The sequence below is a fragment of the Shewanella sp. ECSMB14102 genome (genome assembly GCF_000813075.1).
Classification (GTDB): domain Bacteria; phylum Pseudomonadota; class Gammaproteobacteria; order Enterobacterales; family Shewanellaceae; genus Shewanella; species Shewanella indica.
This window is the reverse complement of sequence record NZ_JWGX01000040.1, coordinates 1-57,671: the sequence shown is the minus strand read 5'-3', so window position 1 is coordinate 57,671 and position 57,671 is coordinate 1. Positions and strand designations below refer to the sequence as shown.

General features: G+C 53.1%; 50 protein-coding genes (1 of these 50 running past the window's edge). 16 read left to right on the top strand and 34 right to left on the bottom strand.

Annotated elements, in window-relative coordinates:
- Nucleotides 1–600, bottom strand: the 5' portion of a protein-coding gene (gspC, locus tag RC73_RS13660) for a type II secretion system protein GspC (RefSeq protein WP_039035165.1). Its footprint begins 312 nt before the window's first position; 600 of the gene's 912 nt are visible here — the first part of the coding sequence; the start codon lies at nt 598–600; its stop codon lies off the left edge, out of view.
- 258 nt (nt 601–858) lie between these two features.
- On the opposite strand from gspC, the gene hslR reads away from it, so the two are divergent.
- From hslR to RC73_RS13640, 4 genes are all read left to right on the top strand, one after another.
- Nucleotides 859–1,257 carry a ribosome-associated heat shock protein Hsp15 gene (gene hslR / locus RC73_RS13655; protein WP_039035164.1) on the top strand — a complete coding sequence of 133 codons (399 nt, stop codon included), beginning with the start codon at nt 859–861 and terminating at the stop codon, nt 1,255–1,257.
- Nucleotides 1,258–1,276: 19 nt separating this feature from the next.
- A complete protein-coding gene (gene hslO / locus RC73_RS13650) occupies nt 1,277–2,140 on the top strand; it encodes an Hsp33 family molecular chaperone HslO (RefSeq protein ID WP_039035163.1) in 864 nt (287 codons plus the stop codon).
- A gap of 165 nt (nt 2,141–2,305) precedes the next feature.
- Nucleotides 2,306–3,847, top strand: coding sequence for a phosphoenolpyruvate carboxykinase (locus tag RC73_RS13645; RefSeq protein ID WP_039035162.1), 1,542 nt, complete (start codon nt 2,306–2,308; stop codon nt 3,845–3,847).
- Nucleotides 3,848–4,035: 188 nt separating this feature from the next.
- The gene (locus RC73_RS13640) at nt 4,036–5,775 is read left to right on the top strand and encodes a hypothetical protein (RefSeq protein WP_039035161.1); all 1,740 of its coding nucleotides are present in this window, start codon (nt 4,036–4,038) and stop codon (nt 5,773–5,775) included.
- A 119-nt stretch (nt 5,776–5,894) separates the two neighbouring features.
- On the opposite strand, the gene urdA is transcribed toward RC73_RS13640, so the two are convergent.
- From urdA to RC73_RS13605, 6 genes are all read right to left on the bottom strand, one after another.
- Nucleotides 5,895–7,649 carry a urocanate reductase gene (urdA, locus tag RC73_RS13635; protein ID WP_039035160.1) on the bottom strand — a complete coding sequence of 585 codons (1,755 nt, stop codon included), beginning with the start codon at nt 7,647–7,649 and terminating at the stop codon, nt 5,895–5,897.
- Nucleotides 7,650–7,691: 42 nt separating this feature from the next.
- On the bottom strand, nt 7,692–8,456 hold the full coding sequence (locus RC73_RS13630; protein WP_039035159.1) for an outer membrane protein OmpK: 765 nt from the start codon (nt 8,454–8,456) through the stop codon (nt 7,692–7,694).
- Nucleotides 8,457–8,723: 267 nt separating this feature from the next.
- Nucleotides 8,724–9,935 (bottom strand): sensor histidine kinase, encoded by a 1,212-nt coding sequence (locus RC73_RS13625; protein ID WP_039035158.1) that lies wholly within the window; start codon nt 9,933–9,935, stop codon nt 8,724–8,726.
- Nucleotides 9,936–9,937: 2 nt separating this feature from the next.
- Nucleotides 9,938–10,600, bottom strand: a complete 663-nt coding sequence (locus RC73_RS13620) for a response regulator transcription factor (RefSeq protein ID WP_039035157.1) — start codon at nt 10,598–10,600, stop codon at nt 9,938–9,940.
- A 1-nt stretch (nt 10,601) separates the two neighbouring features.
- Nucleotides 10,602–11,342, bottom strand: coding sequence for a helix-turn-helix transcriptional regulator (locus tag RC73_RS13615; protein ID WP_039035156.1), 741 nt, complete (start codon nt 11,340–11,342; stop codon nt 10,602–10,604).
- Nucleotides 11,343–11,715: 373 nt separating this feature from the next.
- Complete coding sequence (locus tag RC73_RS13605; RefSeq protein ID WP_039035154.1) at nt 11,716–12,060, bottom strand: hypothetical protein; 345 nt, start codon at nt 12,058–12,060, stop codon at nt 11,716–11,718.
- 363 nt (nt 12,061–12,423) lie between these two features.
- Here RC73_RS13605 and RC73_RS13600 point away from each other — a divergent pair, with 363 nt between their 5' ends.
- Together RC73_RS13600 and RC73_RS13595 are read left to right on the top strand one after the other, a co-directional pair.
- Nucleotides 12,424–14,238 carry a M14 family metallopeptidase gene (locus RC73_RS13600; RefSeq protein WP_412514622.1) on the top strand — a complete coding sequence of 605 codons (1,815 nt, stop codon included), beginning with the start codon at nt 12,424–12,426 and terminating at the stop codon, nt 14,236–14,238.
- Between the two features lie 32 nt (nt 14,239–14,270).
- Entirely contained in the window at nt 14,271–14,687 is a 417-nt protein-coding gene (locus tag RC73_RS13595; RefSeq protein WP_039035152.1) for a GFA family protein, read from the top strand.
- A gap of 75 nt (nt 14,688–14,762) precedes the next feature.
- Here RC73_RS13595 and RC73_RS13590 read toward each other — a convergent pair whose 3' ends face one another.
- The 14 genes from RC73_RS13590 to RC73_RS13525 form a co-directional block, all read right to left on the bottom strand.
- Entirely contained in the window at nt 14,763–16,100 is a 1,338-nt protein-coding gene (locus RC73_RS13590; protein WP_039035151.1) for a coproporphyrinogen III oxidase family protein, read from the bottom strand.
- 257 nt (nt 16,101–16,357) lie between these two features.
- Nucleotides 16,358–17,944 carry a methyl-accepting chemotaxis protein gene (locus tag RC73_RS13585; protein WP_039035192.1) on the bottom strand — a complete coding sequence of 529 codons (1,587 nt, stop codon included), beginning with the start codon at nt 17,942–17,944 and terminating at the stop codon, nt 16,358–16,360.
- Nucleotides 17,945–18,374: 430 nt separating this feature from the next.
- The gene (locus RC73_RS13580; RefSeq protein WP_039035150.1) at nt 18,375–19,355 is read right to left on the bottom strand and encodes a formate dehydrogenase subunit gamma; all 981 of its coding nucleotides are present in this window, start codon (nt 19,353–19,355) and stop codon (nt 18,375–18,377) included.
- A 53-nt stretch (nt 19,356–19,408) separates the two neighbouring features.
- Nucleotides 19,409–19,978, bottom strand: coding sequence for a formate dehydrogenase FDH3 subunit beta (fdh3B, locus tag RC73_RS13575; RefSeq protein ID WP_025010615.1), 570 nt, complete (start codon nt 19,976–19,978; stop codon nt 19,409–19,411).
- Between the two features lie 29 nt (nt 19,979–20,007).
- Nucleotides 20,008–22,860, bottom strand: a complete 2,853-nt coding sequence (locus RC73_RS13570; protein ID WP_039035149.1) for a molybdopterin-dependent oxidoreductase — start codon at nt 22,858–22,860, stop codon at nt 20,008–20,010.
- An 18-nt stretch (nt 22,861–22,878) separates the two neighbouring features.
- Nucleotides 22,879–23,076 (bottom strand): twin-arginine translocation signal domain-containing protein, encoded by a 198-nt coding sequence (locus RC73_RS13565; protein WP_039035148.1) that lies wholly within the window; start codon nt 23,074–23,076, stop codon nt 22,879–22,881.
- A gap of 373 nt (nt 23,077–23,449) precedes the next feature.
- Nucleotides 23,450–24,448 carry a formate dehydrogenase subunit gamma gene (locus RC73_RS13560; protein WP_039035147.1) on the bottom strand — a complete coding sequence of 333 codons (999 nt, stop codon included), beginning with the start codon at nt 24,446–24,448 and terminating at the stop codon, nt 23,450–23,452.
- Nucleotides 24,449–24,493: 45 nt separating this feature from the next.
- Nucleotides 24,494–25,090, bottom strand: coding sequence for a formate dehydrogenase FDH3 subunit beta (gene fdh3B, locus RC73_RS13555; RefSeq protein ID WP_039035146.1), 597 nt, complete (start codon nt 25,088–25,090; stop codon nt 24,494–24,496).
- Between the two features lie 27 nt (nt 25,091–25,117).
- Nucleotides 25,118–27,967, bottom strand: a complete 2,850-nt coding sequence (locus tag RC73_RS13550; protein ID WP_039035145.1) for a molybdopterin-dependent oxidoreductase — start codon at nt 27,965–27,967, stop codon at nt 25,118–25,120.
- A gap of 18 nt (nt 27,968–27,985) precedes the next feature.
- Nucleotides 27,986–28,183, bottom strand: a complete 198-nt coding sequence (locus RC73_RS13545) for a twin-arginine translocation signal domain-containing protein (protein WP_025010612.1) — start codon at nt 28,181–28,183, stop codon at nt 27,986–27,988.
- A 75-nt stretch (nt 28,184–28,258) separates the two neighbouring features.
- A complete protein-coding gene (locus RC73_RS13540; RefSeq protein ID WP_039035144.1) occupies nt 28,259–28,915 on the bottom strand; it encodes a TorD/DmsD family molecular chaperone in 657 nt (218 codons plus the stop codon).
- A gap of 10 nt (nt 28,916–28,925) precedes the next feature.
- Entirely contained in the window at nt 28,926–30,590 is a 1,665-nt protein-coding gene (locus RC73_RS13535) for a 4Fe-4S binding protein (protein WP_039035191.1), read from the bottom strand.
- A gap of 150 nt (nt 30,591–30,740) precedes the next feature.
- Nucleotides 30,741–31,367: a DUF3306 domain-containing protein gene (locus RC73_RS13530; RefSeq protein ID WP_039035143.1), complete on the bottom strand. Its 627-nt coding sequence runs from the start codon at nt 31,365–31,367 to the stop codon at nt 30,741–30,743.
- Nucleotides 31,367–31,825: a DUF3305 domain-containing protein gene (locus RC73_RS13525; protein WP_025010609.1), complete on the bottom strand. Its 459-nt coding sequence runs from the start codon at nt 31,823–31,825 to the stop codon at nt 31,367–31,369. Before RC73_RS13525 ends, RC73_RS13530 begins: the two co-directional genes overlap by 1 nt.
- A 278-nt stretch (nt 31,826–32,103) precedes the next feature.
- Between RC73_RS13525 and RC73_RS13520 the strand changes: the two genes are divergently transcribed.
- The gene (locus RC73_RS13520; RefSeq protein WP_039035142.1) at nt 32,104–32,934 is read left to right on the top strand and encodes a formate dehydrogenase accessory sulfurtransferase FdhD; all 831 of its coding nucleotides are present in this window, start codon (nt 32,104–32,106) and stop codon (nt 32,932–32,934) included.
- A gap of 24 nt (nt 32,935–32,958) precedes the next feature.
- Nucleotides 32,959–33,864, top strand: a complete 906-nt coding sequence (locus RC73_RS13515) for a helix-turn-helix transcriptional regulator (RefSeq protein ID WP_039035141.1) — start codon at nt 32,959–32,961, stop codon at nt 33,862–33,864.
- 42 nt (nt 33,865–33,906) lie between these two features.
- Here the strand turns inward: RC73_RS13515 and rlmF are convergent, their stop codons facing one another.
- The gene (gene rlmF / locus RC73_RS13510; protein WP_039035140.1) at nt 33,907–34,980 is read right to left on the bottom strand and encodes a 23S rRNA (adenine(1618)-N(6))-methyltransferase RlmF; all 1,074 of its coding nucleotides are present in this window, start codon (nt 34,978–34,980) and stop codon (nt 33,907–33,909) included.
- Nucleotides 34,973–35,380 carry a flagellar basal body-associated protein FliL gene (locus RC73_RS13505; protein WP_025010605.1) on the bottom strand — a complete coding sequence of 136 codons (408 nt, stop codon included), beginning with the start codon at nt 35,378–35,380 and terminating at the stop codon, nt 34,973–34,975. The genes rlmF and RC73_RS13505 overlap by 8 nt, the downstream gene beginning before the upstream one ends.
- Before the next feature lie 105 nt (nt 35,381–35,485).
- Here RC73_RS13505 and RC73_RS13500 point away from each other — a divergent pair, with 105 nt between their 5' ends.
- The gene (locus RC73_RS13500; RefSeq protein WP_039035139.1) at nt 35,486–36,064 is read left to right on the top strand and encodes a chorismate--pyruvate lyase family protein; all 579 of its coding nucleotides are present in this window, start codon (nt 35,486–35,488) and stop codon (nt 36,062–36,064) included.
- 69 nt (nt 36,065–36,133) lie between these two features.
- Here RC73_RS13500 and RC73_RS13495 read toward each other — a convergent pair whose 3' ends face one another.
- The 4 genes from RC73_RS13495 to RC73_RS13480 form a co-directional block, all read right to left on the bottom strand.
- Nucleotides 36,134–38,947, bottom strand: a complete 2,814-nt coding sequence (locus RC73_RS13495; protein WP_039035138.1) for an immune inhibitor A domain-containing protein — start codon at nt 38,945–38,947, stop codon at nt 36,134–36,136.
- Entirely contained in the window at nt 38,944–39,231 is a 288-nt protein-coding gene (locus tag RC73_RS13490) for a hypothetical protein (protein ID WP_039035137.1), read from the bottom strand. Before RC73_RS13490 ends, RC73_RS13495 begins: the two co-directional genes overlap by 4 nt.
- A 99-nt stretch (nt 39,232–39,330) precedes the next feature.
- Entirely contained in the window at nt 39,331–41,460 is a 2,130-nt protein-coding gene (locus RC73_RS13485; RefSeq protein ID WP_039035136.1) for an MGH1-like glycoside hydrolase domain-containing protein, read from the bottom strand.
- Nucleotides 41,461–41,492: 32 nt separating this feature from the next.
- The gene (locus tag RC73_RS13480) at nt 41,493–42,080 is read right to left on the bottom strand and encodes a YhgN family NAAT transporter (protein WP_039035135.1); all 588 of its coding nucleotides are present in this window, start codon (nt 42,078–42,080) and stop codon (nt 41,493–41,495) included.
- Nucleotides 42,081–42,266: 186 nt separating this feature from the next.
- On the opposite strand from RC73_RS13480, the gene RC73_RS13475 reads away from it, so the two are divergent.
- Together RC73_RS13475 and RC73_RS13470 are read left to right on the top strand one after the other, a co-directional pair.
- Complete coding sequence (locus RC73_RS13475; RefSeq protein ID WP_039035134.1) at nt 42,267–43,946, top strand: hypothetical protein; 1,680 nt, start codon at nt 42,267–42,269, stop codon at nt 43,944–43,946.
- A 78-nt stretch (nt 43,947–44,024) separates the two neighbouring features.
- A complete protein-coding gene (locus RC73_RS13470; protein ID WP_039035133.1) occupies nt 44,025–44,804 on the top strand; it encodes an NRDE family protein in 780 nt (259 codons plus the stop codon).
- Here RC73_RS13470 and RC73_RS13465 read toward each other — a convergent pair.
- Complete coding sequence (locus RC73_RS13465; protein ID WP_039035132.1) at nt 44,767–45,336, bottom strand: Tll0287-like domain-containing protein; 570 nt, start codon at nt 45,334–45,336, stop codon at nt 44,767–44,769. The two genes, RC73_RS13470 and RC73_RS13465, sit on opposite strands and share 38 nt — an antisense overlap.
- 62 nt (nt 45,337–45,398) lie before the next feature.
- Nucleotides 45,399–45,824 carry a YybH family protein gene (locus RC73_RS13460; protein WP_039035131.1) on the bottom strand — a complete coding sequence of 142 codons (426 nt, stop codon included), beginning with the start codon at nt 45,822–45,824 and terminating at the stop codon, nt 45,399–45,401.
- Between the two features lie 384 nt (nt 45,825–46,208).
- Between RC73_RS13460 and RC73_RS13455 the strand changes: the two genes are divergently transcribed.
- Nucleotides 46,209–46,766: a lysophospholipid acyltransferase family protein gene (locus RC73_RS13455; RefSeq protein WP_039035190.1), complete on the top strand. Its 558-nt coding sequence runs from the start codon at nt 46,209–46,211 to the stop codon at nt 46,764–46,766.
- A gap of 64 nt (nt 46,767–46,830) precedes the next feature.
- Nucleotides 46,831–47,451 carry a LysE family translocator gene (locus RC73_RS13450; RefSeq protein ID WP_039035130.1) on the top strand — a complete coding sequence of 207 codons (621 nt, stop codon included), beginning with the start codon at nt 46,831–46,833 and terminating at the stop codon, nt 47,449–47,451.
- Between the two features lie 30 nt (nt 47,452–47,481).
- Here the strand turns inward: RC73_RS13450 and RC73_RS13445 are convergent, their stop codons facing one another.
- Together RC73_RS13445 and RC73_RS13440 are read right to left on the bottom strand one after the other, a co-directional pair.
- Nucleotides 47,482–48,762 (bottom strand): mechanosensitive ion channel family protein, encoded by a 1,281-nt coding sequence (locus RC73_RS13445; RefSeq protein ID WP_039035189.1) that lies wholly within the window; start codon nt 48,760–48,762, stop codon nt 47,482–47,484.
- A 130-nt stretch (nt 48,763–48,892) separates the two neighbouring features.
- Nucleotides 48,893–49,327: a hypothetical protein gene (locus RC73_RS13440; protein ID WP_039035129.1), complete on the bottom strand. Its 435-nt coding sequence runs from the start codon at nt 49,325–49,327 to the stop codon at nt 48,893–48,895.
- 519 nt (nt 49,328–49,846) lie between these two features.
- On the opposite strand from RC73_RS13440, the gene RC73_RS13435 reads away from it, so the two are divergent.
- Nucleotides 49,847–50,521 (top strand): DUF3157 family protein, encoded by a 675-nt coding sequence (locus RC73_RS13435; protein WP_052248196.1) that lies wholly within the window; start codon nt 49,847–49,849, stop codon nt 50,519–50,521.
- Nucleotides 50,522–50,649: 128 nt separating this feature from the next.
- Here the strand turns inward: RC73_RS13435 and hutH are convergent, their stop codons facing one another.
- From hutH to hutC, 3 genes are read right to left on the bottom strand one after another with little or no spacing between them, the layout of a single operon-like run.
- The gene (gene hutH, locus RC73_RS13430) at nt 50,650–52,191 is read right to left on the bottom strand and encodes a histidine ammonia-lyase (RefSeq protein WP_039035128.1); all 1,542 of its coding nucleotides are present in this window, start codon (nt 52,189–52,191) and stop codon (nt 50,650–50,652) included.
- Nucleotides 52,191–53,861 (bottom strand): urocanate hydratase, encoded by a 1,671-nt coding sequence (gene hutU / locus RC73_RS13425; RefSeq protein ID WP_039035127.1) that lies wholly within the window; start codon nt 53,859–53,861, stop codon nt 52,191–52,193. The genes hutH and hutU overlap by 1 nt, the downstream gene beginning before the upstream one ends.
- Before the next feature lie 47 nt (nt 53,862–53,908).
- Nucleotides 53,909–54,631: a histidine utilization repressor gene (hutC, locus tag RC73_RS13420; protein WP_039035126.1), complete on the bottom strand. Its 723-nt coding sequence runs from the start codon at nt 54,629–54,631 to the stop codon at nt 53,909–53,911.
- Nucleotides 54,632–54,776: 145 nt separating this feature from the next.
- On the opposite strand from hutC, the gene hutI reads away from it, so the two are divergent.
- Both hutI and RC73_RS13410 read left to right on the top strand, forming a co-directional pair.
- Nucleotides 54,777–56,003 carry an imidazolonepropionase gene (gene hutI, locus RC73_RS13415; RefSeq protein WP_039035125.1) on the top strand — a complete coding sequence of 409 codons (1,227 nt, stop codon included), beginning with the start codon at nt 54,777–54,779 and terminating at the stop codon, nt 56,001–56,003.
- Nucleotides 56,004–56,400: 397 nt separating this feature from the next.
- Nucleotides 56,401–57,525 (top strand): hypothetical protein, encoded by a 1,125-nt coding sequence (locus tag RC73_RS13410; RefSeq protein WP_039035124.1) that lies wholly within the window; start codon nt 56,401–56,403, stop codon nt 57,523–57,525.
- Nucleotides 57,526–57,671: the final 146 nt, after the last annotated feature.

The following is a 57,671-nucleotide window of genomic DNA, read 5'->3' as shown; positions in this document are numbered from 1 at the left end:
GCCAATGTCGGCATCACGGCGGTCAACCTTGGTCACGTCACCACCGCTGCGGGCCTGTTGCAGCTGAGCATTGGCTTGTGACTGAGTAGTATATTGCAGGCCGTCGAGCATCAGGGTTTCGTAACGACCGGCATTGGTAATAATGATACGGTCGGCATACACCTCTTTCAGCGATGCTGAGGTGCCCTTGATCTTATCGCCCAGACTATAGGTTTCCTGGCTGCCTTGAGACTCGATAATCGCCAGGCCTTTCTGCTCGGCGCTGGACGCCACCACCCCGGTCAACAGAATCGACAGTGACGTTTTGGGCGCATCTGTGATCATTTCAGTTGAGACTTCTTTAGGCTTGGTGCTGCTGGCGTCTTTTTTGCCGAACAGCGCCAAACCATTGATACCGCTGATATCGACATTCTGTGATTGGGGACCAGACACCGGGGTTGGTGTCCAGTTGGCAGTCGGTTTTCCTGTTGGGATCAGTTTCCAACTAATCTGTGCCGTCAAATACAGAACCAATAGCAACAATAGCCAAAACACGGCGGTGCTGGCGGGTTTTTGCGGTATGCTGCCCGTCTTGGCGATAATCTTATCCAATAAATCCATATTTTCCGGACCCTCTAATCAGGTCTCTGTTCTGATTATAATAGTGAATGAAACCTTCGCCATGCTAACTCACACTCTTGTTTGCAACAAGACCATAACAGGGGGTTGGTTGGCGAAAATTGTACGATTATGCTACCTTTGCGCGCCTGGAAAGGGTGTGAAGCGCTCCACTGTTTAACCCCGTATTGGCGGCTTGGACAAGGGGTTTATCCCCGAGTTGTGAGCTCATCCCCTTTTTCAATTATGACAGGAGTATCCATGGCCAATAGCAATGACAACGCCGAGGCGGTCCGGCTCGATAAATGGCTCTGGGCGGCGCGCTTTTACAAGACCCGCGCCCTGGCCAAAGAGATGATCAACGGCGGTAAAGTACATTACAACGGTCAAAGAGCCAAATCCAGCAAGCTGGCAGAAGTCGGTGCGCGCATTAGGTTACGCCAGGGATATGACGAAAAAGAGATCGTCATAAAAAAAGTTTCCGGTGTCCGTCAGGGAGCGGCTATCGCCCAGAGCCTGTACGAAGAAACGCCGCAGAGCATACAAAAACGGGAAAGTAATGCTGAAGCCAGAAGGCTCAACATATTGCATAATCCGGCGCCCGATACCAAGCCGGATAAGAAACAGCGGCGGCAAATCATTCGCTTCCGCGAGACCTGAATTAACTGTGAGAAACCCAATGAACCAAGATACTCTCCATCGCTATCTGTTTGATAACGCTGATGTAAGGGGTGAACTGGCCCAACTTGGTGACAGCTATCGCCAGATAATTAGCACCCATGATTACCCGGAGCGCCTTAAGGTCCTGCTGGGTGAATTGCTGGCGGCGACTTCGCTGCTGACGGCAACACTGAAATTTGAAGGTGATATCAGTGTACAGCTGCAGGGGCAGGGTGGTCCGGTGTCACTGGCGGTGATCAACGGCAATAACCGTCAGGAATTAAGGGGCGTTGCCCGCTGGCAAGGCGAGATTGCCACAGATGCAACACTGGATCAGCTCTTTGGCCAAGGTTATATGGTCATCACCCTGACTCCGACCGAAGGTGAGCGTTATCAAGGGGTAGTGGCCCTGGATAAGCCCAGCATCGCAGAATGTCTTGAGAGCTACTTTGCCCAGTCGGAGCAATTGCCTACAGGTATTTGGTTATTTGCCAATGGTGAACATGCCGCCGGTATGCTGTTGCAGGTATTGCCGAGTGAGCAGAGTGAAAATACCGAGTTTGAACACCTGACTCAGCTGACCGCTACTATTAAAGCTGAAGAATTGTTCAGCCTGCCGGCTACTGAAGTCCTGCACCGTCTTTACCATCAGGAGCAGGTACGGTTGTTCGACCCAGTAAGCGTCAGCTTCAAGTGTACCTGTTCCCGTGAGCGCAGCGCTGCAGCGATCCGCACCCTGGCGAAGGAAGAGATAGACGCTATCATTCAGGAGAAGGGGCTGGTGGAGATGGGCTGTGAATATTGCAACAGTCACTACCGCTTCGATGCCATCGATATCGAAGCCATCTTTGCCAACAGTCAGACACCTAATACTCCCCAATAACGGGGGCAATATTCAGTTGTTTTTAAGAGAGCGAGTGATCGCTCTCTTTTTTTTGTCATTTTTCAGAACGTGCTCACACTTTAGCCGCGGCTTAAGTTACAATCGCGCCAACCCGACAGCAGACCGGGACCATATCAGACCTCATAATAGATGGAGACCTTACTTATGGCGGCAGAAGCAAACCGCATTCAACTCAACCTCAACAGTGCCCAACTGGTCGAGCAGGCGATTCTGCGCGGTGAAGGCAGATTAACAGCCAACGGTGCTCTGGTGGCTCAGACCGGCGAGCGCACCGGCCGTTCCCCCGCCGACCGTTTTATCGTCAAGGAGCCGGGTACCGAGGCTGATATCGAGTGGGGCGTGGTCAACCAGGCGTTTGAACCTCAGAAGTTTGCCGCCCTGTGGGAGCAAGTCGAAGCCTATCTGGCCGACAAACAAGTATTTGTCTCTGAGCTGGAAGTCGGCGCCGATGCCGAACACTACCTGCCTATCAGAGTCACGACCGAATACGCCTGGCACCAATTGTTTGCCCGTAATCTGTTTATCGTACCTGAGCACTATAACCAGAGCCACAAACCCGAGTGGCAGATCATCAACGCCCCAGGCTTTGTCTGCTCACCCGAGCGCGATGGCACTAACTCGGACGGTGCAGTGATCATCAACTTCGCCGAGCGTAAGGTACTGCTGGCCGGTATGCGCTATGCCGGTGAAATGAAAAAATCCATGTTCTCGGTACAAAACTTCCTGCTGCCGGCCAAAGATGTACTGCCTATGCATTGCTCGGCCAACGTCGGCAAAGATGGCGACACAACTCTCTTCTTTGGTCTTTCAGGTACAGGCAAGACTACATTGTCTGCCGATCCCAAGCGTTTTCTGATCGGTGATGATGAACACGGCTGGGCTGAAGGCGGCGTCTTCAATATTGAAGGCGGCTGCTATGCCAAGTGTATCGATCTCAGTCAGAAGAATGAGCCGGTGATCTGGGATGCGATTCGCTTCGGTACTGTGCTGGAAAACGTGGTGCTGGATGCTCAGCGAGTGCCTGACTACAAGGATGCCAGCCTGACCGAGAACACTCGCGCCGCTTACCCACTGGAGCATATTGCCCAGCGTAAGGAAGATAATCGTGGTAACGAGCCTCACGCCGTGGTGTTCCTCACCTGTGATGTTTCCGGCGTCTTGCCTCCGGTAGCCAAACTTAGCAAGGAGCAGGCAGCTTATCACTTCCTCTCGGGGTATACCGCCAAGGTAGGTTCCACCGAAGTGGGCTCAACCGCCGCGATTCAGTCGACTTTCTCCACCTGTTTCGGTGCTCCCTTCTTCCCTCGTCCTGCCGGGGTTTATGCCGAGCTGTTGATGAAGCGTATCCAAGCCTTCGGCAGCCAAGTTTACCTGGTGAACACAGGTTGGACCGGCGGCCCTTATGGCGTCGGCAAACGTTTCGACATTCCTGTCACCCGCGCCATAGTGGATGCCATCGTCAGCGGTGAACTCAAAGAAGTGCCGACCGAACATATCGAGCAGTTGAATCTGGATGTCCCGGTTGCCATTCCCGGCGTCGACAGCGCGCTGCTCAATCCGGTCAACACTTGGGCTGACAAGGAAGAATACGCCAAGTATGCCAAACAGTTGGCTGAATCTTTCCAGAGCAACTTCGCTAAGTATCAGGTCTCCGATGCCATTAAGGCTGCCGGTCCTAAAGCTTGATGACAGCAGTAAATGATAAAAACGGCTCCTGAATGGAGCCGTTTTTATTGGCCAATTCCTGCTCTTGTCATAAAAGGGATTTAGTCTATTCAATGGACTCGCAAAGACTTAGTGCTTTCGGGGGGTTGTGATCACCCCAAAGGCTAAGGAAAATGCACCTTCAAATTTAATTAATCACGGACGATCAAATGGTTAAACCAAAGTATCTCGCAGTACTTCTTAGCGCCACGCTGCTTTCCGCCTGCGGTAATTCCGACTCAGATGACAACCAACCACCTGTGACCAAGGATATCAGTGTTCTGGGACAGGTCAGTTATTTGGGGGCTGTAGCTGGTGCTGATGTTTGCGCCGATCTCAATCGTAACTTGTCTTGTGATGCCGATGAGCCCACAACAACAACCGACAGCGACGGCAAGTATCAGCTCGATTGGCGCAGCGATGAGCCTACTCCCGATTATTATCTGCTGGCCAGCTGGATAGCGCAGACCAGCGACAACCCCCCGGTCAAACAGCAGCACAATAAGCAGAGTGTCACTGCCCGAACCGCTGATGACGGCAGCCTGATGCTCTTTGCCCTGAACCAGCATACGGGCGCCATCAACCTGGTAACCCATTTGGAATTCAGTCGTTTCCAGCAGATGTTGCAGGCGGGCATTAGTGATGCCAAGCGCGATTCCCTGCTTAAGGAACTCAGGCAGTTATATTCTCTGCTGTTCGCCACTGAAGGCAAGACCCCCTACCAGATCCCAGCCGAGGTCACAGCAGCGCCGACCTTTGCCGAGGCCTTCTGGCTACTGCAACATATTCACGCTTTGACAGCAGCTCAGATAGAAAAGCTTCTCGGGGAAGGTAATCATGAGGCAATTCTGGCGGCCGAACAGACCCTGGCTATGACTCTGAATGAGCTGCGACACTTGATTGCTGCCAGTGGTCAGACAGCGGCGACATTCCTGGCAACAGATCCCCAAGAGGTGCGGAGCAAGGTAAACAACGCCATGGTGGTCCTGGGTTATCTGGAGCCTCAGGATGATAAAACCATGAACGACAATGACTGGGTGATAGTGCTCAATGGTTTGATGGAGGATGATGAGCAAGCTCATCTGCTGGATTTGGGGCTGAGTGGCGCACAGGAGTTTTTCTCCCTGCAATATGGTGACCCCTCAAAATTTTTGATCGGTAGTGTCAACCAAGGCAAGGTTTTGGCCCAGGATATTCCTCTGGGAGATGAAGTCGCTTCCGAGTGCTGGAATACCCAAATGGAGCGCTGGATAAATGCCGAACGCAAGGATCAAGGCTATCGCCCAAGCGCGCCGGTTATCGAAGGCAATCAACTGCACACCTTCTATGATGGTACTCAGGTGCCAATCACTATGCAGGTGGACAAGTACCAGACCGGCGATGAAGACTGGCAAAGCTTGTTGGCAGGCACCCCGGCTGTCCTGCAGTTAGCCAAGCTCGAATGGCCTGGGCAGGTTTACCGCATCTGGACAGCGCAGCAAGCCGATGTGATGTGTCGCAATGAAGAGTTTGTTTCCTGGGAGATGCCGGTTGCCAACGCCGAAGCTCTCGACTCCAGGGCCTTGATTACCCTCTTTTGGCCTATAGCAACAGAGGATGAAATTACCCTGGATGGCGAACAGCGTTTTACGCTTAACTTTGGCGATGCCCCTGAAAGCTACGAGTGGCAGCTAATCCAGAGCCCGAGTGGTGCGCCTTTGTTGCAGATCACTGAGCTGCTGGACAATCCTGAGTTGGCCGACAAGGTTTTACCCAGTGAATATTTGATCCAAGGTGGCCAACTCATTGAAGTGGATATCTACCGTGCCTTTGATTTCGATGCCGGCAGGCAGCAGTTACGACTCACCTACGAGCAAAGCTTCAGCGAGCCCTTGTATCAACATCTGAAGCAATTGGCACAGGCTAATTGAATACGGTGTGATGGAAGTGAATGTTTGTTGCTATCGCCTTCAATGAAGGAATCGCGATAAAAAAACGGCCCTTACGGGCCGTTTTGAGTTCTGGGGAGATAGATGAGTTGTTTGGCGGCTTAGTTGGCGGCAGCCTGCTGACCGGCGATACGGCCAAAGACAATGATGTCAGTATAGGCGTTGCCACCCAGGCGGTTGGTACCGTGAGTCAAACCTGTCACTTCACCGGCGGCAAACAGACCTGGGATTACCTTACCTTGTTCATTCAGCACGTGGGTCTTGGTATCTGTTACCAGACCACCCATGGTGTGGTGTACTGATGGCGTGGCTTTCAGGATCCAATATGGGCCCTTGCTCAAGTCCACCAGCCCGGCTCTGTGGTTGAAGGCTTCATCCTTACCGGTTTTCGCATAGTGGTTCACATCCTTGATGGTCTTCTTGAGGTTTTCCAGCGGAATGTTGAATACCTTGGCGGCTTCTTCAATGCTGTCTACTTCATACATCAGACCACGGCTGGTGAAGTCTTTGTATTCACCCTGGTGCATACCAATGGTACCGGCTACATCATCAATGTCCTTGTTCCACAGAACATAGGTGTAACGACCGGGTTGTTCCAGAATCGCATGGGAGATCACGTCGCGACGTTCCAGCTCTTCCACAAAGCGCTCACCGTTTTGGTTGACCAGAATCGCGCCAAAGAAACGGGAGTCGGCGATCAGGGCAATGGCTCCTGTCTCTGGGTTACAGATAGGGTAGGTTTGGATATAGCCCAGGTTACGGGTGTCGGCATGGATCTTCTCACCCATGACAATACCGTCACCTGTACCACCTGAAATACCTGTTGTACCGTAACGCTCATCCAGCTCTGGGTTGTATTGCTTGCGCATAGCCACGTTGGCAGAGAAACCACCGGTAGCGACAACAACACCGCGCTTGGCATGATAAGTGATCTTCTTGCCGTTCTTGGTCGCCTCAACACCGACCACACGGCCATTGTTGTCCATCAGCAGGCGGTCGGCGGTAGTGTTGGTGTGAATAGGCAGACCGACTTCTTCGGCTTTCTTGGCAAACTTGCCGATCACTTCGGCGCCCGTGTGGCCTTTGGGGATCAGGGCGCGCTTGACGCTGTGACCACCAAACTGGAACAACTGGTTGGGATAGAACTCAACCTTAACATAGTCACGCAGCCATTCGGCGGCATTGACGGCATTGTCCACCATCACCTTGACCATCTCAGGGTCACCCTTGAAGTCGCCCCCTTTGAGTGTGTCTTGGATAAACAGCTCTTTGGAGTCGGTAATCTCCATGTTTTTCTGTACCCAGCTACCGGCTACGTTCATTTCGGCGCCGGAGATCAGTGAGTTACCACCTATGATGGGCATTTTTTCAATGATAACGGCAGAAGCACCGGCTTCCATGGCCTCCAGACCGGCACTGAAACCGGCGCCGCCTGAACCTATCACGACTACGTCATAGGTGTATTCGGCTGGTGTCAAAGCTTCATTATGCTTGGCCGTGGCACTTGCGGCTACCAGGGTCACCCCGGCAGCTTCAATACTGGCGGCTACGGCTTTCTTGAGAGCATCTGAGGTCACGGTTGCACCGGAAACCCCGTCAACTTCTACAGAGTTGTTATCTATAATGGCTTGCTTTACATCTTTGAATGCGGCGGCGGCCAACACAGGGTTTTCTTTCTGCTTCAGCACGTCGATAGCCACAATACGGCCATCCTGAATGCTGGTTTCAACCTGGATCTCACCATGCTTGCCCTGGGCAGTCCCCTGACTCTTGATGATCTCATGGGTCACCTGACAGCCGGTAATCACCACGGCAGTGGATACGGCCACGCCCAAAACGGATTTGTTCAACTGCATATTCAGTTCCTGTCGATTAAAAAAGGGAGCTTGGCTCCATTGTTAAAACTGGTATCCGAAAGCCAACCCATACTCGATACCGTCGTTGTACTGTGCGCCCCAGCTATCGTACTGAGTCAGGTGCAACTTGCCGTAGAAGGCATCGGTAAAGTGGGTCTGCCACCCTAGAATGATCTGGTGCCCATAGCTGTCGTAACTAAACAGCTTTTGGTGCTCTTCGTCCCTGTCTATCTGCGCTTCGTAGTTGACGGATAAGTTGTGCTTCAATCCGGCAAAACTCAGCGGGTATTTGGCGTTGAGCACCAGGGCGTAACCTGAAATGTCATTGAAGTTCTCATCTGTTGGTGAGAAATGACCAAAGGTATAGTTGAAGCCAACCCCATAGTTCAGTGCCAAATTGCCAAACTTACTGTTGTGCGTAACCCCCAGATAAAGGTTGTCTTCGACCAGAGTCTCACTGGCAGAGATAAAGTTCTGGGCCCAAAAGTTAAAGCCGCTTTCACCCAGTTTGTGCTCTATGATTGCCAATGCCTTTAGAGTGGTTTTACCATCTTCATTCTTCTGGTTTTCTGCGACTTCCCCCGGATTCTCCAGCTTGATATTGGCGAAATAACTGCCCCAATCGGCCAAACCCAAATGATTTAACTTGAGAAAGGGTTGGTTAAAGACGCCAGGGTTATCATCTTCGGTATCACTGGTATAAAATTTATAACCAAGATCCAGGCTGGTTTTGGTCACATCGGCCTGCACATTGGCAGAAAATGCCATAGCCAGTGCCACCCCACTCAACAACCATTTTGAGTTCATAATATTTCCTCAGACAAATAAAATGCCAAGTAATTGAAAACTTTAAACACATGAATTAGACGAGGAAATAATAATTAATTGTTGCCAATAACTGCTGTGATCTTGGTCGATTACAATCCTTAAAAAAATAAACTCTGTGGTTTAAGGAAGTAGGTGATAAGAGAACATAAATTAAGTGAAAATTCCGTCAAATAAATAAAAAAGAGACAGCGAAAGCCATCTCTTTTTAAAATGGTAATAAAATATAAGCCTAACTCACATTTTCCTTTAATCTGTAATTTCTATCTCGGCAATAAACATTTGTGGAGTTCTATATTCCTTGAACTGCCAGCCCAGTTGTTTCGCCAGCCGTTTGACCAACATTAGTCCCAGACCAAAGCCTCCCAGACTATCCTGTAAGGTCGAGTTACTGACCCTGATATGTTTACCTCTCTGCTCCACTTTGACCTCACCTGTGCCATGTTCGAGTGCGTTGCGTAGCAGATTATTGAGCATGATGGACAGAGGCTCTTTCAGCACCTGAAGTTGGGTATCGTCACAGTCCAACTGAATCATGCCCTGCTTGCCCTGAGCATGTTCCTGCTCGGCGGCCAACTGTTGCAGCAATTCAGCCGGCATCAAAGGTTGTTTCTCCAGCTGAGTGCTGCTCTTGTTGGTGAGCCAAAGCAGAGTTTCTATGATGGATTTCATCTGCGCTGTCGCTTGGCTGGCGGCCAGTACTGGCCCGGTCAACTTGCCCTTTTGCAAGGTGAGCAGCTCAAAGGATGACTGGCAGATAGCCACAGGCGTGCGCAGTTCGTGGCTGGCAAAGCGCAGGAAGTTGAGCTCCCTCTGCTGCGCTTTTTGTAATTGCTGCAACGAAGTATTGAGCGCATCCACTATCGATTGCAGCTCGGCATAGCCTTGTTTGGGAAAACTGAAGCCATTCATGCTTTGCCAGTCGTGTTGCTTGATCGCCTGACTGATTTTGTGCACCGGAGTGATTACCTGTTTTTGCATGTGAAACGCCAGGCTGGCCACCACCCCGAAGGTCATCACTATCAGCAATAAAATGGCGGTCATGTTCTTGGGTGCAAAGACAAGATCATGGGTGGCATCATAATGTAGCCATAGATACAGCGGCTGGCCTGAAGCCGTGTAGTGGACACTTAAGGCATCGATATAGGGGCCATCGAGATGCTGGTAGCGGATGCCGGTTTCTGCAGTGGGAGGCTGAAAGTCATTGATGGCTTTTATCTTATCCGGTACCCGCTGCCAGTCGGCAAATACACTGATGTTGTCGGTATCCAGCTCGGTACTGCCTTGGGTAAATACCGCCTCGGCTGCCTGGCCTGCGTTATGCAAGGTGATTTCATGCATGGAAAACATGCCGGTGCACATCATGCAAAGGGGGATGATGCTATTGATGGCCAGAGTGACCGCCAGAAAAATAAGCCCATAAATTTGATAGCTGCGCTTGAGACTGAACTTGGGCATCATCTTCAGTCACTCCTCAGGCAGAGTCCTACCCCGCGAATAGTGTGGATTAACTGGCTGTCGAACGGCTTATCCACTACCCGTCGCAACAGATGCAAATGGCTGCGCAAGCTGTCGCTGTCCGGGGGAAAATCGGGCCAGAGCATACGTTCTATCTCTTCCCGCTCCACGGTTTCCGGGCTGCGGCGAGCCAGCAAAGCCAGTATCTGCCAGCCGGTGCGGCTTAGAGATAACTGCTGCCCTTGGCGATAAGCCTCGTGTTTACCAAAGTCCATTTCCAACTCACCCAATTGTAGTTTTGGCGGTGCTGGACGGCGCTGAGCCACTACCTTGATGCGGGCGACCAGCTCCTCCATGGCGAAGGGCTTAATAAGATAATCGTCGGCGCCGGCATCAAAGCCGCTCAATCTGTCATCCAGACCACTGCGGGCGGTGAGCATGATCACCGGCGTGGTCATACACTGGGCCTTCCAGCCCTGGCATGCTCGCACACCGTCCCCGTCAGGCAAGTTGAGATCCAGCACCACCACATCAAAATGCTGCTGTCTCAGCAGTTCATTGGCTTGAGCCAAGGTTTCGGCATAGTCACATTCAATACCCTTTATCGCCAGGTATTGAATGATATTGTTTGCCAACAGACGATTATCTTCGACCAGCAGTATTAACATGTCAGATCAACTCAAATTGATGGGCCAGATGGATTAGATTTGCCCTGTTGCTGGCACCCAGTTTTTTACGCATTGACTCCATATGGTATTCAACCCCACGGACACTAATGTGCAGTCGATCAGAGATCTCATGATTTTGCAGTCCGGTTGCCGCCATTCGCAGCACTTTTCTGGCGTTGGCCTTGAAGATCCGGCTTTGCAGAAACGGATTGAATCTCTGCCTGTCATGTTCAAACAATAGACTCTGAGCCAAGATCAGGGTCTGTTGCAAACGCTCAGGTTGCGGATCCGGATGACCTGAACCCAACAGCATAAAACGGCCAAACCAAGTCGGGTTGGCATAGCTGGGCACGGGGAAGCTCAGAACAGTGTCATAACCATGTTTGGCGAACAGGACTTTTACCGGGTCATCCTCTTGCCAGCGGTAACACCAGGCTTTGTTTGCGCATAAAGACTCGGCGAAATTATTGTCGCTGCGGGCATAGTGTTCCAGATAGTACTGTTGCAGGGTTGCTATCCGACAGGAGGACGCCAGTGACGCGATTGGCCTTCGTAGCCACACGGGGGCGAATAGGCCTTGATTTCCCGGGTGCTCCAAATACTCCCTGGCGTTGCTTGGCAGCCCTTGAAACCAAAACCCCTGGAATCCTTGCGCGGCAATCAAAGGACCGACGGTTTGCAGCACTTGCCTTAAACTGCTCTCTGCTTCTGTGAGTGCAGTCTTGTTCAATACTGTACTCATGCGATTACTCCTCAAGAACAAGAATCAAAGCCAAAATAACCCAGGCTATGAAGTGAACAAAGATAGTTGAAACAGATATATAGGCTAGGCTACAAAAATGTAACTCTATGTAAAGTCGTCGGTTATTTTGACGTTATTTTGACATCGATTGTTCTATGATGCCAAAACAAGCAGCAAGTTGGATATAGCGTACGCTTGACTTTAAAGCGACAGCTATGGCCTCAAAAGCGTTAAACATCTTCCCGTATCGGTTAAACGGCCGAGCAGCAGTCCGCATCAGTTCTCCACCACCAAGCTGGCTCATTATGTCAGAGTCCAAGGCATCTGACTCAGTGCCCGAAAACCCATTGAGCAAAGGCTATTCCCGGTTCTCTCAACATAGAGCCCCGGAGGTCAATCCTATCGGGGTTTGGTTTTCTTGGAACTTCATCAGGAATTGCGTTGAGGCCTCGACTCCGGGGTAAACAACCTGTTTGCGCAGCGCCTTTAATAGTTGCTCATTCTGGGGTGACAACTGCCTGTGGTTCACTTTCTTCTGCAGATCCAGCGCCTGGGCCACCTGCATCAGCTCAAAGCCATAGATACGTGCCACGCCATCCATTACCTTGCTGAGATTCTTACCGGCCTGGAAGCCGACGCAGAGCACACATGGGACTTGTTCGCACTTTCCCTTATTAATGTGAATGCCAAAAGCACCATTGATAATTAAAACGGCCATCACATTAAAATACTACTTTACCTATATAAGCTATTTGTCCAGCCGTTAATGATTACTGGTATAGATATAAAATTCTTTTTTAATTTTCTTAGTTAAGAAATTACAACACAGAAAATAACTTAAGAAGTGAGACTAGATATTTATTCAGACTGGACTGCAAATATGTAAATTACTGCCCTTGAATGCCATTTTTTGACATTACTTTGACGAAACAAAATTTAGGGAGGGGCAGTTTGCTTTCATTGCTATAACCACAAAATAAAGGGAGAGTCACTCCGGGTGACTTGCAGGGCTGAGTAAATTGGTTAAAGATAGAGCGCTTCAACAATAACAATATTCTGTATCCCGGAGCCTTTCATGCGCATGCTGTCCCTGCTCTGGCTCGCTGTCGCGACGTTCCCCGGCGCCGCACTTGCCGAACCAGCCACCCAAGCCAACACCTATATCAATGATGCCATTTTGCCGCCGCTCAAATCCTGGAGTGGTGCCAGCGAGGCCTTAATGCGTGCAGCCGACGACGGCTGGGCTACGCCTTTTGAGCAATCCGGCGGTATTGAAAGCCCAAGTTATCAGCAGACCTTTGCCTGGCTGGATAGGCTGATGACCCAAAGCAATAAGCTCAACAAGGTGAGCCTGGGCAAGAGCCCCCAGGGCCGTGATATCTGGATGATAGTGGCCAGCGCCGAAGGTGCCGCCACCCCGGCACAGCTGAGACGCAACCATAAGCCCAATATTCTGGTGCAAGCCGGGATCCACTCGGGTGAAATTGACGGCAAGGATGCCGGCATGATGTTATTGCGGGATATCATAGTCGGCGACAAGGCCGAGCTGTTGGAACAGGTCAACCTGCTGTTTGTACCTATTTTCAGTGTCGATGCGCACGAGCGCTCCAGCCAAAGCAACCGGGTTAATCAACGCGGCCCACTGAGCATGGGCTGGCGAACCACCAGCCAAAACATCAACCTCAATCGTGACTACGCCAAGGCCGACAGCATAGAGATGCAACACATGCTGACCGCCATCAACGACTGGCAGCCACAGCTGTATATCGATGTGCATGTCACCGACGGTATCGATTACCAATATGATGTGACCTTTGGTTACAACCTGTCTCAGGGGCTGAGCCCCGCCGGCTACAACTGGCTGCAACAGGAGTATCGCCCGGCGATAGAACAGGCGCTGACCCAGGCAGGTCATATCCCGGGACCTCTGGTCTTCGCCTTGGACAATACTGACTTGAGCAAGGGCATGTCACTGTGGAATGCTTCGGCCCGTTATTCCAACGGCTATGGCGATGCCAGACACCTACCGACCATATTGATTGAAAACCACAGCCTCAAGCCGTTTCGGCAACGGGTGCTGGGCACTTATGTAATGCTGGAGCAAACCCTCAAGACGGTGGGGGCCAAAGCGACCAAGCTGCGTGCGGCGATAGAGAAAGACAAGTACCGCTACCCACGGCTGGTGACCCTGACCTGGAAGTCACAAAAGCAGCAGCAGGGCTGGGATTTCAAAGGCATAGACTACCAATTGGAACAGAGCCCCATTTCGGGCAAACAAGTGGTGCGTTGGACCGGCGAGTCCAAGCTGTATCCCAACCTGCCGGTAATAGGTAATACAGAGGCGGATATCCGGGTCAGCCGCCCGGCCGCTTACTATATTCCGCCCCAGTGGCAAGAGGCGATTGCCAAGCTATCGCTGCACGGCATTCGCATGGCTCGCCTGGAACAACCTCAAACACTGAAGTTGCAACAATATCGCCTCAGCGACCCCCAGTTTGCCGCCAGTGACTATGAAGGCCGCCAGAGAGTCAGTGCCAAGGCCAAACTGGAAAAGGTTGAACTCACCTTGCCTGTCGGCACGGTCAAGATAAGCACTGAGCAGCCGCTCGGCGATCTGGCGATGATACTGCTGGAGCCGCAATCGCCCGACTCACTGCTGCAGTGGGGATTATTCAACACCATATTCACCCGCACCGAGTATATTGAGGACTATGCGGTTGAACCTCTGGCACAACAGATGCTGGCCAATTCCAAAGCGCTCCAGGCCGAATTTGACCAGGCGCTCAAAGACCCGGCATTTGCCGCCGATGCCAAGGCCAGGCTGCGTTGGTTTTACGAACGCAGCCCTTACTATGATAAGGCTTACCTGGCTTATCCCGTCTATCGCGCCAGATAGGCCCTGACAATAAGCAATCCCGGAGTCGAGCGATGAAACAGCAGGATCAGTTACAGGGAGGCTGCCTGTGCGGCGCCATACGTTATCGCCTCGAGGGGGAGCCGTTCGATGCCGACCACTGTTACTGCGGTCAATGTCGCAAGAGCACAGGGGCTGTGGTAGGCAGTTGGATGGACTTCAGGCTGGAGCAACTCACTTGGCAGGGGGAAGCCGTGCGGCAATACGCCTCCTCGGCCAAGATCCGCCGCGGCTTTTGCCCAAACTGCGGCACCAGCCTGAGTTATCGCAGTCTCGATCATCCCGAGTTTATCAGCTTGAGTATTGCTTCTTTGGATGACCCAGACAGAGTGGTGCCCAGATATCATATCTACTGCGCCGACAAACCCGCCTGGTTGGAGATTAGCGACGATTGCCCCCGTTATCCCGCTAATCGCAGTCAAGGCGACTAGCCGTCGGCAGAACCTTTATTGCACAATAAAAAAATCCGCTCTGTGGCGGATTTTTGTCATTGATTGCGCCTAAGATTACATATCACAAGGCTTCAGCGGTTTACGCAGCTGCGCCCGGACATTATCCATACCGGAATAGAACTCTTTCATCATCAGCAGGCCCATCATCTTGCCGTTGTCTGTAATGATCAGCTCATCCGGATTTTTAGGATCATTCTTGATAGCGCCAATCAACTTCATCGAGCTCATCTCTTTGAACAGGGCCGTGTCCAGATTAACGCCAAAAGTATCGCGGAAATACTTGCGCGACAGACGGCCAGAGAACATCCCTAGCAGGAAACGATACTGCATCACATCTTTCTTGCTGTACTGCTTTTGCTGCTCAACACCCATCTTGCCGCTGGCGATCCGCTCCTGATACTTGCGCAGCGAGAAAGTATTCACATGCAGGGTATCGTTGAGGAAACTGAATGAACCTGAGCCCACGCCCAAGTATTCGTCGTAGTCGATCACGTACTCGTCAAAGCCTTCATCGTTGGCCTTGCCAAAGGCCCAAGCCGACAACTGGTTGTACTGGCCATTAAGGGTATTGAGGATCATTCGGTACTGGTTGGCCATATCGGCCTGAGGTGCCGCCAGCTTCCCTTTGACGCTCTTGCGGGTCTGGTGGGTGATCATCAAGGGATAAGTGGTGATCTGGCGCGGATCCAGTCTGGAAGCCATATCCAAGTCATGTTGGATCACTTCGTCTGTCTGACCGCGGAAACCGAAGATCAGATCGACGTTGATAATCGGAAACAGCTCTTTGGCGGCCATGATCTTGTCGAATGTCTGCTGGCCGGTACCGAACTTTTCCAACCTGTCTGTCATCTTGAGGATGTCATCATTGAAGCTCTGCACCCCGATGGACATGCGGTCAACCAAGCCCTTGAGCTGCTTAAAGTCTGGGCTGTCCAGGTGTTGGGGATCCGATTCACAGGAGACTTCCTTGATGGAAGGGAACAGGGTCTTGGCATACTCGATAGTACGCGCCAGCTCATCTTCAAGCACTGTTGTAGTGCCGCCACCTATGTACATGGACTCGAAGTCGTAGCCCAACTGCTTGACCATATCCATCTCTTTACGCAGCGCCACAAAATAAGCGCGGGCCTTGTCTTCCTTGAACAGGAAACGATGGAAGGTACAGTAAGAGCAAAGCGTGTGGCAGAAAGGGATATGGGCATAGAGCATGTATTTCTTGCCCTCTACCGGTGCCGGCATCACATCCGCAGAAATAGTGTCCAGCCTCAGGTTCTTATCAACATAGTACTGCATCACCCGCTCCATAGCCCCCAGCATCCAGTTGGGTACTGTGATATTGGCTTGGTATGGGGTGACCAGTTGGCGATCGAGAGTTTGGATAATTGACGACATAAGGCTTCCTGTTAGTTTTGCTAATCCTTAGATACCACAATCAGTTAGATTATTTCCAAGGTACTGCCAGCTGTTTGTAGACTACCTCCTGTGGAGTAGTTAAAACGTGAACTGGCTAGAAGATAACAATACCTATCAGTATCGGAAGTGATGTTTTGTTAAGCAGATCATGTTTTAGCATTAACGGATGAAAAATCAACCTTTCGAGGGGTGTCTTTACATCAGGCAGCAAAAAGGGGTCCTTAGACCCCTTATATTCAGTTGAGCTTAAACTGTCTGACCACGCTGGAGAGCTGATCTTTGGCTGCTGCCAGTGCCGCAGTGCTGCCGAGTGTCGCCTTGCCGCTCTGATTTAGCTCCTCAACCATTTCGCGAATGACGCTGAGGTTGCGGGTAATCTCTTCAGAAACCGAACTTTGCTCTTCGGCGGCCGTAGCTATCTGAGTGCTGAGGCCATTGATATCGAACACATGCTCGGTCAGCCCCTGCAGACTTTCGGCCACCAGTGTTGTGGTATCGGCCGTTGCCTGACAGCTTTGGCGGGTACGATTCATGGCATTGACCGCCGAATCGGCGCCTTGACGCAGCTGCTCTAACATATTGTTGATCTCTGAAGTGCTGGCCTGGGTGCGTGCTGCCAATGCCCTGACTTCATCGGCCACTACGGCAAAGCCGCGCCCTTGTTCACCGGCACGGGCCGCTTCAATGGCCGCATTCAGTGCCAACAGGTTGGTTTGCTCGGCAATCTCGCCTATTACGTCCAGTACGCCGGCAATTCTGCGGGTGCTCTCATCCATCTCGGCTATGGTCTGGGAGGCACAGTCGACTTCGCTGACCAGCGCCATCACATTGTTGGAAGCCTGTTCGACCGCCTGACGGGATTCATTTCCTTGAGCTCTGGCCTTATCGGTCAACTGCGCTGCTGAAGCAGCATCGTTGGCAACCCCTTGGGCGGTAGCACTCATCTCTTCAACTGCGGTGACGACCTGGTCGGTTTCCAAGGCGTGGGCCTGCAATGCGGCCGAGTTGGACTCAGACTGCACATTGAGCTCACCGACCTGTTGCGCCATATGTTCAGAAGCTTGGGCAATGTCGCGGATCATGACTTGTAATCTGTCGCTGAGCTGGTCCAGATCGGCTGCGAGGGTGCAGAGTTCATTCTTGCCCTGGATCCCTATCTTGTGGGTCAGATCCCCTACAGCCAGCTTGGCGACAGATTGCTGGATCCGGCTGACAATAGCCACCAGATGGCGGCTCATTAAGAGTGCCATCAGCAGGGAGGTCACTATGGCAAACAGGATAAGTCCGAGCAAAATGGCTTCGGTATTATCTACCTCGGAAACCGTCATTTCGCCTAATTCCTGGTTACGCTTGGTTATCTGCGCCACCAGTTGATTGATCTCGGCACTTACCTCAGGGCCCAGATCTCGCCTTACCGGCGTCAGGACCGGCTCTGTGCCGGTTCGCTCAGCCAATGCTAATTCATCGAAATAGAGGCGGGCGTATTTGTCGATCCCGGGTTTGAGAACGGCGATTCGCGCGCCGGCATCGCTCATAAAGGCAGTGTCGAATTGGCTCAGGCGGGCTATCAGGTTATGCACCTTATCCTGATGCATGCGTACTCCTTGAGTGTTGTGCACTAAGGAAGCCAATCGCAGTTGATAGAACTCCTCGCGGATCCCGGCGAAAGTTTCGGTCAGGCTGTTGTTGTTCACCAGACGTTCGCTGGCGTCATTGAGTTGGAAAAATGCACGATAAGCAAAGATGCCGATCACTATCAGTAGCACACTGGACAGCAAAGACGGCAGCATGGATAGCATGCTGGTTCGAGTATTATTGATCATGATGGTATCTGATTGAGTGAAGGGAAATTGTGTAAGTTTGTTACGTTTGTAGAAGTATTTTACATGCGGGTGATTAAATAAGCAATTTACCACAAACAGCCTTGCCGCCATCAAGTGGTTATCTTTAAAGTATTTTGTTCTATTTTTGGATGTATGTTTTGCGTTAAAGAGGGATGTTGGTTAATCATATTTTTGTATTGCTGTGTAATTATGTTACATTTTTCCGTGTGCCGATGGGAAAATAAGCGCTGGATTAAAATAAATTAATCTTAAAAAACAGTTGATTAAGAATTTAAGCCAACAAAGTAGCTTTATGTTTCTCTTTAGTTGGAATAAGTGCGGAATATAAAAAAATCACCTTGATATTTTTCATTATTGATAAAAAAGCCGTGTCGATTGACACGGCTTTTCAGTAGACAGAGTGCTGACCTTAGTCTCTGTATTTCAGAGTACCGTTGGCCTTGATCTCGTCATACCACAGGTTGTGGTGTTGAGTGGCCCAGTTTTCATCACAGTAACCGGAAATCATACACTCCATACCACCTTCAGACATAACAGTCGCCATGAAGATATGCACTATGGAGAAGGCACAGATGATGATGGCACTGATTGAGTGCAATACCAGAGCAATCAGGCTCAGGGTACGGCTGGGTTCAAACAGGTTGGGGAACAACAGCAGCATGCCTGAAGCAGAGATGATCAGCCCAAAGAAAGCAAAGGCCCAGAACCACATCTTCTCACCGGCATTGGCAAAGCCGGCATCAGGGTGTTTGCCCTTGAAAGGCCCGAAGTTGATGTAACCGCCCACTACCATGAACCACTTGACGTCATACATCTTGGGCAACTGGTTCTTGGCCCACAACAGCGTCATCAGTGCCCAGCCGAACATGAAGGGAATCGCCATCACGTCGTGCACTTGCTTGGCGCCATTGACCATTGATGCCCAGAAGCCTTCACCCAGATACGGCTGGAAGAAGAAACGCCCTGCCAGCAGCACCAAGCCGGTGAGGATCAGCAGTAAGCAGGGAATTGCCCCCAGCCAATGAATGCTCACATCAAACTTGGACCAGCGATGCACCATCTTGCCGGAGAAACCATGGTGCAGTTTGGAAATACCATTAACCATGATAAATAGGGCAAAGATGATGATCATACCGAACAATGCCAGCATCAACCCCGGTGCCAGCCAGTCGCTGCGAAGTTCCAGTACCCGCAGATCATAGGTGTTGATCGGCTGGTTGTGGAACTGACTGTCGGATGTTGTATAACCCGTTGCTCCATCTTTGAGCTGAGCCCAGATCTGGGCATCGCTCGCTTGTGGTTCCACAGGTGCATCGGCACCATTGGCGAAGCATACGGCGCTGAACATGAGCGCAATAGCCAAGCCTATGTGTTTGAACCATTTGTTCATATTAACCTCTCTCACCGGCCCAGCTAAGCCGGGCCGGATATTCGTGCCGTCTGTTACTTCCAGGCGCCGTTTTCGGCACCGCGATAAGCCACACGCTCACGGTAGATGCCGGAAACCACTTCCGCATCACCGGCCAGCAGGGCCTTGGTTGCACAGAGTTCGGCGCACATAGGCAACTTGCCTTCCGCAATACGGTTGGCACCGTATTTCTGACGCTCAGCGTCCGAATGGTTTTCTTCAGGACCACCGGCACAGAAGGTACACTTGTCCATCTTGCCGCGGGAGCCGAAAGCACCTGATTTCGGGAACTGAGGTGCGCCGAATGGACAGGCATAGAGACAGTAACCACAACCGATACAGGTATCTTTGTTGTGCAGCACTATGCCGTCTTCGGTGCGGTAGAAGCAGTTGGCAGGACATACGGCCATACAAGGCGCGTCGCTGCAATGCATACAAGCCACAGAGATAGAGGCCTCGCCGGGCTGACCATCCTTGATGGTCACCACGCGGCGACGTTGGATACCCCACTCGAGAGCGGAGTCGTTTTCGTTTTTACAAGCGGTGACACAGCCATTACATTCAATGCAGCGCTTGGTATCACACAGAAATTTCATTGTAGCCATAGTGGCAATTCTCCTCGCTTAAGCTGCACTTATGCTTTGACGATCTGACAAAGCGACGCCTTGGTTTCCTGCATCTGAGTCACTGGGTCATAACCATAGGTCAGCGCAGTGTTACAGGATTCGCCCAATACGTAAGGCACTGTGCCTTCCGGATAGTTGGGCTCCAGGCTCTCGCCGTGCATGATCCCGGCAAAGTGGTAAGGCATCCAGGTCACACCAGGTTTAACCCTTGGGGTCACCATGGCCTGAACCAGTATCCGGCCGCCTTCGGCGCCTTCCAGCCATACCTTCTCACCGTCACGGATACCGCGGTCGGCAGCGTCACCAGGGTTGATCTCAACGAACATCTCCTGCTGTAGCTCTGCCAGCCATGGGTTGGCACGTGATTCTTCACCACCACCCTCGTATTCCACCAGACGACCGGAAGTCAGTACCAGTGGGTACTTGCCACTGACATCTTTCTCCTGGATAGACTTGTACAGAGTCGGTAGACGATGTACTTGCATGTCGTCATAAGTTGGATACTTGGCTACCAGATCGCGACGGGCTGTGTACAGCGGCTCGCGGTGTACTGGCACCTGATCAGGGAAGGTCCACACAATACAACGGGCCTTGGCGTTACCGTATGGGATACAACCGTGCTTGATGGCAACCCGGACAATACCGCCGGAAAGGTCGGTCTTCCAGTTCTTGCCTTCGGCTTCGGCTTTCTCTTCGGCAGTCAGCTCGTCCCACCAGCCCAATTGCTTGAGCAGCTTGTCGGAGAATTCAGGATAGCCGTCCTGGATTTCAGCACCTTTGGAGAAGGAGCCTTCGGCCAGCAGGTTCTTGCCTTGATATTCCACACCGTAACGGGCACGGAAGTTACCGCCGCCGTCTTTGACGTGCTTGCTTGTGTTATAGAGGATCTGGGTACCTGGGTGCTTCATCTCAGGTGTACCCCAACATGGCCAAGGCAGACCATAAGTTTCGCCCTTGCATGGGCCACCTTCGGCTTCCAGAGTCTTGTTGGAGAAAGTGCCCCAGTTCATGGTGTGAGCCTTAATACGCTCAGGGCTCTGGCCGGACATACCGATAGTCCACATACCGCGGTTGATTTCGCGGGTGATGTCTTCGATCAGAGGCAAACCATTTTCTTTCTTGATACGCTTGGTGTACTGCTCGGCGAAGCCCAGTTTCTGTGCCAGACGATACATGATTTCAATATCTGTCTTGGACTCAAACAACGGCTCGATAACCTGTTCACGCCATTGGATAGAACGGCCTGAGTTGGAGATGGAACCACGGGTCTCAAACTGAGTCGCGGCAGGCAGCAGGTAGACGCCATCCTTACGACGGTGCATAACACCGGCCATAGTTGGGAATGGGTCAACAACAACGACTGTATCCATCTTGTCCAGTGCATCACGCACGTCGCGCTGACGGGTTTCAGTGTTGACTGACTGACCCCAGAAGAAGGCCAGGCGTACGTTGTCTTTCTGTGCCAGCTTTTGCTTGTCTTCCAGCACACCGTCGTGCCAACGGGAGCAAGGAATACCCGGAGTCGTCATAGGTTCGCGGCCCAGGTAAGTCCCCTGGTCGAAGCGGCTCTTCATCCACTCCATATCCAGATCCCATACGTGGGTCCAGTGTTGCCATGCCGCAGTGGTCAGGCCGTAGTAACCAGGCAGGTTATCGAACAGCAGACCCAGGTCGGTAGCGCCCTGTACGTTATCGTGACCACGGAAGATGTTGGTACCACCACCGGAAACACCCATGTTACCCAGAGCCAGCTGCAGGATACAGTAAGCACGGGTGTTGGCATTACCTACGTGGTGCTGGGTACCACCCATACACCAAACCACAGTGCCTGGACGGTTATCGGCCATCATCTTGGCGGCTTGGTACAGGTACTCTTCGCTACAGCCAGTGATGTTGGCCACTTCTTTAGGTGGGAACTTCTTGGCTTCTGCACGGATGGTTTCCATCTCGAACACACGTTCTTTGATGAAGGTCTTGTCTTCCCAGCCGTTTTCGAAGATATGCCACAACATACCGTAGATAAATGGAATGTCGGTACCCGGACGGATAGAGCAATGCAGGTCGGCATGAGCTGCGGTGCGGGAGAAGCGTGGATCAACCACGATCAACTTGGCATTGTTCTTCTCTTTGGCGATCAGAATGTGCTGCATGGAAACAGGGTGTGCTTCAGCAGGGTTGGCACCAATGAAGAAGATGGCGCGGGCATTCTGAATGTCGTTGAAAGAGTTGGTTTGCGCACCATAGCCCCAGGTGTTGGCCACACCGGCTACAGTGGTAGAGTGACAAATACGGGCTGAGTGGTCGACGTTGTTGGTACCCCACATGGCAGCCAGCTTACGATACATGTAGCAGCCTTCGTTGGAGAACTTGGCACTACCCATAAAGTAAACAGAATCAGGGCCTGATTCCTGGCGGATCTTCAGCATCTTGTCACCAACTTCGTTGATGGCCTGATCCCAGCTGATACGCTTCCACTTACCGCCTTCAAGCTTCATTGGGTACTTGAGACGTTTCTCACCATGACCGTGCTCGCGCAGTGCAGCACCTTTGGCACAGTGACCACCGGCGTTGAATGGGTGATCGAAGGCAGGCTCCTGACCAGTCCAAACACCGTTTTGTACTTCGGCATACAGACCGCAACCTACGGCACAGGCACTACAAATGGTGCGTTTTACTTCTATAGGCGCATCATGAGGTACATCTTTGGCTTCGGCGCGACGTATCATGCCGGTACCCAGCATAGAGGCGGCAGCGATACCACCGGCAGTAATACCGGCATTTTTCATAAACTGACGACGGCTGATCCCCAGTTTGGGTTTGTCGGCCTTAGGGGCGACATTGGATGTGCGAGTTAACTTCATCGCTTGAGATCTCCTGGATTAGCTACGCAGGCTGTTGTAATAGCTGCGGATATGCGCTGTTTCGTGATAGCCCTTTGTCGCGGACTTCGCTTCAACAGGCTCACTGGCCTGAGCGGCATTCACCCCTGTTGCAGCAATCGCGGCACCCGCGGCACTGCCTATGGTGATAGCCTTCAGCAGGGATCTGCGGTTCAGATCTGGCTTCTGGTCTTTCATTTTCGCTCCTGATAATTTTCCCCCGCGCTGCGGGTGACTCGACACTTTTTTGTGCACTCCAGCCTATTAACAACTCAAGCTGCGCTTATGTACAAAAAAGGTAAAAAATCCGTTATATATGAATGGAGTCCTTCTTTAAGCATGGGCAATATAAGGCTTTGCAAGAGTATGGGTTTTGATCTGGGACAGTTTGAATGTAAGCCCCATGGGAGCGGCTGTTTAAAGCGTTAACTGCTTCAAACTTTCAATAAAAGGAAAATAGCGAAAGTATCAGGAGAGTGTGGATTCTGAAGTAAATGATGTTAAAAAACGGATCATAAAAAAACACCCCGGCAGGCCGGGGTGTTTGCAGTCTTAAATCAGCTCAGGGGACTCAATTTTCGCGATATTTGAGCGTACCGTTGGCCTTGATTTCGTCGTACCAGACATTGTGGTGCTGCATCGCCCAGTTTTCATCACAATAACCTGACTTCATGCACTCCATACCGCCCTCAGACAGTACGGTCGCCATCCAGATATGCACTATGGTGAAGGCGATGATCAGAATTGCACTGATACCATGCACCAACAGCGCCGCCATTGAGGCTTCGCGGGGCAAATCCAGGTTAGGCAACACCATCATGATGCCGGAAATACTGATAAACAGGCCGAAAATGGCCAGGGTCCAGAACCACATCTTCTCACCGGCGTTGGCAAAACCCGAATCCGGGTGCTTACCCTTGAAGGGGCCGAAGTTGATGTAGCCTCCCACCAGCATGAACCACTTGAGGTCATAGCTCTTGAACAGCTGATCCGGCATCCATTTCACCACCAATACCGCCCAAGAGACGATAAACAGTGGCCCGACCCAATCGTGGATCGTCTTGGAGCCATAGATCAGTGCCGCCCAAATATCGCCACTGACATAGGGTTGCAGTACATGCTTGCCCAACATGATGTTGAGCCCGGTGAAGATCAGGATAAGACAACTGATCGCCACTACCCAGTGGATGATCAGGTCAGCCTTACTCCAGCGGAACACCAACTTACCGGAAAAGCCGTGATGCAGCTTAGATGGGCCATTCACCAGGTAAAAGAGCACGAACGCCCCAAACACGCCGACTACGGCTATCGCCATAACGGGTGTCAGGTACTGATTGCGCAGTTCCTTGCCCTGATTGCCGGCCACGTTGATCAGTACGCCGGTTTCAACACCTTTGGCTGTGGTATAGCCGGATTCACCGGATTTTACCGCGCGCCAAAGATCGGCCTCACTGGTTTGCGCCTGTTGCTGGCTCGACTGTTCATCGGCGGCCATGGCTGTGGAAGCAAACCCCAGCCCGGCAACCAATACCAGCAGAGCGAACAGACTGCGCAGTGATTTGATTAACATAGTCACTCCTCGTCAGGGTGGGCCTTAGCCCACCCTCGCTCTGTCTCAGTTGATCTCACCGGTCTTGGGATTGTAGCCCCAAATTACATCAGGGTTACCCCGGGCGGCCATCCGCTCACGATAGATATTGGATACCACTTCCGCGTCACCGGCCAGCAGCGCCTTGGTGGAGCAAAGCTCGGCACACATAGGCAGCTTACCTTCGGCGATACGGTTGGCACCGTACTTCTTGCGCTCGGCTTCAGAGAAGTTTTCCTCTGGGCCACCGGCACAGAATGTACATTTATCCATCTTGCCGCGACTGCCGAAGGCGGTCTTTTTCGGGAACTGAGGCGCCCCGAAAGGACAGGCATAGAAGCAGTAGCCACAACCGATACAGGTATCTTTGTTGTGCAGCACTATGCCATCGTCAGTGCGGTAGAAGCAGTCTGCAGGACAAACGGCCATACAAGGCGCGTCGGTACAATGCATACAGGCAACTGAAATGGACGCTTCACCGGGCTGACCATCATTGATGGTCACCACGCGGCGACGCTGGATACCCCACTCGAGCGCGGAGTCGTTTTCGTTTTTACAGGCTGTGACGCAACCGTTACACTCGATGCAGCGCTTGGTGTCACATAAGAATTTCATGACTGCCATAATGGCTTATCTCCTCATCAAGTACGGTTAGGCTTTGGTGATCTGACACAGGCTGGATTTGGTTTCCTGCATCTGTGTCACCACATCATAGCCGTAAGTCAGAACCGTGTTAGCCGATTCACCTTGAACGTAAGGTACTGTACCTTCCGGATAGTTCTTCACCAGGCTCTCGCCTTCGAAGATACCGGCGAAGTGGTACGGCATGAAGCATTCACCGTTGATCACCCTTGGTGTTACCATGGCCTTAACCTTGATCTTGGCGCCTTCAGGGCTGTGTACCCAAACATCGTCGCCATCGCGTAGACCGCGGTCGGCAGCATCTCCTGGGCTGATTTCGATAAACATCTCTTGCTGCAACTCGGCCAACCAAGGGTTGGAACGGGTTTCTTCACCACCGCCTTCATATTCCACCAGACGACCAGAGGTCAGTGCCAGCGGGAAGTCTTTGGAGAAGTCCTTGTCCTGAATTGACTTGTACAGGGTCGGCAGACGCGCCACCATACGGTCTTCGTAGGTGGGGTACTTGGCGACCAGGTCACGACGAGGCGTGTATAGAGGTTCACGGTGCAACGGAATGTCGTCCGGGAAGTTCCATACGATACAACGGGCCTTGGCGTTACCATAAGGGATACAGCCGTGAGCTATGGCCACACGCTGAATGCCACCGGAAATATCGGTTTTCCAGTTTTTGCCTTCGGCGTGTTTCTTCTCTTCTTCGGTCAGGTCATCCCACCAACCCAGCTGCTTGAGCATCTTGTCGGTGAACTCAGGGTAACCGTCCTGAATCTCACTGCCTTTGGAGAAGGAACCTTCGGCAAGTATGTTGTTGCCATTGTGCTCAACACCGTAACGGGCACGGAAGTTACCACCGCCGTAGCGGACTTCACGGTCAGTACGATAGAGGATTTGAGTACCTGGATGCTTCATCTCAGGTGTGCCCCAACATGGCCATGGCAGACCATAAGTTTCACCCTTGGCTGGGCCGCCGGGTGCTTCGAGGGTATCGAAGTCGAAGGTACCCCAGTTTTCCTGGTGCATCTTCAGACGCTCAGGGCTCTGACCTGTGTAACCTATGGTCCACATACCGCGGTTGAACTCGCGGGTGACATCTTCAACCAGCGGCTCTTCACCGTTGACCTTGATGTGCTTACAGAACTCTTTCTCAACGCCCCACTTCTTGGCCAGCTTGTACATGATCACATGGTCAGGCAGCGATTCGAACAGAGGGTCGATGACCTGAGAACGCCACTGCAGTGAACGGTTGGAAGCTGACACAGAACCATAGGTTTCAAACTGAGTCGCGGCAGGCAGCAGGTAAACGCCATCTTTACGCTGGTGCATAACACCGGCCATGGTTGGGAATGGGTCAACGACGACCACAGTGTCCATCTTGTTCAGTGCTTCACGCACCTCGCGGCCACGGGTTTCGGTGTTGACAGACTGACCCCAGAAGAAGGCCAGACGGATATTGTCTTTCTGGGCAATCTTGTTCTTGTCTTCCAGCACACCGTCGTGCCAGCGGGAACAAGGAATACCGGCTGAAGTCTGTGGCTTCTGGCCCAGATACTCACCTTGGTCGAAACGGCTGTTGACCCAGGCAGGATCCAGATCCCACACATTGCACCAGTGCGCCCAGGCGCCGGTAGTCAGACCATAGTAACCAGGCAGGTTATCGAACAGCAGACCAAAGTCAGTAGCACCCTGTACGTTGTCGTGACCACGGAAGATGTTGGTGCCGCCACCGGAAACACCCATGTTACCCAGGGCCAACTGCAGGATACAGTAAGCACGGGTATTGGCGTTCCCCACGTGGTGCTGAGTACCACCCATACACCAAACGATAGTGCCGGGCTTGTGTTCGGCCATCATCTTGGCGACGCGGCGCATCTGGGCTTCACCGACACCGGCAACATGCTCAACCTCGGCAGGGTTGTACTTCTTCACCTCTTCGCGGATACGTTCCATGCCGTAAACACGCTGATCGATAAAGCTCTGATCTTCCCAGCCGTTTTCGAAGATATGCCACAGCAGACCGTAGATGAAAGGAATGTCGGTACCGGGACGGATATGCACGTACTCGTCAGACTTGGCTGCAGTACGGGTGAAACGTGGATCAACCACTATGACTTTGGCACCGCGCTCTTTACCTACCAGAATGTGTTGCATCGCCACTGGGTGAGCTTCACTGGGGTTGGAGCCGATAAACAGCATGCACTTGGCATTGTGCATATCGTTGAAGGAGTTGGTTTGCGCACCATAGCCCCAGGTGTTGGCCACACCGGCTACAGTGGTAGAGTGACAAATACGCGCCGAGTGGTCGACGTTGTTGGTGCCCCACATGGCTGCGAGTTTGCGATACAGGTAAGACTGTTCGTTGGAGAACTTGGCACTACCCATGAAGTATACAGAGTCAGGGCCGGATTCTTCGCGGATCTTCAGCATCTTGTCGCCGACTTCGTTGATAGCCTGCTCCCAGCTGAGACGCTTCCACTTGCCGCCTTCAAGTTTCATTGGATACTTGAGACGTTTCTCACCATGGCCGTGCTCACGCAGTGACGCGCCCTTGGCACAGTGACCACCGCGGTTGAATGGATGGTCCACGGCAGGCTCCTGCCCGGTCCAAACACCGTTTTGAACTTCGGCGTAAATGCCGCAACCCACTGAGCAGTGAGAGCAGATAGTACGCTTCACTTCGGTAGGGGCATCATGAGGAACATCTTTGGCTTCGGCTTTACGCATCATTCCTGCGCCCAGCATAGATGCTGCGGCAATCCCACCGGTAGCCAAACCGGCAGACTTAAGGAACTGACGACGATTCAGACCCAGAGCGGGCTTTGCAGCCACCGCGGCCTGGTCTGTTTTGCGGGTTAATCGCATCACATACTCTCCTTATCGTTATTTGTTACGCAGTGAGGCGTAATAATTGCGCACATGGTCAGTCTCACGGTAGCCCTCACCCTTTGGCACTTCTGGTGCTTCAGGCTTAGCCGCCAAGGCTTGACCACTGACAGTCGCAACCGCGCCTGCCGCACTGCCGATCGCCAATGCCTTGAGCAGTTGACGACGACCCATGTCGGAAGCTTGCTTCTTCATAGTGTCTCCTCGTGTTGAAGGTAGACGGGGGAAACTCCCCCGCATGCTTTAGCCCGTGTTGCCACGGGCAAATTCTTAGGCCAGCTCACTGGCCTTGGGCTGGATCTGTACCGCCGGGGTTTCCACCACAGGCGTGCTCAGCACCAGCTGTTCAAACTCATTGATTTCGGTTTCAAAGAAGGCCCGGCCGAGTTGTGCCACCACGGCGTAAAACGCGGCGGAGGGACAACGGGACAAGGTATCGAAGAAACGTATGATCCAGCTGCCGATATGGCGGCGGTAGAAGGCCAGTTGCTGGTGGGCCGGAGCTTCCAGCAGCAGTATGCCCATTACCTCGCACAGAGCGGCGACATGATCTTCCGGTTCCTTGACATTTTCTTCGCGTTCGAAGCCCAGTTGCATCAGGTCCTGACGCAGCAGAGCCAAGGGCTTGTCCATCAGCGAACCTGTCATAAACCAGCTACCGTAGGGCAGGATTTCCCCTGAGCCTACGCCGAGGAAGATGTTGAAATACTCATCTTCCAGCTGGTTACTGTCGAATTGTACGGCCGCCAACTTGAGCGCCAACCAGGCCTTGGTCATCTCACTGTCGTCATTGGCGTCGACTTCGAGGTCGCCAAGAAAACTCAGCAATTCCGGGCTGGGGTGGCGCCTTAACAGCGCCGCCAGCAGCTGATAGATATCTGCTCTAAGCTGATCGTTTTCTGATACTTCTCTTACTGTTTCGGTCATAGCGGATCTCTTATCTCAGTTGCTTTTCCGGATCCTGGAGTATGTCTTCAAACATATCCTTCACCCGGCAATCACCACACATCTTTAAGCGCTCTATGTTGGCGCTGAAAGCGCTGTGGCTTCCGACCATATCCAGCATCCGGTGCACCATAGACTGGGTCGCGAACGGCGCTCCACAACGAATACATTCGAACGGAGCTTCTTCTTTCAGGATCCGGCGCTGCTGCCGTGCAGCCTTATCCAGATTGACCTGAGGAGTCAGGCTGATCACCTTCTCCGGGCAGGCAGCCTCACATAGGCCACACTGCACACAATCCTGCTCGACAAAATACAGTGCCGGAGTGTCGCCACCGTCGGTCAGCGCCTGGGTAGGGCAGGTCGCGACACAGGACATACACAAGGTGCACTTGTCGGCATTGATATTCACCAGGCCATAGGGGATATTGCCCATGGTCAGTTGAGTATCAACATTGGCTGCTTGCTCATTGAGATGGTCGATAGCAGCGTACAGCTGGGTGCGCTTGTTACCCTCAGAGAGCACAGCAGGTACTATCACGGGCCAGTCCAGACTTACATCCAGTATAGGCCAGAGATTGGCAAGCTCGGCTTCGTCGATAACCCGAATCCTTTGAGGCTGTCCCATCTCATCCAAAATGGCATTGGCCAATCCCAGTTCGCCCTTGAGCATCTGGGTCAGGGTAGGGGCCGTAGCGCTGGTGTTGAGGATCAACACCTGGCGCGCTCCCCAAGCCAGAGAAGCCATCCAGTGATCCATGCTGGCCACAGTGACTTCTTCCAGTGCCACAGGTAGAACCTCGCCCGGCAACTCGTCATTGATCAAGGCGCCGCCCTGTCCCATGTCGTGGAACAGCACTACAGGCGCGGTTTGTGCCTGTTCGCGGAAGCGGGAAATCAACTTATTCAGGTATGAATGCAGCGCCTGAGGGGTTGGCTGGTCGTAGGCAATGGCCCCGGTTGGACAGGCATTGGTACAGCTGCCGGCGCCGTGGCACAGATAGGGGTCTATCTCAATCTGCTTGGCCACGCTCTTGATAGCATCGGCCGGACAGAAGTTGAGGCAGCGGTTACAACCATTATTGCCGTTGCGATTGTGGGCACAGAGATCGGCGTTGACCTTGACATAGCGAGGCTTGTCAAACTGGCCGATCATCTGGGGCAATTCCTGCAAGGCTTCGGCTAATTTCTGCGGATCCTGACCCACATAGAAATAGCCGGGTGGCAGCATTTCCAACTGAATTTGCGGCTCGCGGCTCAGGTCGAGGATCAGGTCAAAATGCGGCTTGCGCAGCGCAACCACACTGAGCTCGGCGGCGCCATTGTCATGTTCGACACTCACCTGGAATTGACCGAGGAAGCCTTTGATGCCAATCAGCTTGTTGTAGTAGCTCTCGACATCTTCGGCGGCAGCCATTACGGCTTCGAGATGGGCCTCTTCTTGGCTGGTGATCGGCTCGTTGGCCAAGATCACTCTGCCGGCCATGGCAGACAGTTTATCTGCCGCCAGCCGGGCCAGATCCTCAGGGCCTATCACAAGGACATTCCCTTCTGTGGTGTAACTTACGGTCGGCGGGATCAGGTTTTGCAGAATCTGAGTCTGCTGGCTGACCTCACGACGCACCTGCCGCAGCGCTTGCTGGGCGGGGTTATTGCTCACACTATTGTTCACTTTGCGTTCCTGAACAGTTTATGGCGATGGCCGTATTCTTTATCTTGCTGCTTTTATTATTGATTTACAGCTTGCTATAGCCTGAATACAGCAATTCACATACCAAATTTATGGGCATTAAAGGCTGTTAAACTGACGTCAAACAACCGGCTTATGAGTTTCGGCTTCCGCATCTGTGGCATTTTGGGCCTCTGCAGTCACATCTCCGTCCAAATTGTCCGTTGGTGACTGTGGCGCAGATTGTTCGGCTAACTGCGGGGTTTCGGCCTCTGCCTCGGTTGCTGAAGTCTCTGCTTCGGCCAGGGCTTCTTCAGCCTCTTCCGGTTCCTCTTTTTCCAGCACGTGACGGAACACCTTCTTGGCCAATTCGGCCGAGGCTTCAGCGCTTAGCTTGGGCTGGTTGCTGTAATCGAGGGCGTACTCGAGCAAGCCGTCGATTTCGTTGAAGTGAGGTTGCTTCCACAGGGTGCGCAACGCGGCGGTCTTCACTGCCGGGTCGACATTCTTGGCCATAAAACTGGCGAAGCTGCCACCAACCTCGATACCACTGGGGTCGGGTAAGTCTTCGGCGGTCAGCAGTTTCTCTTCCTGGGTCTCGGTTTCTGGAAGGGGGTCGAGCGCGGTCTGAGTTTCCGGCTCTGCCTCTGCAACGGCTTCCGCTTGAGGAGGAATTTCTTGCAGCGGTTCATCGACAGGGGTTTCACCTTCCTGTACTTGCTGCTTGCGTAGCGCCCAGCGGCTCAGGAATCCACTCTTTTCGGCCATCAGTGCCTCCGAATGTTGTCTTCGGCCAATTCCTTGCGGCGGTTAACATGTTTGCGTCTGTGGGCGGTGATTTCCACTTCACCGTGACGGGTTATGAAGGCTTCAATCCAGCAGGCGATTGCCTCCGGCATCGGCATGTTCAGCACTGGGGTATCTCCTTCGAGACAGCCGGCTGCGACATTTTGGTCGGCGGAGATGGCGGCCGGGATCCAGTTGCCCTCTACATCTTCGTCACAGACAATGTAAAGCATGGGATTGTCCATATCCAGGTTAAGGCGGTAACTGGCACGCTCATCACGAAACAACTCCAGTAGGACCAGCTTGGCTCCGGGCGGCGCCTCATGGGTAGCGGGCACGATTTGGTCCAGCTCCCAGCTGATGGATGTCCAACGACCGACCTGTTTCTCCACTTTTTTCAGTGAAACGTACATGGGCCATACGCTTTCGGAATGTTGCATACTGACTCTCCCTCCCGATGGGATTATTTTCGGGCATAAGTAAGATCTCTAAGTCTTTGCAATTTTAGTGCCAGTTGCCATTTGAGAAATAAGTTTGAACTTGATCATCTATTTAAGGCTAAAAATAGGACATTTTGTCCAATATGCAATCTGGTTTGGGACATTCATGACCTGAGTGCCGCCGGCGCTTGCTGCGGATCACGCATTTTGCAGCCTGAATCCTGTGACGGTATAAATATTGCTATGCTGTGGCCCATGCTCTCTGTGAAGGTTCGATAATGACAAGTGCCAAACCCCAATTGATCAAGACCAATACCCAGGTACCTTTGACCATTGCCGTAACTGCGGTCGATGAGAATGGTCAGTTGCAGGAAAAGTTTGTTGCCTGTGAAAGGCCGCTGACGGTTTACCTCAACTGGCGACCAATAGTCACCCTGATGACCCTGGGCGCAAGAGCCGAGGCCCTGGCACTGGGTTACCTAAAGAATCAAGGCTTTATCAATGATGTATCGCAACTGGAATCTGTGATTGTTGACTGGGATGTGGCTTCCGCGGCCGTGATCACCCGGGAGCAGACTGAGGATCTGGATGCCAAACTGGCCGACAAGACAGTCACCACAGGCTGTGGCCAGGGCACTGTCTTCGGCGGCTTTATGGAAGGATTGGACGATATAGTCCTGCCGCAACCAAAACTGAAACAGAGCATGCTTTACTCACTGTTGAAAAACATCAGTGAATACAATCAGACATACAAGAATGCCGGTGCTGTTCACGGCTGTGGTCTGTGTGAAGCGGATAAGATAAAGTCCTTTGTCGAAGATGTCGGTCGCCATAACGCAGTCGATACTCTGGCCGGTGAGATGTGGCTGGAGCAAGACAGGGGCGACAACAAGATTTTCTACACTACGGGGCGACTTACTTCCGAAATGGTTATCAAGGTCGCCAAGATGGGGATCCCTGTGCTTTTGTCCCGCAGTGGTGTTACCCAGATGGGTCTGGAATTGGCGCAGAAGCTGGGGATCACTATGGTCGCCCGCGCTAAAGGGCGCCATTTCCTGGTGTACAATGGCGCCGATAATATTGAGTTTGATGCCAGCAATCCACGCTGATACCCAAGATACCAAGGAGAAGTGATGACGGAGCCCAGTGAACTTGTCTATATGAGCGCCAAGCAGGTGGCCGAGTATCTGGACCTCAATGAAAAAAAGGTCTATGCCATGGCTAACGAACGTATGCTGCCGGCGACCAAAATCACAGGTAAGTGGCTGTTTCCAAAGATACTAATCGACCGTTGGATCATGGATTCCTGCCACAGTGGTATGTTGACCGATCGTTTGCTGATCACCGGCAGTGATGACCCCTTGTTATCGATGCAGGTGGCCAGGCTGATGGCTCAGGTTGGCAGTCGAGAACTTATTAGCTACAGCGCTACAGGTTCCCGCCTGGGGCTGGAGCTCTTGTCCAAGGGCTACGCCGATGTCTGTACCTTGCATTGGGGCAGTTTGGAGGAGCGTAATATCCGCCATACGGCGCTGCTGAAGGGGTATCCCAACCACCAGCAATGGATCATGGTTCACGGCTATAACCGCCAGCAGGGGTTGATAGTGCGGCCGGATATGCACCACAGGTGTCAGGAAGAGAGCAAGGTGTTGCAACTCTCCTGGCGCTGGGTCACCCGCCAGGGCGGTGCCGGCAGCCAGCAACATCTGGAACATTGGCTGTTGAAACAGGGTGCCAAGCTTGAGCAGCTCAACTCAGTACTCACCGCCTTCAGTGAGCGGGAGTTAGCCGGTTATATCGCCCGGGGGGATGCCGATATAGGCTTCGGTTGTCAGGCTGTCGCCATGGAGAGTGGCCTGAGCTTTGTGCCCTTGGTGACTGAGTCTTTCGACTTTGTTATGCCGCAAGGGATCTACTTCCGCCGCCAGTTGCAGCAGCTGTTCAAGATGCTCGGCGGTAGCCACACCCGGCAGATGGCTGCTCTACTCGGTGGTTACGATCTCACCGATTGCGGCCGGTTACTGTGGAGTCCGGAGTAGCTCGATTTCTCAATCCAATTTGAGGCCTGCCGTTGGTGGGCCTCAAGCCTTGAACTTCCACCACTGACATCTGGCGGCAGCATCGAAGAAACTCCAGGCCAACACCCGGGTTTGTTTATTGCCCTGTTGCATCTCCAATATCTTGACCTCTTTGGCGCCAAGTTGCTTTAACGCCTGCTGGCAGGGGTTGAGGTTGTCACCCTTGGACACCAAAGAAGAATACCACAGCACTTGTCCACCATATTCACGGCTTTCGTGAATCATACGCAGCAAGAAGCCCAACTCGCCACCATCGCACCAAAGCTCGGCCTGACAGCCGCCGAAGTTGAGTTTGGGCTCCTGACTCTGATGTTGCTCGCCGCGACTTGCCGCCAGATTGCGCTGTTTGCGTTCGCTGCCACTGCGGGCATCGGCGGCCGAAGCATGAAAAGGAGGGTTACAGAGGCTGAAATCAAAACACTCCCTGCTCTGCAAAAGACCATGAAATATCTGCTCTGGCTTGGGCTGCAACCGCAGTTCTATGGCGCTGGCCAGCTTGGGATTGTGCTGTAAAACGCCGGCGACATTATCCAGCGCCACAGGGTTAATATCGGCGCCGACAAACTGCCAGCCGTAGACACTTGAGCCCAGCAAGGGGTAGATGCCATTGGCTCCTGTGCCTATATCCAGGCCGCGAATACGTCGGCCTTGGGGGATTTTACTGCCTTCTGCCAGCAGATCGGCGATATGGTGCAAATAGTCCACTCGCCCGGGAATGGGGGGGCACAGATAGCCCTCGGGCAATTGCCAACCCTGGATATGGTAATGGTGCTGCAATAAGGCGGCATTAAGGGCCAAAACAGCTTGAGGCTCGGCAAAGGGAATCGAAACCTGTCCATAATCTGTGGTGATAAGATGAGGCGCGAGCGCTGGGTAACTGGCTGCCAGGGCGGCAAAGTCATAGCCCTGGCGGTGCAGGTTGCGCGGGTGCAAGCCCTTGTCTTTGGCTTTCCCGCCCGTTTTAACCGAGGTTTTGCCGGCCGTCGTCTTTGGCGGCGTTTTATTAACCTTTTTCTTTACCTCGGTCCTGGCCTTGCCTTTCGAGGTGTTGAGCCGACGCTTTTTTACCTCAGTCATACAGGTATTTGGTAAACAGCAGATTCACTACCAGCGCCCGACCGGTTTCCTGTTCCAGCAAACGATTGACTGTGTCGTAACATTCGCGACGGATCTCTTCCCTGCCGGTAAGCGACTTGACCCTGTCCTCGGGTTGGTTACCGAGAATCTCCACTATCGCGGCCCGCAGCAGGGGATCATGGTGTTGCAAGGCTACCAAGTCCTGAGGGTCTTTCACCATCAGTTCAACACTGATGCGCACAAACCCCAGCTTCTTACGATTGGAGATATAGTTGGTCACTATTTCAGGTTCAAAGCCATAGTAGGCATAGGTGTCTTCGGCGGGCTTTTCATCGGCCGCCATCACAGGCTGCAACATGCCGGCCAGCATAAAAAACAACAGTGTCAAAACGCGTTTCATATTGAGTATCAAGCTCCCGTAACTTGTGCAGACGCCCCTTGCGATCTATCTGCTTGTGGGCAAGCGTGATAGACTCCCGAGTTGTAATATTGTACCGGGTATCCGATGAGTGTGACCAGTTTAAGCTTTCCTTATGGTGAATCAATTCAGTGGTTTTCGCCAGAGCAATCACAACAACTTCCCGCAGCGCCATTGCACGATTGGCTGCTGGCGACCGGTAGTCTCACCAAGAGACTCAAGAGCTGCTGCAACCACTTTGAAGTCAAACTGCTCGGTGAAGCCATGCTGTCCACCGCCGCTCAGGAATGGCAGGGTAAGGAGCACAAAGCCATCTGGATCAGAGAGGTGTTACTCTGCCTGGATGGCACTCCCTGGGTCTTTGGCCGCACCCTGATCCCGGCAAAGCTGCTGGAGCAACAGCAGCGACTGGGTAAATTGGGTACCCGCCCTCTGGGAGAGCTGTTATTCGGTGATATCGGCTTTGAACCCGGTGCCATAGAAGTCGCCAGTTTCGATAACCATTCACGGGTCGCTTCCCTCGCAGATTCACTGTCGCAATCCACCACAGAGGCAATATGGGGCCGAAGACGTTATTTTCACTTTCAGGAGCAGCAACTGATAGTTGGTGAAATCTTCCTGCCGGCGGCGGTTGCCGCCATCAATCAAGGCCAACTTACGCCTTGAGCACGGGCTTGTAATCCCTCTATTGAACGACCAAAAACATAAGGGACGCTTGAGCGTCCCTTATTTCTGTCAGTGCCTGCGCCGCCAGGCGATCAGCGCCAGCCCCAATAGGCTCAGGCCGCCGAGGCTACCGCCACCGCCGCCGGAACTGCTTTGTGTCGTATTGGGCACGACCGGATTGGAGACCACCAGAGTGCGACTATTGCTGCTCTGATTATTCTGTGAGTCGGTCACAACCAGGCGCACACTGTAGCTGCCTGCCGCACTGTAGGTATGTGAGGGAGAAGCGATAATGCTGCTCTGGCCGTCACCAAAGTGCCACTGATAACTGAGTTCACCGTTGCCACCGCGACTGAGGTTATTGAACTGCACGGTTAAACCTGTACCACTGATATCGAACAGTGCCGACAGAGGAATGCTAACTGTCAGCTGCAAGCTGGTCACGGTTTGCCGATTATTGGCGTCTGTCACAGTCAGTGTGACTGTGTAGTTGCCGGACTCACTGTAACTGTATTGAGGCGTCGCTTGGGTACTGCTGGCGCCGCCGACCCCAAAATCCCACAGGTAGGTGTAAGGCGCAGTACCGCCACTGAGATTAGCGCTGAAACTGACATTGCCCCCCTCCTGCTGCGCTGAAATGCTGGCACTGAGTTCTGTGCCGCTGCTGTCGCTGCGTTTACTCACCAACAGTAGCGCCTGGCTGCTGTCTGGCTCCTGGGTCAAAAGCTGCACCATAAGACCCAGCTGGGGCAACACCAGACCGGCCTGAGGCTTAAGCGGCGCGCTGTAGTCGTCGCTGTCATCAAACAGGCTATTGTTGCCAAGATGGGGGTCACCGAAAAACGCCGACTGTGGATAAATACTGAAGCTGGCATCACGAACCTGCACATCGGTATCACGGTTGCCTATCAGGTTTTGATCCGCATCCACCACCCCAATGAGGCCGTATCCCGGATGTTCAGCCACCTTGTTGTCGCTGTAGGCTAAGTTTTCATACCACACCAAGAGTCCCGGTTCATAGCTATCTTGTTGCAGTCCGCTATCAACACCCTGATAGTTACGCAGTTGCAGCAGGTAACGCCGTGTCGCTCCCGGGCGGGTATCGTCGGTGCGGACAAAGCCGGAAAGTACCACAGTCTTGAGAGCTGTTTCGGCATTATCGCTGTAGATAAGCTTGCCATCACTCTCGAGACGTAAGTCATCGACGGCAAAGCCATAGCCACCGACCGCTTCATCGGTACGATACACCAGGCTTATTTGCTTGCTCATTCCGGCGTATGCGCTAAGGTCGAAATTCAATTCCTGCCAGCCTTGTTCCCCTTCACCACCGGATAAGGCCGCCGAGTCACCACTGATAATATTGGCGGCATTGTTGATACTGTTACTGCTCTTGGTATGGCTTCCAGCCAATGGCACCCCATCCACCAGCAGTTGCACATAGTCATAGTCCTGCTCTATCTGCCAATGGGCCTTCATCTTCAGTGTTAGCTTGGTACTCATGGGCAGTTGCAGCTCGAACGACATGGCGTTGTTGAGCTGATCGCCCTGATTCGAATAGTACTGGTATTGCCCCTGATAGGCCTGAGTAAAGGCGATGGAGTCGGACGGCAGCTTGATGGCCAGCTGGTTTACGCCATTGCTATTGGCATGCTCAAGCGACACTTGAGTGCCGTTGCTATCCAGTGCTTGATAATCCAGGGTTTGTTCGCTGACCCAGCGGCCCTTGTATCTGTCCTGTAGAAATGAGCGGGCGTAGGGGCTGAAACCACTGGGCTGGGAGCCTCTTGGAGAACCTGCCCAGCTGCCGCCGGACATCAGAGACCAGAGACCTACAGGCGAGCCATCGCTGGCTTCGGCACTGGTGTCATACTCATCCGGTAAACCGAGATCGTGACCAAATTCATGGGTACAAACACCTGTTCCGGCATCCAGCGGCTGAATGGTGTAACCGAACAGACGCATATTACTGCCGGGAATAGCCTGACCATATTGACCGGGCGCCGAGGGCACAAAGAATCTGTGTGACCAGATGGCATCATCGCCGAGCATACCGCCACCGGCCTCTTCGCCTATGCTGGAATGGAAGATCATCACATGATCCAAAATCCCATCGGCTTCATCCAGGTTGCCGTCAGCGTCGATATCATAAGGATCTTCAATATCATACTGCGCCAACTCAGCGGCGCTCATGCTGGCTACTGCAGCCGCGACCGCTTCTTCCACCAATTCAGTGGCGGCAGTGTCGTCATTGTTGTTATTTGGGTCGTTGGCACCATAGTAGGCGGCATTTTGGCTGGCTCTAAACCAGCCTTTCACATCGCCGCTGAAGAAAAAGCTCTGGCCGGAAACCGCTTGATAATATTGATAGGCAGAGGGCAGAGTTTGCCCCTGAGGTCCTGGGAAACCTGCCTCGGAAAACAACAAACCACGGTAATGGGCTACCGAGTAGTTGGCGTAATACATTTCGGTATCGCCGGGACTCAGGCGATTGTTGTTATAGGGCAAATCGGGAAAATCCACCAGCACGGCCAACACCTTGACCCGCTTGGTCACATCGGTATCGGCTACCCGCGACTGTGCCCGCATTAACTTGCTTTGACGCAGGCTGTTGCTTCGCGCCTGTTGCAGCAGTTGTTGTTCTCTGGCCTTAAGCACTTGTGCGGCCTTGCTGCCCGCTCCGGTAGATTTGGCGATGTAGGCTGCCAGCGCTTGTTGCCGCTCCTCTTCTGAGGCCTCGGCATCGAGTTCACCGCGTTTCTCCAGCCAGTAGAGGATCTGCTCTTTGTTGATCACTCCGGGATCCGCCGGAGCCGTGGCGGCCAGCGCATTGGATATACCAAAGAGACAAGCAGCCCCCAGGGCCAATACCGACTTCAAACTCATGACTTTGGCTCCTTGATACAGTTTTCAAACTTCTGATTGCGCTGCTGAATATACTCAGAGACCTTAGCTTCGGCCTCTTGTTCACTCATTTGCTGAGTGATGATGTTGCGCTCGATTAGACTGGCTTTAATTTTAGCCCGATTTACCACAGGTGCCCCACTGCCACAGGGCAACAAAGGTTTAACCGCGCGGTTTTTATCCGCAATGGCATCGATTTCGCCATCGTTCCCTGCCTGACAGGCACCCAGAAACAAGCAGATAGCAAGAGTTGAGGGCAGTCGCACAGGCAACACCTTGTTGTTAACAGAGATGGTACAGAAGATTAACAGCGGCTGTTAAGATTGCACAGCAGAAAATCGCGGCCAATTCGCCTCATTCAGCGATTATTCAGCCTCAGACAACAAACCTTCGCTATAAAGCAACAATAAGACCGAGGCCGACCAGCTGAAGTTGGTGCCATGCAGTCCTTCACCGCTGAGTGGATGGTAGTTTTCCCGTATCGGCAGATCCCGGCTATCGGCGGCGATGGCCTCCAGCAAGCGCCGCGACATTGCACTTGCCTGCTGCCGGTAACCGTAATGCTGCAACCCCTTAATGGCAAAGAAGGCCTGATCCAGCCATACCGGCCCGCGCCAGTATCTGTCGGGAGCAAACTCCGGGCTGTCGCGGCTCACGCTCGGAAACGGCACCTGGGTACCGAAGACTTCTGGCCTAAGTTGTTGCTTTACCACCGCATCTGCCTGCTCAGGCGAAGCGACACTGGCCCACAACGGGATCCAACCTTCAGTGCCCTTATTGCCGCGGAGCAATCGCCGCTTGCCCTCGGCATCGAAACGTACATCGTAGAAGAAACCGCTGGCAGGGTCGTAAAAGGCCTGCCGAATCGCTTGTCCCAACCGCTGGGCCTGTTGCCGCAGTTGCATCGCCTCGGCTTCCCGTCCCAGCAGACTGGCCATTTGTGCCAGATATTGCTTATCGGCATAGAGAAATGCATTGAGATCGACACTCTCCTGATTGAGAGAGTAGCCGAGTAAACGCCCCTTAGCGTCGCGGTTTTCCAGTACCTGCAGGCTGTTATCGGCATCGAATCTGGGCGCATTGTCCATCCCGGACTCCCAGGCAGCCGCCTGAATGATGGCATCACGATTAAGTGCCCCGGGCTCACCGTGCAACGGATGCAGATTGGCGCCATATTCTGCCAAACCATTGCCGTCATGATCCCGGTTGCGATACCACCAGGCATGCAGGGCCATCAGTCTTGGGTAGAGCTCGGCGACAAATGCCTTATCTCCGTCCTGAAGGTAGATCTCCCATACGGCCCAGGCTGCCAGTGGCGGTTTGCCATTCCGCTCATTCCAGTTGCCGCCGTCACCGCCGCGGGCCGCATCTTGGTTGTAAAACACCGCATCCGGCATGCTGCCGGCATCCTGAGGTCTGACGGGATCTTGCTCATCAAATTGATAGTCAAACATCGCCCGCACATTGGACTTGGCAAGCCAGGGCTCGACACGCGCCAAGGCTACCGCCTGTTTCCAGCTATCCCAGGCCCAGATACCATTGAACCATTGATAGGTGACCGAAGGCGTTATCCCGTGGTGACGCAGGGCACCTGCCGGGCTGCGCCAGTTATGTGCCAGGGTGCTGATGGCTCTGGCCGCCATGCGCTTTTGCCCCAAGTCACCATCGGCCAACTTGGCCAGACGCCAACCCCAGCGACTATGGTTGCGCTCGGCGCTCTGCAATAACTTCGGCCACTGCAGCGGCTTTGCCTCTGCTGCGGTGTGAAAATACTGCTGGGCACTGAGAAAACTGCGCCGCTCTGAGGGAGCCAGGTTCAGCACTTCAGAACTGGCTCGGTAGCCCCGAGTGCCACGCTCTTCCAGAAAGGTGGGTTCACGAAAGCTTAAGCGGAATTTGGCATCATCGAGCAGCAGCGACCAGGTTTTTCTCAGTGGCCGAAACTGCCACTCCAGTTGATTGGTCGCAAATTGTCTGTCGGCAATCCAGGGCTTGCCTACCGCCTTGTCGAAGGGCTCTCCCTGCCACTGCAATTGCCACTGACCGGCTCGGGAGCCAGTATTTTCCAGCACAGTCTCAATCAGTGAGCTGCGCTCATCGGCAAAATAGAGCCTGGTGCTGAGGCTGAGATCTTGCCAGCGATATTCCTGATACAGGCCATCCGGGCGACTGAACAGGCGTCTCTCCGCTTCGGCAAAATTCTTAGCCAGCCCTGTGCTCAACTCCAATACGCTGAGGTGCTGCAAGCTGGGCGCCAGATGCAGGCTGTATTCCTGGGCGATGATCAAGGGGCCGGTGAAGCTGCCATAAAATGCAGGATTATCCGGTAGGTGATATCCATGCCAAGCCCCCATATCCATGTACACAGCGGGGATCTTCAGATTCCCGGCGGCGTCCCGCTCCAGCGCTTGCTGCGGCGTGCCTTGATAGGGCAAGAGATTGTCATAATCTCCGGCGGTCAGACTCAAAGCACAGATCAGGGCACAACTAAGCACTTTTACCTCGACTCAACAAAAGGATTAACAACTCAGGGATTCAAATATCGGGAGACACCATCGAGGAACATCTGCACCGAGATCATCACCAGCACCATGCCCATCAGACGCTCGACCGCCGTGAGCCCCTTGTCGCCCAACACCCGGGTAAATAACTTATAAAACATCAAGATAACCACGCTGGCGCCCCAGGCCGCCACCAGAGCTATGGTCCAGTCGCCCATACGGCTGCTATCCGTATGGGCCAGCAGTATCAGTGCCGCCAAAATCGAAGGACCGGCCATCAGCGGAATCGCCATCGGCACAATGAAGGGCTCTTCACCGGCAGCCAGGCCCACCACCCCACCGGGTTGGGGGAAGATCATCCTGATGGCTATCAGGAACAGAATAATGCCGCCGGCAATGCTGACCGATTCTGACTTGAGGTTGAGGAAACTCAGGATGGCTTCACCGGCATATAGAAATAACAGCATGATCAACAAGGCAAAAATAAGCTCACGGATCAACACTCGACGGCGTTTCTTGGGCTCGATATGACGCAATATAGAGGCAAAGATAGGCAAGTTGCCCAAGGGATCCATAATAAGAAACAGCATTACGGCAGCCGACAGAGTATCCATAAATATCCATTCACCAATACAACAACATAGAGTCGACTATTGTATAACTTTTTAGTCACCGGCTGTGGACTTTTATCTGTGGTCTCGGGGGGAAAATCCTTCAAGGTAAATTCCAGGTAACGGCACTGCTCATTTGCCCGGCTACTGGTATACTATGGCGTTCTCTAAACTTCAGCCGTGAAATACATGCTCTATCTTGTCGCCAGTTTTATCGCCCTGCTCCTGGGCCCGCTGTTTTACCGCTATTTCTCTTCAGGCAGCGGTTTGCAGAAGGGCTTGGACGGCTTTATTTTTGTTTCTCTTGGCGGCCTGGTATTGATCCATATCCTACCGGAACTGCTGGAGCATGGCGGCATACTGGCGATCATCTTCGTGATCCTCGGCCTTTGGGGACCCAGTGCCAGTGAGAAGTTGTTTCATCGCTACTCAGAGATCACCCATAACCTGACCCTCACGCTGGGGATCGGCGGCTTGTTGTTGCACACCATCACAGATGGCGGCGCCATGGTGCTGGCACAACAGGAAGGCAACTCCAGCCTGCTGGCGCTTGGGGTGATCATGCACAGGCTACCCGTGGGCCTGGCGATTTGGTGGTTGCTCAAACCCCAGGTAGGTACCCGTTGGGCCAGTCTGGTGTTGCTGGCCATGATGGCGCTGACATCTGTGGGCTACTTCGCCGGCGAGCAGCTGCTCAGCCATCTGAGCCTGGATAATACCGTGTACCTGCAAGCCTTTGTCACAGGCTCTATTTTGCATGTGGTGCTGCATCAGCCCCACGGCCATGGGCAGCAGACCCCAAGCAGCAAATATGAATATCAGGCCGGCATAGGCAGCCTGCTGGGGATAGGCCTGTTGGCATTGCTGCTGATGATGGATTCCGGCGGCCACCAACACGCTCACCATGACCACAGCACAGATCAACTGCTGCACTGGTTGCTGTTACTGGCTCCGGTATTGCTGGCGGCCTACGCCTTTGCCAGCATACGTTTTGCCGCAGGTTTGTCTCCTACTCAAGCTTCGCTGCCGGGACGCTGGGTTCAACGTCTCGCCGGCCCTGAAGCCTTGTTGCTGACCTTGGTGCTGCTGGGCTGGCAGTTTGCCCTGCTGCAGACCCTCGCACTCGCCGCACTGGGACTGTTTTTGAGTTATGCCCGCATTGAATTGACCGATCCCCACCCCAAAGTGCCGCAGTCCGCCTGGCATTTTGGCTTCACTCATCTGGTGGATAGAAGCGCGCCCTGGATCTTGCTCAGTTTGATCCTCGCCAATCTGATAGGTCATCCGTCAGTGCCACTGTCGCATCCGGTGGCACAAGTGCTGGTGCTGGCCTTGCTGTTTCTGCCGCTGCGTTTCTGTAATCTGGGCGCCGCCGTGCTGGCGATGTCACTGGCCTACAGCGGCTGGAGCCCCTTGGCAGTAGCCTTGACCCTGATAGCCGCACCTGTGCTTAACCTGTCACAACTCAAGTTGATGAACTGGAGTCAACGGCTCGGTATGTTGTTGCTGTTATCCATTCTGCTTAGCGGCATTGCCTGGTGGCAACCACAGTGGCGTGAGCTGGGCGATCTACCGAAAGAGATAAGCTACCCGGCACTGACGTTGCTGTGTCTGCTTTACTCCAGTAGCATACTGCGTCAGGGGCCACGTAAGTTTTTACGGGGTATGTGGCTGGTCAAAGGCCATAGCCATGACCACGGCTCGGGGCAGCACAACGACTCAGGCCACAACCATGGTTCACATAGCCATGGTTCACACAGCCATGGTTCACACAGCCATGGCTCACATAGTCATGGTTCGAGCAGCCATGATTCACACAGACATGCTCACCATAATGGCCACGAGCATCAAGACAAAGGCTCTCACTGATTTAACCCTGTCAATTGGCGCCTTTGTTGGCTAACTTGTGGGATAAGCCCGCATTTAGACCCGGCATAAGGACAGCCCATGTGCATTCTGTTTCTGGCGCTGGATCAGCATCCGGATTATCCGCTGATCCTCTGCGCCAACCGCGATGAGTTTCATCACAGGCCCACAGCCCCGGCACATTTTTGGCCGCCACAGCAGCAACTGCTGGCGGGTAAGGATCTGCAGGCAGGTGGGACCTGGCTTGGCTGTAATCGTTTGGGAATGGTGGCCGGCCTCACCAATATCCGTCAGTCAATCTCTCAGCCGGATGGTATGCGCAGCCGCGGGGAACTGGTGCTCAAGGCGCTCAATAGCCAAACCCCAATAGAGCCGCAATGGCTCAGTGACCACAGCGACAACTACAATCCTTTCAATCTGGTTTTCGGCCAGGGCAAGCGCCTTTGGTGTTATCACAGCCCGGATAAGTCATTGCGGTGCTTGAACAGGGGTTTTCACGCCATCAGCAATGGCGCCTTGGATGAAATCTGGCCCAAGATGGCCCGCGGCGAGCAGGCGTTGGAGCGGTTGATTAGCCAATCGGCCAAGCCGGATATAGATAGGCTGCTGGCAATAATGCGTGATGAGACTCCAGCGCCGGACATCAGCCTGCCAAACACAGGAGTCAGCCTGGAATGGGAGCGACGTCTGTCATCCATTTATATTCGCCACCCGGAATACGGCACCCGGGCCACCAGCCTGATATTCATCTCCCGCGAAGGGAAACTGAACTTTTACGAAGCCAGGTATGATGGCAAGGGGCGACAACTGGGGTTGGAGCAGTTCAGTTTTGCGCTGACAAACGCGGAGCCACTATGCTGATGGCGCCGCGGATCTGCCCAAGCTGATAACCTCTGGCGCTGTCATCCGGGTAGTGCTCATCCAATGCGGTTTTGACCTCGGGCGCCAGTTGGCTGCCGTGACAGGTGAGGCAAAGCGGCGCTACGCCCTGGGCCTTCATAAAACGCAGCTGTGACTCGGTCTGGGCAACATGGCTCAAGGTTTGCGGATCTTCACCGGCTGCGGCCCGCTGATCGAATGACAACAATACCTGTCGCTGCCAGGCTTCTGGCTCGGCTGCCGGATTACGGGGTTTCAAGCTGACACGTTTTACCTGCCAACCGCTCTCGGCAGAGAGTTGGCGGGCGATTTCCGGCGCCTTATGGGAACAAACTTCGATAGCCGCCACCGGGCCACCTTCGGCCAGGGCTTGTTGCAGTTGCGGCTTGAGTGTTTGGGCAAAACGCTTGGCCAGCGCGGCCGCTTCGGTGTTGAAGTCTGCCGCTGTTGGCTCTGCCACGGCTTGATTCACCAGCGCAAAGGCCAGCAAGGCGGTCAGTGTGGGTTTTAACATAGGGTGCTCCATTAGATTTTCTTAATGGATTGATATTAGATAAATCTAATTCCCTATGCAAGTCAGGATGAATGATCGTGAGTGATTACCCAATGGTCGTCTTTCTTTTCCAACAGCAGGGTAAAGACTCCGGATGGGCTGTCCTTTTGTCTGAGCAAGACCCAGCGACCGGCCACCAAGGCAGAATAGTTACTCAACATCTGCACATCCTTGAGCTCCAGCTTGAGCTGGCCCATAGTCGCGCGATTCGGATAGCTACGTTTATAGGCGGCCAGCATCTTGTCCCAGCCATATTTGAACTCGCCTTTGGAGACAAACCTCAGCTTGGGATCGTGCCAGTAACCCAGCATATAGGCATCAATATTTCCCTGATTCCAGGCTTGTTGCTGACGATTGATCAGCTCGGTAATTTCATCTGTCGGTACCGCTTTAGCCGGAGCGATTGCAAGTAGCAGTACTGACAGGAGTCCAAAGATTAACTTTTTCATATTCCCTCCTTGCACTCTCCCGGAACCAGGCCAGGAAACCGTGCCGACATAGGCGTTGAGCTTCTATACAGATACTAACCTATTTGGCCCTGGATAAGGAAAGAACTGGGTAAACATTGTCTTAGTAGATTGTAAGCAAATCCACCGCGCGTTTTGAACAAACTTACGTCACGGCGATTTATAGCCAATGACGAGTCCTTGGCAAGATGTAGAACCCAGGCTTGCACAAAAGAGATAATACTGAAATTATATTTTCCCTCAGGCCTCTGCTTGGGGAAGTGCTGCCTATGTTCAGACTCCTAAGCTAATCAAGGTTGGACTGGCGGCCCACCCCAAACACTTTTGAACTATACCTTTAATCAACTCAAGGTTTGGCAACTCTCTATGTTTAAAAAAATCTGCCAATGGCTGCTGGCTCTGTTCGGCTGGCAAATTCGCGGACAACTGCCCGACTCCCAGCAATACCTGGTGATAGTGGCACCCCATACCAGTAACTGGGACTTCATTATCGGCGTACTCGCCCGTGGAGCTCTGGCGGTGAAGATCCACTTTCTCGGTAAGCATCAACTCTTTATTCCGCCCTGGGGCTGGTTTTTCAGGGCCATAGGTGGCAGGCCGGTAGACAGGCGCAAGAACAATAATCTGGTCGATGCGGTCAGCGACTTGTATCGCCTGGATCGCAACTTTAAGCTGGCGCTGGCGCCGGAGGGCACCCGCAGCCCGGTGACACGCTGGAAGACAGGTTTCTACCATATCGCATCCAAGGCGGGGGTGCCGATTGTGGCAGTGGGGCTGGACTTTGGTCAGAAGGCGGTGGTGATCAATCAACCCTTGATACCGAGTGCTGACATGCAGCAAGACATGGATCAGCTTATCGCCTTCTATCGCGGCATTCGCGGCCGCTTCCCCAAGGCGATCCCGGACTATTCAGCGGAAAAGTGAATCTTGTTCGGCAGGCGTCTCAGGACTATAGTGACGCTTAACCGAAAACTTTGTATACAAAATTATGGTTCACCAGACCTTCCTGTTGTACCTGTTTGCGATCTTATTGATAGCCATTTCTCCCGGCCCGATCGCCATGTTGTCTATTTCTCACGGGATCCATTTTGGTAAACGCCGCAGTCTGGCAACGGCCTTGGGGAGTGTCAGTGCGGCACTGCTGTTGATGTTGGCCTCCATCGCCGGGCTGAGCGCCTTGCTGCATGCCAGCGAATACGGCTTTACCCTGCTCAAATGGTGCGGTGCCGCCTACCTTATGTATCTGGGAATTAAGCTGCTGCTCACCAAGCCCCATGCGGCCGAGCAGAGTGTTGGCCCCAAGGGACATGGTCATCCTCTCAGTCTGTTCCGGCAGGCGTTTCTGGTGGGGATCAGCAACCCCAAGGATCTGCTGTTTTTCGCCGCTCTGTTTCCACAATTTATCGATGTGACTGCGCCGCAGGGGCCACAACTGGCAGTATTGGCTTCCACCTGGGCCTTGGTAGACTTCAGCTTTGTGATGATTTACGCCTCTATGGCCAGTGTGTTGGCTTCATGGCTGAAGCGCAGTCAACGCTTGCATTGGCTGGATCGTGTCAGTGGCGGGGTGTTTGTCACCCTCGCCACTGTATTGGCCGTTAAAGATTAGGGGAGCGCTTTAGGGGAGGTGCGAATAAGCCTATGTAGGCTTATTTGCGCCGGCTCCATTATCTTTTAAGCTGCGGATATCATTGCCGGTAGGGCCCTGGAAGGCACGCAGATCGAACTGCGGCAAGATGGCAAAGATATGATCGAAGATATCCGACTGAATATCTTCATAATATGTCCAGCGGGTATCATTGGTGAAGATATACAGTTCGATCGGCAGCCCTTCAGTCGTAGGCGCCAATTGCCGCACCATCAGGGTCATCTCCTTGTGTACCTTGTCGTGGTGCTTGAGATACTCCAGCAGGTAGGCTCTGAAGGTCCCCACATTGGTCAGCCTGCGACCATTGACCGGCATTTCGATATCCGACACTTTCGCATTACATTCAGTGATCTCATGGATTTTCTTCGGCAGGTACTCTTTCAACAGGTTGATCTTCTCCAGCTTCTTCCTGTCTTCTTCGGTCAGGAAACGTATGCTGTTGATATCTATGTTGACCGAACGTTTGATTCGGCGACCGCCTGACTCAGACATGCCACGCCAGTTGCGGAAGGCATCGGATACCAGCGCATAGGCCGGGATCATAGTGATGGTCTTGTCCCAGTTGCGAACCTTGACTGTTGTCAGCGATACCTCTTCCACCGCGCCATCGGCGCCGTATTTATCCATCTGGATCCAGTCGCCTGTGCTGACCATACGGTTAGCCGCCAGCTGAATACCGGCAACAAACCCCAGAATGGTGTCCTTGAACACCAACATCACCAAACCTGTGGCGACACCCAAGCCGCTGAGGAAGTAGACAGGAGACTGGTTGGCGAGCACAGAGATGGAAATAATGATGGCGACAAAGAACAGGAACAGCTTGATCAGCTGCACAAAGCTCTTCACCGGTAGACGACGGCTAATCAGCTTAACGTCTGCCACCTCGTTGACCGCATCCAATGCCGAATAGGCGGCGCGGATCAGCAAGACGACCAGCCAGACACTGAGCAGCCTGTCGACCAGTCCGGCCAACAGTTTATGATCTGTCAGTGCTATGGGGATCAGCAGGTTGAGCACCAGCGCCGGCACCAGCATCGCCAGCTTTTCCAGCACTCTGTGGCGCATAAAGATATCGTCCCAGGTGACTTTGGAACGTTGAATCACCAGGTTCATCGCCCGCACTACACCGCGACGCACAATAAAATAAGCCAAACCTGCCAGCAGCAGGCAGGCGAGCACCATGAGCGAAGTGGACAAACCATCGGCTGGTTGGCTGTTGATCCCCAGCTGTGACAACCAGTGTGACAGTTCGAATCTTAAGTCTTTGTCCAAGTTATCCAAAATTAACCTCTCAGAGAAAAATCACTCATCCCGGCCCACAACCCAGGCCAGGTTGCAGAGTAACATACAGGTGTTAACTTTGGCTGAACAGTCGATCTCATCCTCGTTGGAAAGTGTGCGCTTAATCACCTTTCAGGGTGAGTACTATTTTGGTTCCCAGCGGCTGTTGGAAGTGCTCCAGGTGATCTATGGGAAGCCCGGAAATTGATAATTGTCTGTGATTGTACCAGTCGAGTTTCAACTCATCGTGGCGACCGGATACCACCAGCAGACCGGGGAAGCGGCGTCCCGAGTCCAGATCGGTCAAGCTTAAGTGGCTCTGCCAGTGCTTACGTCCATGCAGACTGCAGTTGGAAAAGCTGACGTCGGCCTGCCAATCTTTATTCGGTGACCAGCTGCTGAGCAGTATTGACTCTTGGCAATGCTCGCTATGGTCAGGTAGTTTGCCTACCCAACCTGCCACATGGAACAGACTCCATGAGGCCAGCAACAGGTAAAAGCATCCTCCGCCAAATTGCAGAGCCTTCGACAACCAGGCCTTGGTATTCGACGGCATACCCTCTCCAAACTATCAGATAGACTAAGAGCGGGATCATATAGTGGGGTATGTTGTAAGTAAACGCTGACCAATGAGTTACAAACTCGGTGATTGTTTCATTGAATGGTTTAATTCGCCACACAGCCGGCTGGATGTGTCATAGGACTCTTCACCGCAGCCAAAGTATAAGAGATGATAATGCCCTTTATCTTCTGGTATACCCAGCGCCAAAGTTGCCTGCAAGACAATTCTGACCCCCTTTACAGTCAAGGCTGACATATTAGCGGGCAATAACTTCACTTTCTTGCCAAGGACTTGGTCATTTGCTGCGAACTATGTCTTACATTCCAGTCTGTAAGCCGACGCAGAGCACACATGGGGCTTGTTCGCACCTTTCCTGGACAAAGGCACTTGAACATACTTCCCGTGGATTGCCGTATGCCAGGAAAGCAAGTTTATGTTTTTCGTCATTGCCAGCCCAGGTAAGCCCGGTTATTGTTGACGCCAGGATCCAGCCAAGCGCAAGCGAATTTTTTCATGTTGAAACAGAACCTTTTCAAACCCGGCTTCGCCGTCAGTGCTCTGGCGTTGCTATTGAGCTCAAGTTTTGCCGTTGCCGAACCGGCCCAGGTGGCCGAAGTCACTCTGGAAAATGGCGCCAGAGTCATACTCAAAGATGATTTTACCTGGGAATATGTGCTTACAGAGGCGGTGATCAGCGCCGCCGAACCCGAAACTGTGACTGAAGATGTGGTGGCCGAGATATCGAATACCGCAGCCAATACCGGCACCCATACTGTCGCAGTGGCGCTCAAGTCCGAGGTAAACCCAGCCGCCACGGCTGAGCAACTGACCCAGAGCGCCATGACCACTCCCGGACTGCTTGGCAAGACTGCCAGGGAAGGGGTCAGCGTTTCTCTGCTGCAGACGCAGTGGCAAGGTGACAAACTGGGCCTGACCTTCGAACTCGGCAGCAACAGCAGTGAAGATATGGTTGGCGTACTGATCAGTGTCAGCTTTTATAACGATCAGGGGCGCAAGATGAAAGAAGAGGAGCTACAGGTTTGGCGTGCCATCAAGCGTATGCCGGAAACCTATCTGCGCAAGGGCCAGCAGCGGCAATCCTCGGTGATCTGGATTGAAGGGGTAGATAAAAACCAGTGGCAGAAGCAGCTGTTGAATCTAAAGATCACAGAACTGGATGCCTGGTAACATCTGTCTCTCGGCATTGATTTATTAAAATAAATAAAGAGCGCCAGTTGGCGCTCTTTGTATTTCATATACGGACTTTTGTCCCTAAGGTGCCCAAGGGCCCTCAGACCCTTCCAGCGATTCCCGGCTCAGAGGCTGCTTGGCAGCAACTCCTTTGGCAGATAAGCGTTATAGCGCCCACTCGCCAGCAGCTCAGTGGCCTTGGTGATATCCGGACCGAAGTATCTGTCCTTGTCATAGAAGGTAACCCGCTCGCGCAGTTCTGCCTTGGCCTTGGCTACTGCCGGGCTTGGCCGCAGCGGCGCGCGGAAATCCAACCCTTGGGCCGCAGCCAGCAGTTCCACTGCCAGCACGCCGCGGGTGTTTTCCGCCATATCCTTGAGCCTGCGGGCGGCAAAGGTTGCCATGGAAACATGATCTTCCTGGTTGGCCGAGGTCGGCAAGCTGTCGACAGAGGCCGGATGAGCAAAGGTCTTGTTTTCACTGGCCAGTGCCGCGGCTGTCACCTGGGCAATCATAAAGCCCGAGTTAACCCCACCGTTATCCACCAAGAATGGCGGCAGCTTGGAAAGATTGGAATCGATCAGCAGCGCAATGCGGCGCTCACTGATGGCCCCCAGCTCGGCAATCGCCAGTGCCAGATTATCCGCCGCCATGGCCACAGGTTCGGCATGGAAGTTACCGCCTGAGATGATCTCGCCGGTATCTTCAAACACCAGTGGGTTATCTGTCACGCCGTTGGCTTCAATTTCCAGCACTTCGGCCGCCTGACGGATCTGCGTCAGGCAAGCGCCCATCACCTGTGGCTGACAGCGCAGAGAGTAGGGATCCTGCACCTTTTCACAATTGGCGTGTGACTCGGCAATCTCGGAGCCGCTCCCCAGCAGATGACGGAATACTGCCGCCGAGTCTATCTGGCCCTTTTGACCGCGCACCGCATGAATTCTCGGGTCGAACGGGCTGCGACTGCCCATGGCCGCCTCGACACTCATGGCGCCGACCACAGAGCCGGCGGCAAACAGGTCCTCGGCATGGAACAAGCCCTCCAGTGCCAGCGCCGTCGATGCCTGGGTGCCGTTGAGCAGGGCCAGGCCCTCTTTGGCAGCCAATTCAATCGGTTTCAGCCCGGCGATACTCAAGCCCTCAATGGCGGGCATGATACGCCCCTGATAACGCACTTCGCCCTCGCCGATGATCGGCAGACACATGTGCGACAGCGGCGCCAAGTCGCCCGAGGCCCCCACTGAACCCTTCTCGGGTACGCAAGGGTAGACACCGGCATTGACCAGGGCGATCAGGAAGTTGATCACCTCGAGACGGATCCCGGAAAAACCTCGGGACAGCGAGTTGATCTTCAACACCATCATCAGCCGCACGGTTTCATCGCGCATCAATTGGCCGGTACCGGCGGCGTGGGACAACACGATAGAGCGCTGCAACAGTTCCAGATCCGCCGGGGCAATCTTGGTGTTGGCCAACAGGCCAAAGCCAGTGTTGATGCCGTAAACCGTGCGGCCCTCATCCAATACTTTTTGCACCACGGCGGCGCTGCTGTTGATAGCTGCCAGCGATTCCGGGTGCAATTGCAGCTGGGTTGGCGCGCGGCTGATGCTGCGCAGTTCAGACAGGGTCAGGCTTCCCGGTGTCAGAGTGATTTGAGTGGTCATCATCAGTCCTCCAACATAGGCAGATCCAGGCCCTGCTCTTTGGCACAGCGCTTGGCAATCTCATAGCCGGCATCGGCGTGACGCATCACGCCCGTGGCCGGATCGTTCCACAATACCCGGGATACCCGCTTGGCGGCGGCGTCGCTGCCGTCACAGAGGATCACTACCCCGGAGTGCTGACTGAAGCCCATGCCGACACCCCCACCATGGTGCAGCGACACCCAGGTGGCGCCACCGGCAGTATTGAGCAGTGCATTGAGCAGCGGCCAGTCGGAGACGGCATCCGAGCCGTCGAGCATGGATTCGGTTTCCCGGTTGGGACTGGCCACAGAGCCGGAATCCAGATGATCCCTGCCTATGACCACAGGCGCCGACAGCTCGCCGTTTTTCACCATTTCGTTGAAGGCCAGCGCCAGACGGGCGCGGTCTTTGAGGCCAACCCAGCAGATACGGGCCGGCAGCCCCTGGAAGGCGATACGTTCACGGGCCATATCCAGCCAGTTGTGCAGGTGTGGGTCGTCCGGAATAAGCTCTTTCACCTTCTGATCTGTCTTGTAGATATCCTCAGGGTCACCACTGAGTGCCGCCCAGCGGAACGGGCCAATGCCTTCACAGAACAGCGGCCTGATATAGGCGGGAACAAAACCGGGGAAATCGAAGGCGTTGGCCACTCCTTCGTCAAACGCCATCTGGCGGATGTTATTGCCATAGTCCAGGGTCGCGGCGCCGCGGCTTTGCAGCGCCAACATGGCCTGAACCTGCACCGCCATGGAGGCCTTGGCGGCCTTGACTACAGAAGCCTCGTCTTTGAGGCGCATCTCCTTGGCCTGCTCCAGCGTCCAGCCCTGAGGCAGATAGCCATTCAGCGGATCGTGCGCCGAAGTTTGGTCTGTCACTACATCCGGAGTAATGCCGCGCTCAACCAGCTCACTGAAGATATCGGCGGCATTGCCCAGCAAACCCACGGAAACCGGCTTGCCCTCGGCCTTGGCGGCTTCCAGCATCGCCAGAGCTTCGTCCAGGCTGTGGGCCTTCTTGTCCAGATAACGGGTACGCAGACGAAAATCGATACGGGTCTCGTCCACTTCACAGGCCAGTACAGAGAAACCGGCCATGGTACCGGCCAGAGGCTGGGCACCGCCCATGCCGCCCAGGCCACCGGTCAGGATCCAGCGGCCCTTGGCTTCACCATCGAAATGCTGCTTGGCCACGGCCACAAAGGTTTCGTAGGTGCCCTGGACTATGCCTTGGGTGCCTATATAGATCCAGGAGCCGGCGGTCATCTGGCCGTACATAGCCAGTCCTTGCTTGTCCAGCTCGTTGAAGTGTTCCCAATTGGCCCAGTGGGGTACCAGGTTGGAGTTGGCGATCAGCACCCTGGGGGCATCGCTGTGGGTCTTGAATATTCCCACCGGCTTGCCGGATTGCACCAGCAAGGTTTCATCCTCTTCCAGACGCTTGAGCACCTCGACGATTTTGTCGAAGCACTGCCAATCGCGGGCGGCGCGGCCTATGCCGCCGTAAACCACCAGATCCTCGGGGCGCTCGGCCACATCCGGATGCAGGTTGTTCATCAGCATTCTGAGCGGCGCTTCGGTCTGCCAGCTCTTGCAGTTCAGAGTGGTGCCGGTCGGCGCAATGATTTTGCGCGCCGGATCATGTCTCTTATCCATAAACTTCCATTCCTCTGTTGCTTGTCTTGTGGTTTATTTTGTTGTTTTTATTTAGCTTTATGTTCGCCTCTGAAGGTCAAATGCCCTCCGAGACGGAAGCGGCTGCCGGGATGGATCAGCCGGGCAAAACTCACCACGCCCTGGCGTGACCAGGTGCGGCGCAGTATCTGTAAACAGGGCTCGCTGGCGGGGATCGTCAAGCGGGCGCGTATCTGTTCATTGGCGACTATCGCCTCTATGGTGTGGCGTGCTTCGGTCAAAGGCGCCACCTGCGACAGATATTCATGAGGGGTCTGCAAATTGAAATCCTGCTGCAGATAGTCGGGGATTAACTGAGGGTTTACGAAGCGCTCCTCGAGCTGTAGCGGCAGCCCCTCTTCACAATGCACCAGCACCGAGTAAAACACCCGGCTGCCGGTCTCCAGCCCCAGGGCGATGGCGATAGGCGCCAGGGCCTCTATGGCGGTCAGCTCCAACACCTGCACGCTGTAACCATGGCCGCGGGCCTTGATCTCATCGGCGATATTGCGGATAGACAACATGGATGACTGCGACTTGAACTCGGCCACAAAGGTACCCAGCCCCTGACTGCGCTCCAGCACGCCGTTGTCCACCAGCTCGGTCAATGCCCGTCTGGCCGTCATCCGGCTACACTCAAATAGCTCTGCCAGTTGGTTTTCGGAAGGCACCCTGGAGTGCTCCACCCATTCACCCGACTCAATGCGGTCTGAGATGTACTGTTTAATGCGGGCGAACTTGGCTGTGCTCATCGAATCGACTCTGTGTTGGTTTCAATCTGCTGAAAAACTCGGCTATAATCCTAACTTGTATATACAAGTAAATACAAGTTAGCTCACAAAATCACAACAATTGCCATCATTAAGGCAAGCGTAAGGCAAACAACAAGGAGCAAGCATGTCCTGGGATCAGGTTTGGATAGATATCAATATTGCCACTATGGACCCTTCTGTATCAGAGGCTTATGGCGCCATCACCGACGCGGCCCTGGCAGTAAAAGAAGGCAAAATAGCCTGGATTGGCAAGCGCAGCGAACTGCCTGCCTTCGACGTGCTGGCAACTCCGGTTTACAAGGGCAAAGGCGGCTGGCTGACGCCCGGGTTGATAGATGCCCATACCCATCTGGTGTTTGCCGGTAACCGCGCCAACGAGTTCGAGCTGCGTCTCAAGGGTGCCAGCTATGAAGAAATCGCCCGTGCCGGTGGCGGCATTATCAGCACGGTTAAGGCCTGCCGTGAGGCCAGCGAGGCCGAACTGTTCGACGAGGCTCGCCGCCGCCTCAACGCCCTGGCCAAGGAAGGGGTTACTACGGTGGAGATAAAGTCGGGCTACGGGCTGGAAACCGCCACCGAACTCAAGTTGCTCAGGGTCGCCCGCGAGCTGGGCAAACACCACCATGTGGATGTGGTCACCACCTTCCTGGGCGCCCACGCCTTCCCGGCCGAATATCAAGGCCGGGAGCAGGAATATGTGCAACTGGTAATCGAGGAGATGCTGCCTCAGGTATTGGCGGAAGATCTCGCCGATGCCGTGGATGTGTTTTGTGAAAATATCGCCTTCGACCTGCAACAGACAGAAGCCATTCTCAGCGCCGCCAAGGCCAAAGGGCTGGATATCAAGTTGCACGCCGAGCAGCTCTCCAACATGGGCGGCTCAATACTGGCCGCCCGTCTGGGGGCCAAGTCTGTGGATCATATCGAGTATCTGGATGAAGCCGGGGTCAAGGCCCTGGCCGAGAGCGGCACCTGCGCCACCTTGTTGCCCGGCGCCTTTTACTTCCTGCGGGAAACCCAACTGCCACCGATAGCCTTGCTGCGCCAATATCAGGTGCCCATGGTGCTGGCCAGCGACTTCAACCCGGGGACTTCCCCCATCTGCTCAACCCTGTTGATGCTCAACCTGGGCTGCACCCTGTTCCGCCTGACGCCGGAAGAGGCCTTGGCCGGTGTCACCCGCAATGCCGCCCGCGCTCTGGGCCGCGAACAGCGCATAGGCATGCTGCGTCAGGGAATGGATGCCGACTTCTGCCTGTGGCGGATCTCAACTCCAGCGGAACTCGCCTACAGCTACGGCGTGAATCCGTTGGTGGATGTCATCAAGGGGGGCAAACTTATTCATCAATAAGTTTGGCAAGTGATTGGATGGCAGGTCACCGACCTGCTGTCGCTTGTGCGCCGACATCCCAGCGCCAGGGAATAGCTGCACAGCTTAGACTCATCAGTTTTAACTGGATTAGTCAGAATCCAGTCTGTCAGTTTCGTTTCCTTGACGTGACAATAGCTGACAGATTGGCCTAACCTGGTTCTGCCCCAAAATGAGTTATGCACGATATATGTAGTAATTTTACTAATCCAAAGTACCTCGAAGAAGTTACTTTCGCACGATGAAACTAATGAATGACTTTCTTTCTATCACCTGGTCTTGACAAAAAATAAAAATGAGCGACAACTTATCTTTAAAGTAGTATCTTAATCGTTGATAAAAATGATTTGTAATCGGACAGATTGAGAGATGATGAGATATGCCAATAACTGCCTATTCAAACACTTATAAACGAGAATTAGATGCAACTCAATTGGAGTCACTTTTTAATGAAAGTCCTCATTCTCTAGATGTTTCGTTTCAAAACTTTGTGAAAAATGACATAGAGTGCCCTTCATGCAATGTTACTGGTGGTTATATAGTTAGTGAGGGCATTTGTACAAGAACGGGTAGAACGGTATCTCAAGCTCACTTTGCATTTAGAAACGCTCAAGGAGTAGATGCACACTTACCATTTTGTGACTTCTATGATGGTGAAGACAAACAGAAATTGGTATCAAATGAGGGTAGAGTTGACTTCAGAAGGTCTCAGTCTGCTATAACAAGACAAATTGGAGTCATAGTTAGTATTGGGATAGAAAATAATATTTTCAGCCAAGGTGACATGAGGGATATGAGGCAATGGTTTCTTGATTTGAGGAAAAGTGGCCAAGAACTTTTTGATATCTCTCCACACATTGTCAATCTAGCCAGAAGCTCATACGTTAGATCTAAAAGAAATTTTGAAAAATTTGTCCCAGACGTGAGTGAAGCTTCAAAGGAAGGGTTTGATATCGATAGGGAAGTTTATGAATCTCTAAGCCATCAATATCCTCATTACAAATTGATTGAGTATTATAAGGAAAATCCATTCTATTTAGAAATAGCACAGAAGGCTGTAGTTAAAAAGGCTATTAAAATAATAAGAAACGACTCAAATTTCTTAAGTTTTGACCGAAGCGTACTCTTAGATAAGTATCAATTGACTCGTAAACTTTCCGATAAAATTGTTCAAAACGATGGTTTTCTATCACAAAATCTATCTCCTAGTGCAATTTTTAAATCTAATCCGTTAATGGCACTTTCAGCTTTACTACTATTTGTATCGAATTGGGATATTGATGAAGCATGGGGAAAGGTTGAAATAATTTATAAAATTCGGACAGTTAAAGATCATGATGCTGGCAACTTTATTGGCCTTAATCCATTTGCAAATTATAGTGCTTGGGTGATCATTAAAAAATTGATGGTCATAAAAGACACCCTTGAAGATAATCTAGACTATGACTATTTATTTAATGAAGAAAAATCACGATTAATGAAGTTATACGGTCTTAAAGGTTGAAGGAAACATACAGGACATCCTATAGGAAACATACAGGACATCCTAAACACTTTACGAGCTGCAAGGAAGCTCGTTGCAGGGGTCAGTCTCTGATAAATAAGAGGGTGTTCAAAATTCTGTGTCACGTTAAAAATCACAGATCGATG

Coding starts and splice junctions, on each gene's coding strand:
- hslR (WP_039035164.1), top strand. CDS start 859: ATGGCCAATAGCAATGACAACGCCGAGGCGGTCCGGCTCGATAAATGG.
- hslO (WP_039035163.1), top strand. CDS start 1,277: ATGAACCAAGATACTCTCCATCGCTATCTGTTTGATAACGCTGATGTA.
- RC73_RS13645 (WP_039035162.1), top strand. CDS start 2,306: ATGGCGGCAGAAGCAAACCGCATTCAACTCAACCTCAACAGTGCCCAA.
- RC73_RS13640 (WP_039035161.1), top strand. CDS start 4,036: ATGGTTAAACCAAAGTATCTCGCAGTACTTCTTAGCGCCACGCTGCTT.
- urdA (WP_039035160.1), bottom strand. CDS start 7,649: ATGCAGTTGAACAAATCCGTTTTGGGCGTGGCCGTATCCACTGCCGTG.
- RC73_RS13630 (WP_039035159.1), bottom strand. CDS start 8,456: ATGAACTCAAAATGGTTGTTGAGTGGGGTGGCACTGGCTATGGCATTT.
- RC73_RS13625 (WP_039035158.1), bottom strand. CDS start 9,935: ATGATGCCCAAGTTCAGTCTCAAGCGCAGCTATCAAATTTATGGGCTT.
- RC73_RS13620 (WP_039035157.1), bottom strand. CDS start 10,600: ATGTTAATACTGCTGGTCGAAGATAATCGTCTGTTGGCAAACAATATC.
- RC73_RS13615 (WP_039035156.1), bottom strand. CDS start 11,342: ATGAGTACAGTATTGAACAAGACTGCACTCACAGAAGCAGAGAGCAGT.
- RC73_RS13605 (WP_039035154.1), bottom strand. CDS start 12,060: ATGGCCGTTTTAATTATCAATGGTGCTTTTGGCATTCACATTAATAAG.
- RC73_RS13600 (WP_412514622.1), top strand. CDS start 12,424: ATGCTGTCCCTGCTCTGGCTCGCTGTCGCGACGTTCCCCGGCGCCGCA.
- RC73_RS13595 (WP_039035152.1), top strand. CDS start 14,271: ATGAAACAGCAGGATCAGTTACAGGGAGGCTGCCTGTGCGGCGCCATA.
- RC73_RS13590 (WP_039035151.1), bottom strand. CDS start 16,100: ATGTCGTCAATTATCCAAACTCTCGATCGCCAACTGGTCACCCCATAC.
- RC73_RS13585 (WP_039035192.1), bottom strand. CDS start 17,944: ATGATCAATAATACTCGAACCAGCATGCTATCCATGCTGCCGTCTTTG.
- RC73_RS13580 (WP_039035150.1), bottom strand. CDS start 19,355: ATGAACAAATGGTTCAAACACATAGGCTTGGCTATTGCGCTCATGTTC.
- fdh3B (WP_025010615.1), bottom strand. CDS start 19,978: ATGGCTACAATGAAATTTCTGTGTGATACCAAGCGCTGCATTGAATGT.
- RC73_RS13570 (WP_039035149.1), bottom strand. CDS start 22,860: ATGAAGTTAACTCGCACATCCAATGTCGCCCCTAAGGCCGACAAACCC.
- RC73_RS13565 (WP_039035148.1), bottom strand. CDS start 23,076: ATGAAAGACCAGAAGCCAGATCTGAACCGCAGATCCCTGCTGAAGGCT.
- RC73_RS13560 (WP_039035147.1), bottom strand. CDS start 24,448: ATGTTAATCAAATCACTGCGCAGTCTGTTCGCTCTGCTGGTATTGGTT.
- fdh3B (WP_039035146.1), bottom strand. CDS start 25,090: ATGGCAGTCATGAAATTCTTATGTGACACCAAGCGCTGCATCGAGTGT.
- RC73_RS13550 (WP_039035145.1), bottom strand. CDS start 27,967: ATGCGATTAACCCGCAAAACAGACCAGGCCGCGGTGGCTGCAAAGCCC.
- RC73_RS13545 (WP_025010612.1), bottom strand. CDS start 28,183: ATGAAGAAGCAAGCTTCCGACATGGGTCGTCGTCAACTGCTCAAGGCA.
- RC73_RS13540 (WP_039035144.1), bottom strand. CDS start 28,915: ATGACCGAAACAGTAAGAGAAGTATCAGAAAACGATCAGCTTAGAGCA.
- RC73_RS13530 (WP_039035143.1), bottom strand. CDS start 31,367: ATGGCCGAAAAGAGTGGATTCCTGAGCCGCTGGGCGCTACGCAAGCAG.
- RC73_RS13525 (WP_025010609.1), bottom strand. CDS start 31,825: ATGCAACATTCCGAAAGCGTATGGCCCATGTACGTTTCACTGAAAAAA.
- RC73_RS13520 (WP_039035142.1), top strand. CDS start 32,104: ATGACAAGTGCCAAACCCCAATTGATCAAGACCAATACCCAGGTACCT.
- RC73_RS13515 (WP_039035141.1), top strand. CDS start 32,959: ATGACGGAGCCCAGTGAACTTGTCTATATGAGCGCCAAGCAGGTGGCC.
- rlmF (WP_039035140.1), bottom strand. CDS start 34,980: ATGACTGAGGTAAAAAAGCGTCGGCTCAACACCTCGAAAGGCAAGGCC.
- RC73_RS13505 (WP_025010605.1), bottom strand. CDS start 35,380: ATGAAACGCGTTTTGACACTGTTGTTTTTTATGCTGGCCGGCATGTTG.
- RC73_RS13500 (WP_039035139.1), top strand. CDS start 35,486: ATGAGTGTGACCAGTTTAAGCTTTCCTTATGGTGAATCAATTCAGTGG.
- RC73_RS13495 (WP_039035138.1), bottom strand. CDS start 38,947: ATGAGTTTGAAGTCGGTATTGGCCCTGGGGGCTGCTTGTCTCTTTGGT.
- RC73_RS13480 (WP_039035135.1), bottom strand. CDS start 42,080: ATGGATACTCTGTCGGCTGCCGTAATGCTGTTTCTTATTATGGATCCC.
- RC73_RS13475 (WP_039035134.1), top strand. CDS start 42,267: ATGCTCTATCTTGTCGCCAGTTTTATCGCCCTGCTCCTGGGCCCGCTG.
- RC73_RS13470 (WP_039035133.1), top strand. CDS start 44,025: ATGTGCATTCTGTTTCTGGCGCTGGATCAGCATCCGGATTATCCGCTG.
- RC73_RS13465 (WP_039035132.1), bottom strand. CDS start 45,336: ATGTTAAAACCCACACTGACCGCCTTGCTGGCCTTTGCGCTGGTGAAT.
- RC73_RS13460 (WP_039035131.1), bottom strand. CDS start 45,824: ATGAAAAAGTTAATCTTTGGACTCCTGTCAGTACTGCTACTTGCAATC.
- RC73_RS13455 (WP_039035190.1), top strand. CDS start 46,209: ATGTTTAAAAAAATCTGCCAATGGCTGCTGGCTCTGTTCGGCTGGCAA.
- RC73_RS13450 (WP_039035130.1), top strand. CDS start 46,831: ATGGTTCACCAGACCTTCCTGTTGTACCTGTTTGCGATCTTATTGATA.
- RC73_RS13440 (WP_039035129.1), bottom strand. CDS start 49,327: ATGCCGTCGAATACCAAGGCCTGGTTGTCGAAGGCTCTGCAATTTGGC.
- RC73_RS13435 (WP_052248196.1), top strand. CDS start 49,847: ATGTTGAAACAGAACCTTTTCAAACCCGGCTTCGCCGTCAGTGCTCTG.
- hutH (WP_039035128.1), bottom strand. CDS start 52,191: ATGATGACCACTCAAATCACTCTGACACCGGGAAGCCTGACCCTGTCT.
- hutU (WP_039035127.1), bottom strand. CDS start 53,861: ATGGATAAGAGACATGATCCGGCGCGCAAAATCATTGCGCCGACCGGC.
- hutC (WP_039035126.1), bottom strand. CDS start 54,631: ATGAGCACAGCCAAGTTCGCCCGCATTAAACAGTACATCTCAGACCGC.
- hutI (WP_039035125.1), top strand. CDS start 54,777: ATGTCCTGGGATCAGGTTTGGATAGATATCAATATTGCCACTATGGAC.
- RC73_RS13410 (WP_039035124.1), top strand. CDS start 56,401: ATGCCAATAACTGCCTATTCAAACACTTATAAACGAGAATTAGATGCA.